Source organism: Streptomyces sp. NPDC043738 (assembly GCF_056436545.1).
Genome location: NZ_JBWKCJ010000011.1, coordinates 173,998 through 217,667, shown reverse-complemented (window position 1 = coordinate 217,667; position 43,670 = coordinate 173,998). Strand labels below are relative to the sequence as shown.

Annotated in this window: 37 protein-coding genes; 23 read left to right on the top strand and 14 right to left on the bottom strand. The window is 74.3% G+C overall.

The features are described 5' to 3' along the window. The first annotated feature begins 272 nt into the window (after positions 1 to 272). Positions 273 to 983, top strand: coding sequence for a GDSL-type esterase/lipase family protein (locus AC0680_RS17455; RefSeq protein ID WP_478629272.1), 711 nt, complete (start codon positions 273 to 275; stop codon positions 981 to 983). Between the two features lie 76 nt (positions 984 to 1,059). Next, a complete protein-coding gene (locus AC0680_RS17450) occupies positions 1,060 to 2,058 on the top strand; it encodes an aldo/keto reductase (protein WP_478629270.1) in 999 nt (332 codons plus the stop codon). A 234-nt stretch (positions 2,059 to 2,292) separates the two neighbouring features. Here the strand turns inward: AC0680_RS17450 and thpR are convergent, their stop codons facing one another. The 4 genes from thpR to AC0680_RS17430 all read right to left on the bottom strand — a co-directional run bounded on the left by thpR (position 2,293) and on the right by AC0680_RS17430 (position 5,392). Further along, positions 2,293 to 2,862, bottom strand: coding sequence for an RNA 2',3'-cyclic phosphodiesterase (gene thpR / locus AC0680_RS17445; RefSeq protein ID WP_478629268.1), 570 nt, complete (start codon positions 2,860 to 2,862; stop codon positions 2,293 to 2,295). 112 nt (positions 2,863 to 2,974) lie between these two features. Beyond that, positions 2,975 to 3,364, bottom strand: a complete 390-nt coding sequence (locus AC0680_RS17440) for a DUF2267 domain-containing protein (RefSeq protein ID WP_478629316.1) — start codon at positions 3,362 to 3,364, stop codon at positions 2,975 to 2,977. Positions 3,365 to 3,503: 139 nt separating this feature from the next. Continuing rightward, entirely contained in the window at positions 3,504 to 4,892 is a 1,389-nt protein-coding gene (locus tag AC0680_RS17435; protein WP_478629267.1) for an MFS transporter, read from the bottom strand. Between the two features lie 29 nt (positions 4,893 to 4,921). Further along, a complete protein-coding gene (locus AC0680_RS17430) occupies positions 4,922 to 5,392 on the bottom strand; it encodes a MarR family winged helix-turn-helix transcriptional regulator (RefSeq protein ID WP_478629264.1) in 471 nt (156 codons plus the stop codon). Between the two features lie 130 nt (positions 5,393 to 5,522). Between AC0680_RS17430 and AC0680_RS17425 the strand changes: the two genes are divergently transcribed. Further along, positions 5,523 to 5,720: a hypothetical protein gene (locus AC0680_RS17425; RefSeq protein WP_399148586.1), complete on the top strand. Its 198-nt coding sequence runs from the start codon at positions 5,523 to 5,525 to the stop codon at positions 5,718 to 5,720. On the opposite strand, the gene AC0680_RS17420 is transcribed toward AC0680_RS17425, so the two are convergent. Further along, positions 5,713 to 7,185, bottom strand: a complete 1,473-nt coding sequence (locus AC0680_RS17420) for an NCS2 family permease (RefSeq protein WP_478629262.1) — start codon at positions 7,183 to 7,185, stop codon at positions 5,713 to 5,715. The two genes, AC0680_RS17425 and AC0680_RS17420, sit on opposite strands and share 8 nt — an antisense overlap. A gap of 284 nt (positions 7,186 to 7,469) precedes the next feature. Here AC0680_RS17420 and AC0680_RS17415 point away from each other — a divergent pair, with 284 nt between their 5' ends. The 3 genes from AC0680_RS17415 to AC0680_RS17405 all read left to right on the top strand — a co-directional run bounded on the left by AC0680_RS17415 (position 7,470) and on the right by AC0680_RS17405 (position 10,619). Next, on the top strand, positions 7,470 to 7,730 hold the full coding sequence (locus AC0680_RS17415) for a DUF2530 domain-containing protein (protein WP_478629260.1): 261 nt from the start codon (positions 7,470 to 7,472) through the stop codon (positions 7,728 to 7,730). Positions 7,731 to 7,807: 77 nt separating this feature from the next. Further along, positions 7,808 to 10,273, top strand: a complete 2,466-nt coding sequence (locus tag AC0680_RS17410) for an HAD-IC family P-type ATPase (RefSeq protein ID WP_478629259.1) — start codon at positions 7,808 to 7,810, stop codon at positions 10,271 to 10,273. 169 nt (positions 10,274 to 10,442) lie between these two features. Next, the gene (locus AC0680_RS17405; RefSeq protein WP_478629257.1) at positions 10,443 to 10,619 is read left to right on the top strand and encodes a hypothetical protein; all 177 of its coding nucleotides are present in this window, start codon (positions 10,443 to 10,445) and stop codon (positions 10,617 to 10,619) included. 135 nt (positions 10,620 to 10,754) lie between these two features. Here the strand turns inward: AC0680_RS17405 and AC0680_RS17400 are convergent, their stop codons facing one another. Both AC0680_RS17400 and AC0680_RS17395 read right to left on the bottom strand, forming a co-directional pair. Next, positions 10,755 to 13,979: a sacsin N-terminal ATP-binding-like domain-containing protein gene (locus AC0680_RS17400; protein ID WP_478629314.1), complete on the bottom strand. Its 3,225-nt coding sequence runs from the start codon at positions 13,977 to 13,979 to the stop codon at positions 10,755 to 10,757. Positions 13,980 to 14,328: 349 nt separating this feature from the next. Further along, a complete protein-coding gene (locus AC0680_RS17395; RefSeq protein ID WP_478629254.1) occupies positions 14,329 to 15,234 on the bottom strand; it encodes a DUF3027 domain-containing protein in 906 nt (301 codons plus the stop codon). Between the two features lie 439 nt (positions 15,235 to 15,673). Here AC0680_RS17395 and AC0680_RS17390 point away from each other — a divergent pair, with 439 nt between their 5' ends. The 4 genes from AC0680_RS17390 to AC0680_RS17375 all read left to right on the top strand — a co-directional run bounded on the left by AC0680_RS17390 (position 15,674) and on the right by AC0680_RS17375 (position 19,335). After that, complete coding sequence (locus AC0680_RS17390) at positions 15,674 to 17,068, top strand: MFS transporter (protein ID WP_478629312.1); 1,395 nt, start codon at positions 15,674 to 15,676, stop codon at positions 17,066 to 17,068. A gap of 103 nt (positions 17,069 to 17,171) precedes the next feature. Continuing rightward, positions 17,172 to 17,675, top strand: coding sequence for a hypothetical protein (locus tag AC0680_RS17385; RefSeq protein ID WP_478629252.1), 504 nt, complete (start codon positions 17,172 to 17,174; stop codon positions 17,673 to 17,675). Positions 17,676 to 17,718: 43 nt separating this feature from the next. Next, positions 17,719 to 18,471, top strand: coding sequence for a futalosine hydrolase (locus tag AC0680_RS17380; protein ID WP_478629310.1), 753 nt, complete (start codon positions 17,719 to 17,721; stop codon positions 18,469 to 18,471). Between the two features lie 12 nt (positions 18,472 to 18,483). Then, positions 18,484 to 19,335 carry a 1,4-dihydroxy-6-naphthoate synthase gene (locus tag AC0680_RS17375; protein WP_478629250.1) on the top strand — a complete coding sequence of 284 codons (852 nt, stop codon included), beginning with the start codon at positions 18,484 to 18,486 and terminating at the stop codon, positions 19,333 to 19,335. Positions 19,336 to 19,361: 26 nt separating this feature from the next. On the opposite strand, the gene AC0680_RS17370 is transcribed toward AC0680_RS17375, so the two are convergent. Beyond that, entirely contained in the window at positions 19,362 to 19,745 is a 384-nt protein-coding gene (locus AC0680_RS17370) for a cold-shock protein (protein ID WP_069572471.1), read from the bottom strand. Between the two features lie 193 nt (positions 19,746 to 19,938). Here AC0680_RS17370 and AC0680_RS17365 point away from each other — a divergent pair, with 193 nt between their 5' ends. Then, on the top strand, positions 19,939 to 20,208 hold the full coding sequence (locus tag AC0680_RS17365; protein WP_384425059.1) for a hypothetical protein: 270 nt from the start codon (positions 19,939 to 19,941) through the stop codon (positions 20,206 to 20,208). Here the strand turns inward: AC0680_RS17365 and AC0680_RS17360 are convergent. Continuing rightward, the gene (locus AC0680_RS17360; RefSeq protein ID WP_478629248.1) at positions 20,154 to 20,810 is read right to left on the bottom strand and encodes an HAD family hydrolase; all 657 of its coding nucleotides are present in this window, start codon (positions 20,808 to 20,810) and stop codon (positions 20,154 to 20,156) included. The genes AC0680_RS17365 and AC0680_RS17360 overlap by 55 nt on opposite strands. Before the next feature lie 103 nt (positions 20,811 to 20,913). On the opposite strand from AC0680_RS17360, the gene AC0680_RS17355 reads away from it, so the two are divergent. From AC0680_RS17355 to AC0680_RS17335, 5 genes are all read left to right on the top strand, one after another. Further along, complete coding sequence (locus AC0680_RS17355; RefSeq protein ID WP_478629246.1) at positions 20,914 to 21,927, top strand: FecCD family ABC transporter permease; 1,014 nt, start codon at positions 20,914 to 20,916, stop codon at positions 21,925 to 21,927. Between the two features lie 41 nt (positions 21,928 to 21,968). Continuing rightward, entirely contained in the window at positions 21,969 to 23,153 is a 1,185-nt protein-coding gene (locus AC0680_RS17350) for a FecCD family ABC transporter permease (protein WP_478629243.1), read from the top strand. A 71-nt stretch (positions 23,154 to 23,224) separates the two neighbouring features. Further along, positions 23,225 to 24,040, top strand: a complete 816-nt coding sequence (locus AC0680_RS17345; protein WP_478629308.1) for an ABC transporter ATP-binding protein — start codon at positions 23,225 to 23,227, stop codon at positions 24,038 to 24,040. 102 nt (positions 24,041 to 24,142) lie between these two features. Further along, a complete protein-coding gene (locus AC0680_RS17340) occupies positions 24,143 to 25,201 on the top strand; it encodes an ABC transporter substrate-binding protein (protein WP_478629241.1) in 1,059 nt (352 codons plus the stop codon). A 133-nt stretch (positions 25,202 to 25,334) separates the two neighbouring features. Further along, positions 25,335 to 27,203, top strand: coding sequence for a trypsin-like serine peptidase (locus AC0680_RS17335; RefSeq protein ID WP_478629239.1), 1,869 nt, complete (start codon positions 25,335 to 25,337; stop codon positions 27,201 to 27,203). A gap of 131 nt (positions 27,204 to 27,334) precedes the next feature. Here the strand turns inward: AC0680_RS17335 and AC0680_RS17330 are convergent, their stop codons facing one another. Next, entirely contained in the window at positions 27,335 to 28,615 is a 1,281-nt protein-coding gene (locus AC0680_RS17330) for a hypothetical protein (RefSeq protein WP_478629238.1), read from the bottom strand. A 211-nt stretch (positions 28,616 to 28,826) separates the two neighbouring features. Here AC0680_RS17330 and AC0680_RS17325 point away from each other — a divergent pair, with 211 nt between their 5' ends. From AC0680_RS17325 to AC0680_RS17315, 3 genes are all read left to right on the top strand, one after another. After that, complete coding sequence (locus tag AC0680_RS17325; protein ID WP_478629237.1) at positions 28,827 to 31,352, top strand: helicase-associated domain-containing protein; 2,526 nt, start codon at positions 28,827 to 28,829, stop codon at positions 31,350 to 31,352. Between the two features lie 317 nt (positions 31,353 to 31,669). Then, the gene (locus AC0680_RS17320; RefSeq protein ID WP_478629234.1) at positions 31,670 to 31,966 is read left to right on the top strand and encodes a helix-turn-helix domain-containing protein; all 297 of its coding nucleotides are present in this window, start codon (positions 31,670 to 31,672) and stop codon (positions 31,964 to 31,966) included. Positions 31,967 to 32,435: 469 nt separating this feature from the next. Next, the gene (locus AC0680_RS17315; RefSeq protein WP_384491524.1) at positions 32,436 to 34,085 is read left to right on the top strand and encodes a DNA repair helicase XPB; all 1,650 of its coding nucleotides are present in this window, start codon (positions 32,436 to 32,438) and stop codon (positions 34,083 to 34,085) included. A 371-nt stretch (positions 34,086 to 34,456) separates the two neighbouring features. Here AC0680_RS17315 and AC0680_RS17310 read toward each other — a convergent pair whose 3' ends face one another. Continuing rightward, positions 34,457 to 35,764 carry a glycosyltransferase 87 family protein gene (locus tag AC0680_RS17310; RefSeq protein WP_478629231.1) on the bottom strand — a complete coding sequence of 436 codons (1,308 nt, stop codon included), beginning with the start codon at positions 35,762 to 35,764 and terminating at the stop codon, positions 34,457 to 34,459. Between the two features lie 299 nt (positions 35,765 to 36,063). Then, the gene (locus tag AC0680_RS17305; protein ID WP_478629229.1) at positions 36,064 to 36,276 is read right to left on the bottom strand and encodes a hypothetical protein; all 213 of its coding nucleotides are present in this window, start codon (positions 36,274 to 36,276) and stop codon (positions 36,064 to 36,066) included. A 293-nt stretch (positions 36,277 to 36,569) separates the two neighbouring features. Between AC0680_RS17305 and AC0680_RS17300 the strand changes: the two genes are divergently transcribed. Beyond that, the gene (locus AC0680_RS17300) at positions 36,570 to 38,666 is read left to right on the top strand and encodes a HelD family protein (protein WP_478629227.1); all 2,097 of its coding nucleotides are present in this window, start codon (positions 36,570 to 36,572) and stop codon (positions 38,664 to 38,666) included. A 28-nt stretch (positions 38,667 to 38,694) separates the two neighbouring features. On the opposite strand, the gene AC0680_RS17295 is transcribed toward AC0680_RS17300, so the two are convergent. Beyond that, on the bottom strand, positions 38,695 to 39,066 hold the full coding sequence (locus AC0680_RS17295) for an ArsR/SmtB family transcription factor (protein ID WP_478629225.1): 372 nt from the start codon (positions 39,064 to 39,066) through the stop codon (positions 38,695 to 38,697). A 210-nt stretch (positions 39,067 to 39,276) separates the two neighbouring features. Between AC0680_RS17295 and AC0680_RS17290 the strand changes: the two genes are divergently transcribed. Beyond that, positions 39,277 to 40,533 (top strand): MFS transporter, encoded by a 1,257-nt coding sequence (locus tag AC0680_RS17290; RefSeq protein WP_478629223.1) that lies wholly within the window; start codon positions 39,277 to 39,279, stop codon positions 40,531 to 40,533. 34 nt (positions 40,534 to 40,567) lie between these two features. Here AC0680_RS17290 and AC0680_RS17285 read toward each other — a convergent pair whose 3' ends face one another. After that, positions 40,568 to 41,296 carry a copper homeostasis protein CutC gene (locus tag AC0680_RS17285; protein ID WP_478629222.1) on the bottom strand — a complete coding sequence of 243 codons (729 nt, stop codon included), beginning with the start codon at positions 41,294 to 41,296 and terminating at the stop codon, positions 40,568 to 40,570. A 126-nt stretch (positions 41,297 to 41,422) separates the two neighbouring features. On the opposite strand from AC0680_RS17285, the gene AC0680_RS17280 reads away from it, so the two are divergent. After that, positions 41,423 to 42,124 carry an HD domain-containing protein gene (locus AC0680_RS17280; RefSeq protein ID WP_478629220.1) on the top strand — a complete coding sequence of 234 codons (702 nt, stop codon included), beginning with the start codon at positions 41,423 to 41,425 and terminating at the stop codon, positions 42,122 to 42,124. A gap of 66 nt (positions 42,125 to 42,190) precedes the next feature. Next, positions 42,191 to 43,444, top strand: a complete 1,254-nt coding sequence (locus AC0680_RS17275) for a Cmx/CmrA family chloramphenicol efflux MFS transporter (protein WP_478629219.1) — start codon at positions 42,191 to 42,193, stop codon at positions 43,442 to 43,444. The last annotated feature ends 226 nt before the right edge of the window (positions 43,445 to 43,670 follow it).

Sequence of the window (43,670 nt, the reverse complement as noted above, 5' to 3'; positions counted from 1 at the left end):
GAGACTCGGGGGGGCGCAGGGTGGGGGACAAGCCTGGGGGGTGGGGGGGTGGGGGGGTCGCGGGGGGGAAGGTGGGGGGGCGGGTGGGGGGCGACCGGCCCGCCCCCCGCCACCCACAAAACCCCCGCGGCACCGGCCGCGCACAGAAGCGAACGCATGGGCACAGACTGCCATCTCGGGCGGTGGCGCGCGGAGCGGGCGGTGGGCCGCGGCCGGCGGGCGTGGTCAGCGTCACGTACCAGGTCGCGGGGGTTCTCGGCCATCATGGCCCGATGAGGATCATGTTCGTCGGTGACTCGATGACGATAGGGAGCACCGGCGATTTCACGTGGCGCCACCGGATGTGGCAGCACCTGAACGCGACCCACGACGGCCCGTACCGCATCGTCGGACCGCGCGACACCCTCCATGACCCCGCCGCCGACGCCGCCACCTCGCACGCGTACGGCGACCCCGGCTTCCCCCGGGAGGCCCGGCGCCATCTCGCCGGGTGGGGCGAGGGCTGGCTGCACATGGCGCCCCTGATCGGCGAGGCGATCGGCCGCCATGAGGCCGACACCCTGCTGGTCTCGCTCGGCCTGATAGACCTCGGTTTCTACACCAACGCCGAGCAGACCGCCGAGAACGTACGGGAGTTCGTGGCAGGCGCACGGGCGGCGGCGCCGCACGTCCGGGCCGTGCTGATGCCCGTCATCCCCAATGTGCGGGCGGCCGCGGACGCCGCGTTCGGGGCCCAGTGCGAGCGCTTCAACGAGCTGCTGGCCAAGGCCGTCGGCGACCTGTCCACGCCCGCCTCGCCGTTGCTGCTGGCCTCCGAGCCGGCCGGCTGGGACATCGCCCGCGCCACCTACGACGGCACCCACCCCTCCGCGTGGGGCGAGCACCTGCTGGCGGGGGCGTTCGCGGACGCGATGCACCAGGCGTGGGGGGTCGGCGGCCCGTACCGGCCGGACGCACCGCACGGGGCCGCCGCGACGCGGTGAACCGGGGCCGCCACGCCGCGGCCACCCCGCAGACGTCCTTGCTTCGAGCGCACTTCAAGGCGTTGGCTGGCCCACCATGGAGTACACGCAGCTCGGACGCACCGGACTCAAGGTCAGCCGACTCGTCCTCGGGACGATGAACTTCGGACCCCAGACGGACGAGGCCGACAGCCACACCATCATGGACGCGGCGCTCGGCGCCGGCGTCAACTTCCTCGACACCGCCAACGTCTACGGCTGGGGCGCCAACAAGGGCCGCACGGAAGAGATCGTCGGCTCGTGGTTCGCCAAGGGCGGCGGCCGCCGCGACAAGACCGTGCTGGCCACCAAGGTCTACGCGAACATGGCGCCCGACGGCGACACGGTCTGGCCCAACCACGACAAGCTCTCCGCCCTCAACATCCGGCGGGCGGTGGACGCCAGCCTCAAGCGGCTGGGCACCGACTACATCGACCTCTACCAGTTCCACCACGTCGACCGGGACACCCCCTGGGACGAGATCTGGCAGGCCATCGACGTCCTCGTCCAGCAGGGCAAGATCCTCTACGCGGGCTCGTCCAACCACGCCGGCTGGCACATCGCCCGCGCCAACGAGACCGCCGCCCGGCGCGGCTCGTACGGCCTGGTCAGCGAGCAGTGCCTGTACAACCTGGCGGAGCGGCGGGCCGAGATGGAGGTCATCCCGGCCGCCGAGAGCTACGGCCTGGGCGTCATCCCCTGGTCCCCGCTGCACGGCGGGCTGCTGGGCGGCGCGATCCGCAAGGAGCGCGAGGGCGGCGCGGCCCGCTCGGTCTCCGGCCGCTCGGCCGACTCCCTGGCCAACTCCACCATCCGCGCCCAGATCCAGTCCTACGAGGACCTGCTCGCCAAGCACGGCCTGGAGCCCGGCGAAGTGGCGCTGGCCTGGCTCCTGACCCGCCCGGGGGTCACCGGCCCCATCGTCGGCCCGCGCACCGCGGACCAGCTCGCCTCCGCGCTGCGCGCCGTCGAGCTGAAGCTGCCGGCCGAGCTGCTGGCGTCGCTGGACGAGATCTTCCCCGGGCCGGGGCCGTCACCGGAGGCGTTCGCCTGGTGACGAAGGCGGTGTGCTGACGGCCGGGCCCGGGCCGGGCGGCCGTCAGCGCAACGCCGCCGCCACGATCACGACGACGAGCAGCACGGCGAGCAGGCCGGACATGATCCGGTTACGGGTTTTCGGGTCCACCCCCTGAGCGTAACCGGGGTGGATCCGAACATTTCAACGACCCGGGTGCGCGGGCGGTCCGCGCGCTCCCCCGCGCCCCTCGGCCGCCGGGGCTCCCCCGGCCGCTCAGCGGCCCAGCGGCCAGGAGGCGATCTCCTCGTAGCGGGGCTGCGCGCCGGCCGGCCCGGGGACGGGCGGGTGGCTGCGGATCAGGGACAGCGCCCCGACGGTCCAGGCGGAGCCGTGGAAGTCCTTCAGGGCGGCCGCGTACGGGGCGAGGTTCAGGTTGGCGGTGCGGTTCCTGGCGAGGGTGAGGTGCGGGGTGTAGGGGCGGTGCTCGTCGGCCATGGCCACGCCGGCCCGGCGGGCCGCTGCCGCCGCCGAGTCGGCGAGCCGGCCCATGGCGGGGCGGTCGCCGTCGGCCCCGGCCCACACCACGCGGTCCGAGAAGCGGCCGCCGCCGGCGATCCGCAGTTCGTACGGGTCGCGGCGGTGGGCCGCGCGGGCCAGGCGCTCGTTCAGCTCGGGCAGGAGCTCGTCGGGCACCTCGCCGTAGAAGGCGAGGGTGAAGTGCCAGCCGTCCCGGCCGGTCCAGCGCAGCCGGTCGGCGGCCGGGAGTTTCTTCAACTGCGCCACCTCGACGGCCAGTTCCTCCAGGGCGTGGGCGGGCGGCAGGACCGCGGCGAAGAGTCTCATGCGGTCAGTCTGGCCCACGCCGTGCGGCGGACCGGGCGTACGCGGGCCCCGGCCGGACCGGTGCGGCGCACCCCGCCGCACCGCCCATGGCCCCGGGGCGGTGCGGCGGAGATCAGATCCGCCGGGGGCGACCGAAGAGGAGGTCGTAGTCCGGGGGCAGCTGGAGCAGGACGCTGCGCATCAGGTCGTCCCCGGCGGCGTCGGCGACGACGCTGAGCACGGCGCCGACGTCCCATTTGGCGGTCTCCTCGGTGGCCCCCTCGATCCAGGCCGCGGTGGCGCGGACGAACCGTTCGGGATCCAGCGGCTCGACGGCCGGCAGCGGGTTGAGCAGGATCAGCTCGAAGGTCTCCGGCAGGCAGCCGGCCAGCTCGGCCCGCTCCGCACCCACCAGATGCGCGCCCAGCAGCGCGAGCACGACCCGTGCCGCCCGCTCCGCCTCCTGCGCCGAGGCGTACTCACCACGCTCCTGGACCTGTGCCAGGAACTCCTCCCATCGCATGGGCACCACGACTGTCCCCTTTCCGCGGTCCCCGCGGTACCGAGGTATCCGCGGAAGACCGCTCTGTGCCGTTGGGCCCATGGTGGACTCGCGCGGCGCTGCGCGCGCGGCGACCTCGCGCGCAGCGGGTGCGGCGGTGCTACGCGGCCGGTGACAGCTCCTTCTCGCCCGGCGGGGCGGGGTGTGCGGCCCGCGGCACGAAGGCGAGGTGCTGGTGGCCCCGGCGCAGGTCGATCTTGAGGCGGAGGCCGCCGGTCCGGGCGAGGACCAGGCCGATCAGGGTCGCGGCGGCCAGCGAGACCACGCCGCCGGCCAGGAACCCGACGCGGGCGCCGAAGGCGTCGGTGACCCAGCCGACGATGGGGGCGCCGAGCGGGGTGCCGCCCATGAAGACCATCATGAACAGGCTCATCACCCGGCCCCGCATCAGCGGGTCGGTGGCCAGCTGGACGCTCGAATTGGCGGTGACGTTGACGGTCAGGCCGACCATGCCGATGGGCGCGAGCAGGGCCGCGAAGATCCAGAAGGAGGGCGCCAGCGCGGCGGTGATCTCCAGCAGGCCGAAGAGCGCGGCGGCGCCGACCAGCAGGCGCAGCCGGGAGCCGGCGCGGCGCGCGGCGAGCAGCGCGCCGATCAGCGAGCCGGCCGCCATCAGGCCGTTGAACAGGGCGTAGGTGCCGGCGCCCTGGTGGAAGACGTGGTAGACGAACGCGGTCAGCCAGATCGGGAAGTTGAAGCCGAACGTGCCGATGAAGCCGACCAGGACGATCGGCCAGACCAGGTCGGGGCGGCCGGAGACATAGCGCAGGCCCTCGCGCAGCTGCCCCTTGCTGCGGGGGACCCGCTCGACCTTGTGGAGTTCGGCCGTCCGCATCATCAGCAGGCCGACGACCGGCGCCACGAAGGACAGGCCGTTGAGCAGGAAGGCCCAGCCGCTGCCGAACGCCGTGATCAGTACGCCGGCCACCGCGGGGCCGATCAGGCGCGCGGACTGGAAGTTGGCGGAGTTGAGGCTGACGGCGTTGCGGAGCTCGTCCTGACCGACCATCTCGGAGACGAAGGCCTGCCGGGCGGGGTTGTCGACGACGGTGGCCAGGCCCAGGACGAAGGCGACCAGGTAGACGTGCCAGACCTGCACCTGGCCGCTGAGCGTGAGCGCGGCGAGGGCGAGGCCCGTCAGGCCCATGGCGGACTGGGTGAGCAGCAGCAGCTTGCGCTTGGCGAAGCGGTCGGCGATGACGCCGCCGTAGAGGCCGAACAGCAGCATCGGCAGGAACTGCAGCGCGGTGGTGATGCCGACCGCGGCGGACGAGCCGGTGAGGCTGAGCACCAGCCAGTCCTGGGCGATGCGCTGCATCCAGGTGCCGGTGTTGGACACCATCTGGCCGGTGGCGAAGAGGCGGTAGTTGCGTATGCGCAGGGAGCTGAACGTGCCCTTGCGCGGGGCGGTCACGGTCGGGGCGCGGGGGACCGTGCCGTCTTGGGGGTTCGGTGCGGGGGCGGAGTCTGCTCCGGATCCCGTACTCAAATCGGGTTCGCCTCCTTGGCGTCGGGGTTCTACAGCTGTGCCAGCTTCTCCAGCACGGGCGCGGCGGCCCGCACCTTCGCCCACTCGTCCTCGTCCAGCCCGGAGGCCAGCTCGGCGAGCCAGGCGTTGCGCTTGCGGCGGCTCTCCTCGAGCATCGCCTCGGCCTCTTCGGTCTGGGTGACGACCTTCTGGCGGCGGTCGTCGGGGTGCGGTTCGAGCCGGACCAGTCCCTTGGCCTCGAGCATGGCCACGATGCGGGTCATCGACGGCGGCTGCACATGCTCCTTGCGGGCCAGCTCGCCGGGCGTGGCCCGGCCGCAGCGGGCCAGGGTGCCGAGCACCGACATCTCGGTGGGGCTGAGCGACTCGTCCACCCGCTGGTGCTTGAGCCGGCGGGACAGGCGCATCACGGCGGACCGCAGCGCGTTGACCGCATCCGCGTCCGCGTCATCTGGGTGCACCGTCCGGCCGTCAGGCTGGGGGTGGGACAGTTCCGGCATGGTCTTTAGCATAACTCATTACCCTCTCTAAGTAAAGCTGCGGGCGGGTCTCCCCCATGGATCACCCATATGAGTGAGGACGCGGCGGAAAGTGACACGCCTGACCGGGAGAGGACGGGACCGTGTCCGTATGGGATCGCGAGTGCTCAGCCTGCGCGTGGACGGGGAGCTGCTGGAGCGCATTCGGCAGCACGCCGCAAAACGCGGAATGAGCGTCCAGGACTATGTCGTCCGGACGCTCATCCGCGAGGACTTCGACGAACGGTTCAAATCGTCCGTCGACGAGACCGAGAAGCTCGGCGTGCGGTGGTCGGCTCCGTCTACTTGACCCCGAGGATCTGCTCGATCGGGTGGAGCAGGAAGTAGACCAGGAAGCACAGGCCGACGGCGTTCAGCAGCCAGGGGACCTGCCGGAAGCGGCCGGTGGCCGCGCGCAGCAGGATGAACGCCAGGACCCCGATGCCGATGCCGTTGGTGATGCTGTAGGTGAACGGCATCGAGACGATCGTCAGGAACGCGGGGATGCCGACGGTGAAGTCGCCCCAGTCGATGTCCTTGACGTTCGAAGCCATGATCAGGAAGCCGACGACCACCAGCGCCGGCGTCGCCGCCTGGGACGGGACCACGGTCGCCAGCGGTGTGAAGACCAGCGCGAGCAGGAACAGCCCGCCGGTCATCAGGTTCGCCAGGCCCGTGCGGGCGCCCTCGCCGACGCCGGCCGTGGACTCCACGAAGCAGGTGTTGGCGGAGGCGGAGCCGAAGCCGCCGCCCGCGACCGCGATGCCGTCCACCATCAGGATCCGGCCCATGTTCGGCAGGTTGCCGGTCTCGTTGTCCAGCAGCCCGGCCTCCTCGCCGACGCCGATGATGGTGCCCATCGCGTCGAAGAAGCCGGAGAGCAGCACGGTGAAGACGAACAGGCAGCCGGTCAGCAGACCGACTTCCTTGAAGCCTCCGAAGAGGCTGATGTTGCCGATCAGACCGAAGTCGGGCGCGCCGACGATCTTCTCCGGGACGTTGGGGACCGCCAGGCCCCAGGCCGCGTCCGGGATGTCGGCGACGGCGTTGACGACGATCGCGACGACGGCCATGGTGACCATGCCGATCAGGATCGCGCCCTTGGTCTTCCGCACGATCAGCACGAACATCAGCATCAGGCCGAGGACGAACACCAGCACCGGCCAGCCCTTGAGCTGACCGCCCTGGCCCAGGCCCATCGGGACGGTGGTGTGCGCGGCGTCCGGGTTACGGGACACGAAGCCGGCGTCGACCAGGCCGATCAGCGTGATGAACATGCCGATACCGATGGCGATGGCGCGCCGCAGGCCGCCCGGGATCGCGTCCATCACCCGCTGGCGCAGGCCCGAGGCGACCAGGATCATCAGCACCAGACCGGCGAGCACGACCATGCCCATCGCGTCCGGCCAGCTCATCTTGGGGGCGAGCTGGAGCGAGACCACGGCGTTGATGCCCAGGCCCGCGGCGATGGCGATCGGGACGTTGCCCATGACGCCCATCAGGACGGTGCACAGCCCGGCCATCAGCGCGGTCGCGGTGACCAGCTGGCCGTTGTCGAGATGGTGGCCGAACTTGTCGACTCCGGAGCCGAGGATGATCGGGTTCAGCACGATGATGTAGGCCATCGCGAAGAACGTCGCCAGACCGCCGCGCAGTTCGCGGCTGACCGTCGACCCCCGCTCGGAGATCTTGAAGAAGCGGTCGAAACCGTTCCTGGGAGGCATCGGCGCCGGGTTCTCAAGGGGGTCGACCGGCGTGGTGGCCGAGGGGGACATGCAGGGACCTCAGTCGGACGGGCCTGGGGAAGGCGCGGGGGCCCGTGGGCCCGGAACACGTACAGAGCATCAATAACCGGATCACGTTGGATGAATCGACGATCCGATCCGTTCAGATCCAGAAAGGTTCAGTATGAATAAACAATGCACTGATCGCTATCTCCGCGCGTAGACCCCTGTTGCGCTGGGCCGGAGGCACCCCCTCCGGCCGCGGGACCACTCGGCCGCCACCCCTCGCCCGGCCCCCATCCGGCGCCGTGTTCGGCCCCCGTAAGCTGAACACCATGTGGAAGAAGTCCGAACTGCGCCCGGCCCCGGCGCCTCTGGAGGGCCCCGTCGTCGGCACGATCACCGGCGGCACGATCATCTGGTTCGTGCTCTTCCTCGGCCAGCTGCCCTTCTACGGCTGGTACGCCGACAACGGCCACGCCTGGTGGGTGTGGACCTGCCTGGCCGGCGGCGCCCTGGGCCTGCTGGGCATCTGGTACGTCCGCAGGCGCGACGCCGCGATCAAGCGCGCCGCGGCCGCCGCCGGCGGCTCCTGACCGCGGCGCCCCTCCCCCGCCGCACCTCCCGCCCGGCCGGCGGGTGAAGTGCGCGCCGCGCCCGTAACGTCGAGAGCATGACGGATCGGGCGAGGACCGAAGCCGGGCACCCCGAAGCGGGCGGCGAGCCGGCCGGAGCGACCGTCCACGCCCCGGCCCACCCCGGTCTGACCGCCGCCGAGGTCGCACAGCGGGTGGCCAGGGGCGAGGTCAACGACGTCCCCGTACGGTCCTCCCGCTCCGCCGTCGAGATCATCCGCGCCAACGTCTTCACCCGTTTCAACGCGATCATCGGCGTACTGTTCGTGATCATCCTGATCGTGGGGCCCATCCAGGACGGTCTCTTCGGGTTCGTCATCGTCGCCAACACCGGCATCGGCATCGTCCAGGAGCTGCGGGCCAAGAAGACCCTGGACAACCTGGCGGTCATCGGCGAGGCCCGGCCGACCGTGCGGCGCGACGGCGTCCCCGCCCCGATCCCCACCGCCGGCGTCGTCCTCGACGACGTCATCGAACTCGGTCCGGGCGACAAGGTCATCGTCGACGGCGAGGTCCTGGAGACCGACGGCCTGGAGATCGACGAATCGCTGCTGACCGGCGAGGCCGATCCGGTCGTCAAGAAGCCCGGTGAGCCGGTGATGTCCGGCAGCTTCGTCGTCGCGGGCGGCGGCGCCTTCACCGCGACCAAGGTCGGCCGCCAGGCGTACGCGGCCCAGCTCGCCGAGGAGGCCAGCCGCTTCACGCTGGTCCACTCCGAGCTGCGCTCCGGCATCAGCCAGATCCTCAAGTACGTGACCTGGATGATGGTCCCCACCGCGCTCGGCCTGATCCTCAGCCATCTGCTCACCCTCGGCCTGCCGGGCGACGAGGCGATCCGCCGGATGGTCGCCGGCATCGTCCCGATGATCCCCGAGGGCCTGGTCCTGCTCACCTCCGTGGCCTTCGCCATCGGCGTCGTCCGGCTCGGCCGCAAGCAGTGCCTCGTCCAGGAACTGCCCGCCATCGAGGGCCTGGCCCGGGTCGACGTCGTCTGCCTGGACAAGACCGGCACGCTCACCGAGGGCGGTATGGACGTCAGCGCGCTGCGGGTCATCGGCTCCGCCTCCGAAGGCCTCGAGGAGAGCGGAGAGGCAGCGGAGCGCGGTGGGCGCGAGCACGCCTACCTGGAGCAGGTCCTGGGCGCGCTCGGCGCCTCCGACCCCCGCCCCAACGCCTCCCTCCAGGCCGTCATCGACGCCTACCCCGCCGACGACGGCTGGCGCTGCACCCAGTCGCTGCCGTTCTCCTCCGCCCGCAAATACAGCGGGGCGTCCTTCAACGACGCCCACGGCGAGAGCACGACCTGGCTCCTGGGCGCCCCCGACGTCCTGCTGCCGGCCGGCGACCACCGCCTGACGGACATCGACGACCTCAACGCCCGGGGCCTGCGGGTGCTCCTGCTGGCCCGCGCCGAACGGGAGCTGGACGACCCCGACGTCGCCCGGGGCGTGCGCCCCGCCGCCCTGGTCGTCCTGGAGCAGCGGCTGCGCACCGAGGCCCCCGACACCCTGCGCTACTTCGCGGAGCAGGGCGTCCACGCCAAGGTCCTCTCCGGCGACAACGCGGTGTCCGTCGGCGCGGTGGCCGGCAAGCTGGGCCTGCCGGGCGCGGACGCCCCCGTGGACGCGCGGAGCCTGCCCGCCCGTGCGGAGGCGATGGCCACCGCCCTCGACCGGGGCGCGGTGTTCGGCCGCGTCTCCCCGCAGCAGAAGCGGGACATGGTCGCGGCCCTGCAGTCCCGCGGCCACACCGTCGCCATGACCGGCGACGGCGTCAACGACGTCCTCGCCCTGAAGGACGCCGACATCGGCGTGGCGATGGGCTCCGGCTCCGAGGCCACCCGCGCGGTGGCCCAGATCGTCCTGCTGAACAACAGCTTCGCCACCCTGCCGTCCGTGGTCGCCGAGGGCCGCCGCGTCATCGGCAACATCACCCGCGTCGCGACCCTCTTCCTCACCAAGACGGTCTACTCCGTCCTGCTGGCGATCCTCGTGGCCTGCTGCCAGATCCCCTACCCCTACCTCCCGCGCCATCTGACGCTGCTGTCCACACTGACCATCGGCGTCCCGGCGTTCTTCCTGGCGCTCGCCCCCAACAAGGAGCGCGCCCGCCCGCACTTCGTCCGCCGGGTCATGCGCTACGCGATCCCCTCCGGCGTCATCACGGGTCTGGCCGCCTTCGCCACCTACCTCCTCGCCCGCGCCCACTACACCGGCCCGGGCGCCCTCTCCGCCGAGACCAGCGCCGCGACCCTGACCCTCTTCCTCACCGCGATGTGGGTCCTGGTGATCATCGCCCGCCCCTACACCTGGTGGCGGATCGCGCTGGTGCTGGCCATGGGCCTGGGATTCCTGATCGTCCTGGTCACCCCCTGGCTGCAGGACTTCTTCGATCTGCGCCTGGTCGGTACGACGATGCCGTGGGCAGCGGTGGGCGTCGCCGCGGCGGCGGCGGTGCTCCTGGAGCTCGCCTGGCGCTGGGTGGACCGCCGCTTCCCGGCCTGAGCCGCCGCCCGCGCGGGCGGCCGCCGCGTCGCCCGGCGGCCGGGCGGCCGGGCGGCCCGGCGGCCCGGCGGCCCGGCGGCCCGGCGGCCCGGCGGCCCGGCGCAACGTCGCGGTCAAGCCTTCCGCCACGGCCTGGCCACGGTCCGCCCCCTGCCCTACCCTCCGCCCCATGACACTGATTCCGGGGGATCTCACGTACCGGGTGCTGGCCGGGTCGCACCGCCACCACTCCCACCACTCCCACTACGGGGGCGACGGCGTCATGGACTGGTGGGAGTGGCTGATCCTGGCCGTCGGCGCGATCGTCGTGGTCTGGGCCCTGGTCAAGAAGTTCACCTCGGACTGACCGGGGCCGACCGACCGGGCCCTACCGACCCGGGCCGGACCGCGCCCCGACCGGCCGGCCCGGCCGCACCGAGGCGCCGTCGTCCGGGCCGGGACGACACGCGCCCCGGCCCGCGGTGCGCCGCGGCGCCGACGGTCAGTCGAACCAGCGCGCCCGCGCCAGCTCCTCGCCCCGGTCCGGGTCCTCCAGCAGCGCCGCGACCTCGAAGCGGCGCGGCCACTGGCCGGCCGCCCAGGCCAGGCCGGCCGCGACGCCCTCCAGGGTCGCGGCGTGCAGGGTCCCGTCGGGACTCCGGCGCCAGTCCAGTTCGACGGTGGCGTCCGGGCCGTCGCCGACGAGCAGCTCCTCGTGCTCCAGGTACGACTCGGGGGTGGCGGGGCCGAGCAGGACCCGTACGGCCTCCGGGACCTCGTGCCGGACGCCCTCGGAACGCACCTCGGCACCGACCACCTCGCTCAGCCTGCGCACCTGCAGCAGCTCGGCCAGGTCCGCGGCGCGCGCCGGGCGCACCGGCAGCAGGGGCAGCCCCGCCGCCAGCGGCATCAGATCCGGGGCGTCGGCGACCACGGCGTCCGCCGCGTCCACCACCCGCACCTCCCGGTCCAGCACGGCCCGCAGCTCGTCGGGGAGCGTCACCTGATCGGGGTCCAGGTCGGCCAGCAGCCCGTAGAGGCCGTGGAGTTGGGCCGCGCCCACGGTCAGGTCCGGGTCGGCGAGGCGGGCCAGCAGTTCGGCCGCGCCGCCCGGCTCGTCCAGGAGGGCGGCGACGGAGGTGCGCACGCCGAGTGCGCGCAGCACCTGGGCGTCGACCTCGCCGGCGTCCGCGGACTCGTAGAGGCCCGCCAGCAGCCGGTCGCCGCCCGCCGCACGCAGACCGGCGGGCCGCCGCCCGTCCAGCACCGGGTGGCCGCGCAGCCACCAGGCGGTGTAGGGGCGTACGGACTCGGTGGTGCCGTCGGGCAGCAGCACCCGGGCGGGTGCGGTGAGCGCGTCGCGCAGCGGCGGCCGGGAGAGCATCTCCAGTACCTGCGGCCAGGCGTCGTCGTCGACCAGATCGAGGTCGCGGACGGCCACCAGCTCGGTGAGCACCGGCGGGACCGGCGTGTCGGGCAGGGCGTCGAGGAGGTCCTCGCACCACACGTCGACGGCGTCCAGCAGCCCGGCGTCGTCCGGCTCGGCGAAGTCCCCGTCGCGGGGCTCCAGCTCGTCCGGGTCGAGGACGACGTCGGCGGCCCGCACCAGCGCGAAGGCGGCCATGACGCCCACGGCGGTCAGCGGCTGCTCGCCCCACCGTTCGGCCAACTCCGCGTCGCACGCGGCGAGTTCACCCTCCCGGATGACCCGCTCGAAGGCGCTTCCCGGGTACACCAGCTCACCCGCCGGCGCCAGCTCGCCGTCCTCGTCGGGCAGCGCGAGGGCACCGAGCCAGGGCTCGTCGCCGGGCGAGAGGTTGGCCTCGCGGACCAGCCCCAGCACCATCTCCGCCAGCTCCTCCGCGCCCAGCGGAGCCCCCGGCCCGCCCCCGGCGAAGTCGTCCGCGAAGACGTCGTAGGCGTCCTCGTCCGCCTCCAGCGAGTTCTCCACCGCCGCCCGCACCTGAGGCGTGGTCAGTACGGCGCGGGGCGCGGCCGGGGTGGCGCCGAGCTTCTCCAGCAGCGGGTGCACCGCGTCGGGGTGGGCGACCTTCAGCCCGAGCCGGGCGAGCGTACGGTGCCGGTCGGTGTCCTCGCCGCTCCCCGCGGGGCCGCCGCCGGGCAGCGGCAGCAGCACCTGGCGCGGCCCGATGGTGGTGCGTACGGTGCCGCTCGCCCCGCCGGGGCCCTGGCCGCCGGTGCCCGCGAGCGGCACCGGCAGTCCGCTGAGCCGGTCCGGGTCGGTGCCGGCCAGCGCGTCGTAGAGCCGCCACCACCAGTCGGGGGCCCGCTCGACGCCCGCCAGGCGGTCGACCATCTCCCCGAGCGGCACCCGGGCCACGCCCAGCGCCCGCAGCTCCGTGCGCCGTTCGAGGCCGGCCGGCAGCAGGCTGGGGAACAGCTCGGCCAGCACCGCGACCGTCGCGCTGCCGGCACCCTCGACCACCTCGGCCTCCACGGGCCGCAGGACATGGCGCACAGCCTCCTCGCCGGAGTCCCATTCGCCCTCCGCCGGGGCCTCGGGCTCGGCCCGCTCCCCCGCGCCCGGCGCGCCCGCGCTCGGCAGGAACCGCACCCGCGGCAACAGCGCGAGCACCTGCCGGCGCAGCTCGCCGTCCAGTCCGCCCTTGCCCAGCGGGCCGGGCACCAGGTCCAGGGTGGCGACGGACACCGGCTGCCAGTCGCCGAGCAGCGCCGCGTAGGCGGCGGCCACCCGCTCCACCAGGAAGTCCGTCAGCGGGCCCGGGGCGACATGACGCCGGGTCGGCTCCAGCGGGAACGAGGCGATCAGCAGCCCGGGCAGCCCCAGCGGCTCGTCCGTCGGCGTCGGCGCGTGCACCACCGGCGCGGTTCCCGGGCGCGTCGGCGCGCCCTCGGAGTCCACCGGCACCGCCCAGGTCACCGACCACGACGGCCGCAGGCGCTCCTCGACGGGCCGGTCCGCGAGCAGCGCCGGGTCCAGCGGCCCGCCGTCGGTCGCCACCCGCCACCGGGTGGTGCCCCGCTCACTGTCCTCGATCAGGACGTACGGGCCGTCCTGACGCCGCCTCAACTCGCGTACGCCCTGCGGGGTCTCGACGACGACCTCGGCCAGTCCCGGCAGCGTCAGCAGCAGCGCCGCGTCGATGCCGTCCAGCAGCCGCTCGGCGAGGTCCTGCGCCGCGACGTCCCGCAACGGCAGCACGACGGCGGTGTCGTACCCGTCGGGCGCGGTGCCCTCCGCGGGCATCGGCAGCCGCAGCAGCGGTACGTGCCCCTCGCGGCGGCGCAGTTCGCCGCCGAGTCCGGGGCTGTGCGCGGCCACCTCCTGCGTCAGCGTGCGGGCCTCGGCCAGCGACCACCGCACCCCGCCGGTGCGCCCCACCAGGGCCGGCTCGTCGCTCACGGACAGCACCGCGGCGAAGCCGACGCCGAACCGGCCGACCGCGCCGGCCGCCACGCTGGGCTCCCGTTTGGCCGAGGCGCGCAGCGTCGACAGCGACTCCACGCCGGTGGCGTCGAGGGGGGCGCCGGTGTTGGAGGCGACGAGTACGGCGGGGGCGTCGCCGTCGGCCGGGTGCAGGGTCAGCCGCAGCCGCCCGGGGACCCCGGCGCGGGCCGCCGCGTCCGCCGCGTTCTGCGCCAGCTCCACGGCGAGCCGGTCGCGGTAGCCGCCGAGCGCGAGGTCCTCCTCCGCGTTGGCGTCCTCCCGGAACCGGGCCGGTGAAGCGGCCCAGGCGTCCAGCACGCCGCGCCGCAGTCGAGCCGTCCCGAACGGGTCTCCGGCTGCGCCTCGCACCCACGACGTTGCGGTCACGTCTCTCGTCTCCCTCGCTGAGTCTGTGTCCAGACGGTATCGCCCCGCGTAGCCGACCGGCCCGTCCCGGGGGCTTCTGCCTCCCGCCTTCGGCGGGAGTGAGGTGCATGGGACCGTGGCCCCTGGTGTGCGGTGATGCCGGGGGAGAAGTCAAGGACCAGCAGAAGCTCGGCCGTGCCGTGGCGCAGCCGAGCTTCTGCTGGTCCTTTCCTTCACCCCCACAGGGCGAGGGCGCCTCCCGGCAGCCACCACCCACCGGGCGCCCCCGCCCGGACAGACCTCAGCTGTGGCCCAGCTCCTCCGCGGGCCCGGCCTCCTCGACCGAGCCCCCGTCCCGCTCCGGCCGCAGGGACAGCGGCTCCACCACCGTCTCGTCGACCACCGGCGGGGCCGGCCGCGGCGTCTTGGGCATCACGGCGGCCTCGGAGTGCGCCCCGCAGCCGTACGACAGGGAGACCACCCGGCCGTCCGCCGGGGCGAACTCGTTGGCGCACACGCCGAATGCCTGGCGCAGGGAGCCGGTGAGCGGGGTGAGGAAGCCGCAGGTCAGGCAGGTGGCGGGGGCCGCCTGGGCCATCGGGGTCTTCGCGCCGTACGCCTCTTCCCAGCGGTCGGCGGCGGCGTGCAGGCCGTAGCGGGACAGCACCCGGGCGCGGCGCATGCCGAGCTCCTCGGCGAGGTCCGCGATGCCGCCGCGCGCGGGCGCGGGCTGGATCGCCGGCGAGCCCGGGACGACGTCCGCCTCCTCGGTGTCGGCGACCTCGGCGGCCATGCCCTCGGCGACGGCGGAGTTCGGCGGCGGGCCGTCCTCGCCGGAGAAGCCCGGCTCCAGCCGCAGGTCCTCGGCCTCCGTGGGCAGCAGATCCCCGGGGCCCATGTCGCCGGGGCGCAGCCGCTCGCTCCAGGGCACCCACTCCGGCGCGAGCAGCGCGTCGGGGCCGGGCAGCAGCACCGCCTCGTCGAGCGTGACGACCTTGGCCCGGGACGCCCGGGCGACCGTCACCGCCCAGCGCCAGCCGCGGTAGCCGGGCTCGTTGGAGGCGAAGAGGTGGGTGACGACACGGTCCGCGTCGGCGACGGCCTCGATGTACTCGCCGACCATTCCGGGCAGGGCCACTTCCTCCGCCGCCGCCCGGGCAAGGTCGACCGCCTCGGCGCACAGGCGGTCAGGGGTACGGCTTCGCATCGCAGCACTCACAAGAATCGATTCTCTCTTCCACGCCGTCTCACGAGTGCGCCAGCCGGAGCTGTCCTTGTCCTGTCCGGACGACCGGCGGGCCGGGGGCGGGCGGAGCGGACCTGGGGACCGCGTCGACGTCCGCGCCCGATCGGTTCGGTCGAGCGCACCTCATAGACCCATTCTGCGGGATCGCGGAACGCAATGAGACACGCGGCCAAAACCGACCGCCGGTGGCGCGCTACACACGCTACCCCTTCAGCGGTGTACGACTCCTCGGCGGGAGCGCAAATGTCCGCGGCGGCGACCGCGCGCCGGGGCGCCTCGCGCGGCAGTGTGGAGAAAGTGCCCTCTCCTGGGCGAGTTGGGGCACTATGGCCGAGTGGCTGCTGCCGCAAGGGCGTCGAGGGTGTCGAAGGTGGCGAAGGCATCGCGGAAGTCGTCGAGAGTGTCGTCGCGCGAGCCGTCCCCGGGCGGCTTCGGGGACGGCCCTGCCCGGCGGGCGGGCCGGGCGGTCGGCCGTGCGCTGCGCCGGCCGTTCACCGGCGCGGCGCGCCGGGTGCGGCGGGCGACGCACGCGCACGGCGCGGGCGAGTCGGGGCTGGGCAAGCTGATCGAGCTGCACGCGGTGAACTCGGCCGGCGACATGCTGATCACGGTCGCGCTGGCCTCGACGGTGTTCTTCTCGGTGCCGACGCAGGAGGCGCGGGGCCGGGTGGCGCTGTATCTGGCGGTCACGATGGCGCCGTTCGCGCTGCTCGCCCCGGTGATCGGACCGCTGCTGGACCGGGTGCCGCACGGCCGCCGGGCGGCGATGGCGGGCGCGATGCTGGCCCGGGCGCTGCTGGCGGTGTCGATGTCGGGCGCGGTGGCGACCGGCGGGCTGGAGCTGTATCCGGCGGCGCTGGGAGTGCTGGTGGCGTCGAAGGCGTACGGCGTGGTGCGCAGTGCGGTGGTGCCGCGGCTGCTGCCCCCGCGGATCTCGCTGGTGCGGGCCAACTCCCGGGTGACGCTCGCGGGGCTGCTGGCCACGGGGGTGGCGGCGCCGGCCGGGGCCGGGCTGCATCTGATCGGGCCGGCCTGGCCGCTGTACGGGGCGTTCGCGGTGTTCGCGACCGGTACGGCCTTGTCGTTCTCGCTGCCGCACAAGGTCGACTCGGACAAGGGCGAGGCGCGGGCCCGCCTGGCGTCCGGTGAGGCGGCCGAGGACTCGGCGGGCGGCCGGCCGGCGAAGCCGGGGCTGCGCACCGTCGGGCCGTCGGTGCTGCACGGGCTCCAGGCCAACGTCTGCCTGCGGGCGCTCTCCGGCTTTCTGACGTTCTTCCTGGCCTTCCTGCTGCGCGAGCATCCGCTGGGCGGACTGGGGCCGGCCGCCTCGCTGGGGCTGGTGGCGGTGGCGGCCGGGGCGGGCAACGCGCTGGGGACGGCCGTCGGGGCGTGGCTCAAGGCCCGGGGGCCGGAGCAGATCGTCGCGGCGGTGCTGGGGCTGGCGCTGGGTACGACGGTGCTCGCGGCGGTTTTCTACACCGCGGCCGCGGTGGTCGTGGTCACCGCGGCGGCGGCCTGCGCGGGGCTGTGCCAGGCGCTGGCGAAGCTGTCGCTGGACGCGATGATCCAGCGCGATGTGCCGGAGGCGGTGCGCACCTCGGCGTTCGCCCGCTCCGAGACGGCGCTGCAGATGTCGTGGGTGGTGGGCGGCGCGATCGGGATCTCGCTGCCGCTGGTCGGGGTGGTGGGGATGTCGGTGGCCGCGGCGCTGGTGGCGCTGGGCGTGGCGCTGGCCGTACGGGGGCTGCTGAGCGCGGCGCGGCGGGGCGGCGGGCCGACGGCCCGGGTGGCCTGAAACGACCGGTGGACCGGTCCGTCGGGGGCACGGCTTCGCACCGGCCGCGCGGCACGCCGCACCCGCGCGTGGCGTGAGCTGGGGCGCCCGATAGCCTGCCCGTATGACCGCTGCGTTGATCTCCTGGGGCAAGGGCCGCCGCGCCGCTGCCGCCATCGGTGCCGTGTCCCTGGGTCTTGTCACCCTCTCCGCCTGCGAGAAGCCGACCGCGCTCGCGACCGTGACCGTCGGTTCGTCGACGGTGACGGCCGAGGCCACGCCCGGCTGCGACGGCGACGGCAAGGACCTGTCCCGGAAGGCCGTGGCCGCCTGCCTCACCAAGAAGGGCGGCAAGACGATCACCGTGCACCCCGGTGAGCAGGTGCGCGTCGGCGTCGACCCGGAGGTCGCCAAGTCCGGGTGGGTCGTCTTCGGCGCGGGCCCCGTCATGCGCGAGCCCAGCAAGCAGACGTACCGCAGCTTCGACGCGGACACCCTCTTCATGCAGCAGAACCCGCAGACCGGCCAGACGTCCTACACCAAGGACGTCACCCTCCAGGTCGCCGAGATCGGCACCGGCCAGGGCCCCAAGACGATGTGGCACTTCACGCTGAAGCAGAAGGACTGAGCGCGCTGAGCGCGCGGCGGCCGCACAGGGTGCGGGCTTCGTGATGCGGGTCCTGGTCGTCACGGCGGTGGCGGCCGAGCGCGATGCGGTCCGCGCCGGCAGCGGCGGGGCCGACGGCCCGGGCGAGGCGGAGCCCTGGTCGCTGCCCGGCGGTTACGAGGTGCGGCGCGTGGCCGGGCCGGCGGTGACGCTCGATGTGCTGGCCGCCGGTGTCGGCCCGGCCGCCGCGGCCGCCGGCACGGCCACCGCGCTGACCGCCGCCGCGCTCGCCGGCACGCCGTACGACCTGGTGGTCTCGGCGGGGATCGGCGGGGGGTTCCCCACCGCCGGCGTCCCCCTGGGGTCGGTGGTCGTCGCCGACGCGATCGTCGCCGCCGACCTGGGTGCCCAGACCCCCGACGGCTTCGTACCGGTCACCGAACTCGGCTTCGGCACGGTGGCGCACCGCCCCGACAAGGCGCTGGCCGACGCCGTGGCGAAGGCGTCCGGCGGGGCCGTCGGCACCGTCGTCACCGTCTCCACGGTCACCGGCAGCGCGGCCCGCGCCGCGGAGCTGGCACGGCGTCACCCCGGCGTACTGGCCGAGGCGATGGAGGGCTTCGGCGTCGCCGAGGCGGCCGCCGCGCACGGCGTGGCGGTGCTGGAGCTGCGCACCGTCTCCAACGCCGTCGGCCCCCGCGACCGCGCCGCCTGGCGCATCGGCGCCGCGCTCGCCGCCCTGACCGGCGCCTTTCGTACGTTCCCCGAAGCCCTGGCCGCCGCCCACGGGCCGGCCGGGGAACCACACCGTCCCTAGCAGGAGGACACCGTGACCCGGCCGCTGCACATCGCGTACTCGCCGTGCCCGAACGACACCTTCGTCTTCGACGCCCTGGCGCACGGCCGCGTCCCGCACGCGCCGGACCTCAAGGTCACCTTCGCCGACATCGACCTCACCAACGGCATGGCCGAGCGCGGCGAGTTCGACGTGCTGAAGGTGTCGTACGCGGTGCTGCCGTGGGTGCTCGAGGAGTACGCGCTGCTGCCCTGCGGCGGGGCGCTGGGCCGTGGCTGCGGGCCGCTGGTGCTGGCCAGGCAGCAGGGCACGGCCGCGGACCTGGCGGGCCGGACGATCGCGGTGCCCAGCGAGCGGTCCACCGCGTATCTGCTGTTCCGGCTGTGGGCGGCGGCCGAGGTGCCGGGCGGCGTCGGCGAGATCGTGGTGCTGCCGTTCCACGAGATCATGCCGGCGGTCCGGGACGGCAAGGTCGACGCGGGCCTGGTCATCCACGAGGCCCGCTTCACGTACCAGAACTACGGCCTGGTCTGCCTTGCGGACATGGGCGAGCACTGGGAGCACACCACCGGCCTGCCGATCCCGCTCGGCGCGATCATCGCCAAGCGGTCGCTGGGCGAGCGGACGCTGCGCGACCTCGCGGCCGCCGTCCGCACCTCCGTGCTGATGGCCTGGGACGACCCGGAGGCCTCCCGTCCCTACGTCCTGGAGCACGCCCAGGAGATGGACCCGAAGGTCGCCGACCAGCACATCGGGCTGTACGTCAACGAGTTCACCGCCGACCTCGGCGAGGACGGCTATGCCGCGGTGCGCGGGCTGCTCACCCGCGCCGCGGCCGAGGGGCTCGTGCCGCCCCTCGGCCGCGATGCGCTGCGCTTCGTGTGAGGCAAGTCGTCCTTGGCGGGCCCGCTTCAGACGTCCAGCTGGTCGGCGACCGCGCGCAGCATGCCGGCGATCTTCGAGCCGTGCGCCTTGTCGGGGTAGCGGCCGCGCTCCAGCTGCTGGGTGACGTTCTCCAGCAGCGTGGTGAGGTCCTGCACGATCGAGGCGAGTTCGTCGGGCTTGCGGCGCTGGGCCGCGGCTACCGAGGGGGCGGGGTCGAGGAGTGTCACGGTCAGCGCCTGGTCGCCGCGCTGGCCCGCGACGACGCCGAATTCGACGCGCTGGCCAGGCTTGAGCGCGGCCACGCCGTCGGGCAGCACCGACGAGTGCACGAAGACGTCACCGCCGTCATCGCGGGAGAGAAAGCCGAAGCCCTTCTCGCTGTTGAACCACTTGACCTTGCCGGTAGGCACGTCTGTCCTCGTCCTCGTACTCGTTGGAAAAAACTGGGCCGCATCCACCGCGAAGCAGCGGCGGAATCGGGTCTGGATAGCAATGCAGCGGGCCGCAGGACCCGCCACCACCAAGGCTAATGGTCCCCGGGCCGGTGACAAGACGCCGCCGGGTGGATCCTCAGCGCTTCTGGCCCGGACTTACCCTGGTCAGGTGTCTGACGAAACTCCCCAGGCCGGGGATCTGCTGGTCCGAATCGGCGCGATCATGTTCCTAGTTGGCGCAGCGGCCACTCTCGCCACGGTGACGCCGCTGTTCCTCGGGACCCACCCGCTGCCGTCCGCCTTCTACTGGGTGTGCATGCTGATGGGCCTCGGCTTCCTGATCGCCGCGACCGGAGTGGTCCGCTCCGCCGCCGCCCAGCGCCGTCAGGCCGAGGCGGCCTCCGAGGGATCCGCCCCTTCTGCCCCTTCCGCGACGTAGCGATCCAGCCACGCCGGGAACTGGGTGAGGTCGTCGAGCAGCACATCGGCGCCGGCCGCCAGCAGCTCGCCGCCCTCGCACGGCCCGGTGGCCACGGCGACCGACAGCGCGCCCGCGGCGTGCGCGCCCCGGACGTCACCGGTGTGGTCGCCGACGTAGATCCGCGCACCGTGCTCCCGCAGCGCCTCGGCCTTGGCCTCCGCCCACAGCGAGCCGATGACGGCGTCCGGTTCGATCCCCAGGTGCGCCAGGTGCAGCTTGGCGTTCGGCTCGAACTTGGCGGTCACCACGATCGTCCGGCCGCCCGCCGCCGCGACCGCGGCGAGGGCCTCCCGGGCGCCGGGCATGGCCGGCGACGACGCGATCGCGTACTGCGGATACAGCGAGCGGTACAGGTCGCTGATCTCCGCGACCCGCTCCTGGGGGAACCAGCGGCGGATCTCCTGCTCCAGCGGCGGCCCCAGCCGGGTCACCGCGGCCTCGGCGTCGACGAAGGTGCCGGTCCTGGCGGACAGCTCCTGGTAGACGGCCTTGATTCCGGGGCGGGAGTCGATCAGCGTCATATCGAGGTCGAAGCCGACCGTCAGGGGGTACGCAGCCATGCCAGCCATTGTGCAGGCGACCGCGAGCGGACCGGCGGCCAGGCCGTACTCTTAGCCCTGCCTTACCTAACTTCCGGCCATCTCTCCGCAAAGTGACCTGCCTATGACGCCCCGGACGCCCGGCCGCCGCCTCGGCCTCGTGGCGGCGGCGCTGCTCGCCCTGCTGCTGGCGGTGGTTCTCTCGCTGGCCGTCGGCAGCCGCCCGTTCGCCCCGTCCGAGGTGCTGGGCGCCCTCGTCCACGGCGGGGACGGCGATGCCGCGCAGGTGGTCCGGTACCTGCGGCTGCCGCGCACGCTGATCGGCGTGCTGGTCGGCGCCGCGCTGGCGATGGCCGGCACGGTCATGCAGGGCATCACCCGCAATCCGATCGCCGACCCCGGCATCCTCGGCATCAGCCAGGGCGCCTCGGCCGCCGTGGTGATCGCCATCGCCTTCGCCGGGGTCCACAGCCTGACCGGCTATGTCGCCTTCGCCTTCGCCGGCGCCGGGATCGCCGCCGTCGTCGTCTACGCCGTCGCCACCCGCGGCCGAGACCTCGGGGGAGCCACCCCGGTCAAGCTCGCGCTGTCCGGGGCCGCCATCAACGCCCTGCTGGTGTCGGTGACGATGGCGATCCTGACGACCAGGGCCGCCGCCCTGGACGAGTTCCGGTTCTGGCAGGTCGGCTCGCTCACCGGCCGGGACATCGAGGTGGCCGCACAGATCTGGCCGTTTTTGCTGGCGGGTGCGGTGCTCGTGCTGTGCGTCGCGCGCGGCCTGGACGCGCTGGCGCTCGGCGAGGACGTCGCGCGGGGCCTGGGGCAGAACGTCGCCGCCGTACGGATCGTGGGCGGGCTGGGCGCGACGGTGCTGACCGGCGCGGGCGTCGCCGCGGCCGGCCCGATCGCCTTCGTGGGCCTGGCCGTCCCGCACCTCGCCCGCGCGATGGTGGGCGGCGGCCACCGCTGGGTACTGCCGATGGCCGCGCTGCTCGGCCCGGTCGTCGTCCTGGTCTCCGACACCGTCGGCCGGGTCCTGTTCCCGCCGTCGGAGGTCCCGGCGGGTGTGATGACCGCGCTGATCGGGGTGCCGTTCCTGGTTGCTCTGGTGAGGCGAAGGGCAGTCGTGGCGGCATGACGGACGCCGAGAGGCCGATGGGGACGCCGCTCCGGAGCGGCATGACCGACGCCGAGAGGTCGCCGGGGACACCGCTCCCCGGCGGCACGGCCGAGATCGCGGGCACCGCCGCTCCCGGCCGCCGTGCCGCGCTGCGGCCGGCCGGGTACGCGCTGGTACGGGCCGGGCGCGGCTCGTTCCTGCTGCACCGCCGCGCGGCCGTGACCGCGGCCGTGCTGACCGTCCTGCTGGCGCTGGCGTGCGTGGGCTACCTCTGCGTCGGCGAGCGCTTCGTGGCCCCGTCCGAGGTCGTCGACGTCCTCCTCGGCCGCCCGTCCGCCCAGGAGGTGGTCGTCGGCACCCTGCGGCTGCCGCGGTTGACCGTCGGCCTGATGGTCGGCGCGGCCTTCGGGATCGCCGGCGCGCTGATCCAGACGGTGGCCCGCAACCCGCTCGCCAGCCCCGACATCATCGGCATCAGCCAGGGCGCGAGCGCGCTGACGGTCGGTGCGATGACCTTCGGCGTCACCTCGTACGCCGCCCTGCCGTACCTGTCCGTCGCCGGCGGCGTCCTGGCCGCCGCACTGGTCTACCTCTTCGCCTGGCGCGGCGGCCTGCACGCCACCCGCTTCGTGCTGATCGGCATCGGCTGCGCGGTCGCGCTCCGCTCCGTCACCCATCTGTTCCTGACCAAGGGCGACTACCTCGTCGCCCAGCAGGCCCAGGTGTGGATGACCGGGTCGCTCAACGGGCGCGGCTGGGCCGAGGCGGCGCCGCTGGGCTGGGCGCTGCTGGTGCTGCTGCCGGGCGTGCTGTGGGCGGCCCGCGCCCAGCGGACCGTGTCGCTGGACGACGGCACCGCGACGGCGCTGGGCGTCCGGCTGGGCCGCACCCGGCTCGGCCTGGTCGCGGTCGGCGTGGTCCTGGCCTCGCTGGCGACCGGGGCGGCCGGCCCCGTGGACTTCGTGGCGCTGCTGGCCCCCCAGATCGCCCGCCGGCTGACGCGCGGCGCCCAGATACCGCTGCTGTGCTCGGCTCTCCTGGGTGCCCTCATCGTCGTCGTGGGCGATCTGCTCGCCCGCAAGCTCCTCGCGCCGACGGAGCTGCCGGTGGGTGTGCTGACCGCCGCCGTCGGCGCCCCGTATCTGATCTGGCTCATCGTCAGGGGGCTGGGGGTCCCCCCGCGCGAGCGAAGCCGAGCGTGGGGGAAGGCCCGTGGCCGGGCCGCGGCAGGAGGAACGGCGTGAGCGGGACCGGGCAGACGGGCGGGCGGGGCGAGGGCGTCGCGACCGGCGAGCGGGACGGGGGCGGCGACGGCATGGGACCGGGCGCGGTGAGCCGGCTGACGGCCCGTGCGCTCACCCTCGCCTACGAGGACCGCATCGTCGTCGACGGCCTGGACCTGGACGTGCCGCCCGGCGCGGTCACCGTCGTCGTCGGCCCCAACGCCTGCGGCAAGTCGACGCTGCTGCGCGCCCTCGGACGGCTGCTGCGGCCCCGTCACGGCGCGGTCCTCCTGGACGGCACGGACCTCGCACGCCTCCCCACCAAGAAGATCGCCCAGTCCCTCGGGCTGCTGCCGCAGACCCCCGTCGCCCCCGAGGCGATCACCGTCGCCGATCTGGTCGCCCGCGGCCGCCAGCCGCATCAGCGCTGGTGGCAGCAGTGGTCGGCGGACGACGAGCGTGCGGTCGGCGAGGCCATGGCGCGGACGGACGTGGCGCAACTGGCCGACCGCCCGGTGGACGAACTCTCCGGCGGCCAGCGCCAGCGCGTCTGGATCGCCATGGCCCTGGCCCAGGAGACCGATCTGCTGCTCCTCGACGAGCCGACGACGTACCTGGACATCGCCCACCAGGTCGAGGTGCTGGACCTGGTACGGCAGCTGAACCACGACCGCGGCCGCACCGTCGTCGCCGTGCTCCACGACCTCAACCAGGCCGCCCGTTACGCCGACCACCTGGTGGCGATGAAGGGCGGCCGGATCGTCGCCCAGGGCCGGCCCGGCGAGATCGTCACCGCCGAACTGGTCCGCGAGGTCTTCGGGCTGGAGTCGGTGGTCGTACCGGATCCGGTGACCGCCTCGCCGCTGGTCGTCCCCGGTCGCCCCTGGCAGCCGCCCCGCCAGGAGTAGCGGCCCGCCGGGAGCAGCCGGCGGCGCCCGTCCCCTCCGCGCCGCCGCCCCTCGCCACCCCCCTCCCCGCTCTGTCCTCCCTCCGAGCCGAAAGGACATGTCATGTTCCGTTCCACCGCCGCGCGCCGCGCCGCCGCCGTCGCCCCCACCGGCGTCCTCGCCGCCACCGGCGTGCTCGTGGCCTCCCTCGCCCTGGCCGGCTGCGGTTCCGGCCACGACGCGTCCTCCGGCTCCTCGGGTTCCTTCAAGGCCGCCGACTGCCCCAAGCAGCCGGCCACGGCCTGGGCCGAGCCGGCCACCGGCGGCGGCACCCACCCGGTGCGGACGGCCATGGGCCAGGTGCGGGTGCCGAACTCCCCGAAGCGGGTGGTCGTCCTGGACACCGCCGAGCTGGACTCCGCGATCACCCTGGGCGTCAAGCCGGTCGGCGCCACCCGCTCCGACGTGGCCTCGGGCTTCCTCGACTACCTCGCCAAGGACCAGGTCGCCGGCATCGAGGACGTCGGCAAGATCGGCGCCCCGAACCTGGAGGCGGTCGCCGCCCTCAAGCCCGATCTGATCCTGACCAGCAAGGTCCGCGACGGCCAGCGCTACGCCCAGCTGACGAAGATCGCGCCGACCGTGATGACCGAGACCACCGGCTACCCCTGGAAGCAGAACTTCGCCACGCACGCCGACGCGCTGGGCAGGATCCCCCAGGCGCGGCGCGCGGTCGCCGCGTACGAGGCACACGCCGAGCGCGTCACCAAGGCGCTCGGCGGCCCGGCGGCGGCCCACCGGCTCCGCACCAACATCGTCCGCTTCGTCGAGGGCGCCGACACCCGCATCTACGGCTGCCGGAGCTACATCGGCACCGTCCTCGCCGACATCGGCACCGGCCCGACCGACGTCGTCGACGGCTCCAAGGACGGCCTGATGGTCGAGGTCAGCCCCGAGCAGGTCAACAAGGCCGACGCCGACGCCGTCTTCTACGCCTCCTACGGCACCCCGGAGAAGTCCAAGGAGGCCCAGATCACCACCGGCGGCCTGTGGAAGCACATGCGGGCCGTCACCGGCGGCCGGTCCTTCCGCGTCGACGACCAGCTCTGGATCCAGGGCATCGGCTACACGGCCGCCGGCAAGATCCTGGACGAGGTGCAGCAGCGGCTGGTCAAGGAGTAGACGGGAGCAAGGCGGCACCCGGCCCTACCCGGGTGCGGGCGCCGCCGGGGCACACGGCAAGATCGAGCAGGCCGGCCGAGCCGGAACTGCACTGTCCGGTGGCCCGGCTGACGAGCCGTCAATGGAAGACCTGATGAGACACATACGTTTGACCAGACCCGCGCTGTGGACGTGCGCCCTCACCGTGGCCGTCTGCGCCGCGGTCGCCGGCGGCACCACGGCGACGGCGACCACGGCCCCTTCCCCGGGGCCCTCGCCCTCCCCTTCCGCCGGCTCCTCCGCCCGGCCGGAGGAGCGGTCCAAGGGCGTGAGCGACGCCGACGTCCGGCCGGCCCGGGAGGCGGAGCGCTACTGGACCCCGGAGCGGATCCGTGCGGCCGTCCCGGTGGACGACGCCGCGAGCGCGCCGGCCGCCCCCGGGGAGCGCCAGAAGCGCTCGCTGCGGGTGCCGAGCGCCCCGGTGGGGCAGGGCGTCGCCACCGTCGGCGTCTTCCTCATCCGCGCCGGCGACGGATCGGCGACCGCCGACCAGTTCTGCACCGCCAACTCCGTGACCTCCCCCACGAAGAGCCTGGTCATCACGGCCGCGCACTGCCTCAAGGGCGACAAGCCGTACCGCAGTGTCGCCTTCGTCCCCGGCTACCGCACCGGTGCGACGAAGCCGGGCCGGCCCGGTGAGACGCCGTACGGGATCTTCCCGATGCTTCCGGGGAAGGTCTGGATCGACGGACGCTACCTGCAGTCGAAGCCCGACGACGACGTGGACTTCGCGCTGCTGCGCGTCGGCCCGAACGCGCAGGGACAGCTGCTGGAGGACGCGACCGGCCGCGGCAACGAGCTCACCGCCGTTCCCGCCTCGCAGCTCGCGCGCGACAACGTGACCGTCGTCGGCTACCCCGGTGGCCAGAAGACACCGCTGCAGTGCACCAACAGCACCAAGGCCTTCCAGGGCCGGTTCCTGGAGATCGAGTGCGCCGGGTTCCGGTCGGGCGTCAGCGGGGGCCCGTTCCTGACGGACTTCGACGGCCGGCGCGGCAGGCTCATCGGCGCGATCGGCGGCTACCAGACCGGCGGGCGCTACGACCACATCTCCTACAGCTCGCAGTTCGACGAGGACGTCTTCCGGCTCTACCGCCAGGCGGTCGACGGGGCGCAGCCGGACGCCCCCAGCCCCCTGGGGGACGCCACGACCTGGCAGCACACCAAGGTGATGGCCGGCGGCCGCTTCCACAGCTCCTCGGTGCGCAACGGCAACAGCGACCTGATCGTGGGCCGGTCCGACGGCGAGGTGACGCTGTACCCCGGCGACGGCGCGTACGGGTTCGGCAAGGGCATCCGGCTGGCGGCCGCCGGCTCCACCTTCCGGCACGCCGCGTCCATGACGGCGGGCGACTTCACCGGCTCCGGCACCTTCGACCTCGTCGTCCGGTGGTCGGACGGGGAAGTGACGCTCTACAAGGACGTCGACGAGACCACCAAGTTCGGCAACGAGATCCGGCTGCGCCCGCGCGGCAGCTTCTGGACCCGGGCGCACGGCATCGCCGCGGGCCGCTTCGGCGGCGGCAACCAGCGCGCCGACGACCTCCTCGTGCGCTGGTCCGACGGCCATGTGAGCGTCTACACCAATGTCGACGACAAGGGCCTGCACGCCGAGAAGCGGCTCGCCGGCCCCAACAAGACCTGGACCTACGCCCGGGACATCGCCGCCGGCGACTTCGCCACCGCGCCGGCCGGTCAGGACCTCTTCGTCCGCTGGGCCGACGGGGAGGTGTCGGTCTTCGAGGACGCCGCCGCAACGCAGCTGAAGAAGGAGCGGCGGCTGCGGGCGCCGAAGTCCCCGTGGCGCGACGTCGTCATGGCGGCCGTCGGGGCCTTCGGCGGCGACGGCCGGGCCGACGACGTCGTGGCCCGCTGGCCGGACGGAAAGCTCACCCTCAACCCCGACTCCAGCACCCGGTCCCTGGGCCGGGAGCGCACGCTGATCCCCAAGCCGGGCAGCTGAACGGGGCGGCGGGCGGGCGCCCACCCGGTGCCCGCCCGCCGTACGCCGGTCCCGGGCCGCCCCGCCCGTACGCCGTTCCCGGACCGCCTCGCCCTACGCTCCGCCGCGCCGCGCCGCCGGCACGGCGGTCCTCAGCGCGCCGCCCGTCGCATCCGCCACACCAGGAACAGTGCCGAGGCGACGGCCGCCGTCCGCGCCATGGCCGGCAGCCCGGCGAGGAGTTCCGGTCCCAGGTGGCCCCGGGCGATCGGGTCGCCCCAGCGGCCGTCGAAGCGGCCCCACAGCCACACCACCAGTCCGGCGGCGACCAGACCCGGCAGGCCGAGCGCCGCGAACCTGGCCTCGGCGGGCGTCAGCCGCCGGGACAGGTAGGCCAGCGCCCAGCCGCCCGCCAGCGCGAGCCACGATCCCAGGACCGCGCCGGCCACCAGCAGGAGTACGGCCAGCGTCGGCACGGGGCTGAGCCAGGCCCGCAAGGGGACCGGCCCGCCGGCCGCCGCCTGATCTCCTCCGGTCTCGTCGGCCGCGGTCTGCGCACCGGACGCCGCGCCGCGCCTCCGGGCGAGCGCGCGGCGCAGCAGCCCGGGCAGCGGGCGCCTCCCGTCCGGCGCGGCCTCCTCGTCGGCGCTCCGCGGCCGGTCGCCGCCGGACCCGGCTGTGCCGCCCTTCTTCAGCGACAGCGGGCCGCCGTCCCCCTCACCGTCGTCGCCGTCGTCGTCGCCGTCGGCGCCGCGCTTCGGCCGGTCCCATATCTCGGGGATCTCGATCCCGCCGACGAAGCCGGGCACGGTCTCGCCCGGGCCGAACGGCGCCGGCTCCACGCGCCACCAGTCGGGCGCGTCCTCCGCGTCGCCCAGCTCGTCCGCACCGGCGAGGTGCGGGGGCAGACCGGCGGTCGGCGCGGCGGACATGGCGGACGGGGAGGACGTGCCGGTCGCGGACGGGTCCGCCGCGCCGTCGCGCGGGGAGGGCAGCGGGCCACCGGCCGTGGGCGCCTTGCCCGTCAGCCCGCCGCGCGCGGCCAGATCACTGAGCCTGCCGCGCGCGCCGGACCACAGCCGGGACGCACCGGCGGGCCGCGGCGGCTCAGCGGGCCGCGGGCCGATCGGCACGGCGGGCCCGTCCGGTGCGGGGCCGCCTCCCGGTGCCTGCCGCGGGCCCGTGCCGCCCCCGAACGCCCCCGGCGGCCGGTCGTCCGCACCCTGCGCCGCCGCGACCACCGCCTCCGGCGTCCCCAGGCGCGCCAGCAGGCGCCGGACGCCGGAGGTCGAACCACTCTGCTGGCTGTCTATCTCGGCCCTGAGCCCGCTCACCAGGCGCATCCGTGTGGCGCTGGACAGGCCCCGCTGCTGGGCCAGGTCGCCCACCCGGCTCAGGTAGTCAAAGACGAGCTGATCGCTCTCGATCCCCACGAAATCCCCTGCGGCGTCCGCTGGTTGCTGCCTCGACGGTACCCCGTCGGCCGGCTGCGGGACCGGAGGGCGGGTGCGCCGCGCACGCGCGCCGCGGGGAAGACCGAGTGCGCCGCGCACGGGTGCCGCACCGCAGGCCGGGTGCGCCGCGCACCGGCGCCGTACCGCCGCCGACTGCCCCCGCATCCCCGGCCCCGCTAACGTAGGACGAATGACCGACACGCCGCGCACCCTGGCCGAGGAGCTCCGGACCCGCACCGACAGCGGGCTCATCGGGCTGCTGCGGGCGCGGCCCGACCTGCTCAATCCGGTGCCGGGCGATGTCACCCAGCTGGCGACCCGGGCCGGGACGCGGGCGTCGGTGGTCCGCGCGGTGGAGCGGCTCGACCGGTTCGCGCTGCAGACCGCCGAGGCGCTGGCGGTGGCGCCCGACCCCTGTCCGTACGGCACGCTGGGCGCGCTGATGGGCGGGGACGCCGGGGACGAGGCGGTCGCGGCCGAGCTGCCCCGGGCGGTGGCCGAGCTGCGCGCGCAGGCGCTGGTGTGGGGGCCGGACGACCGGCTGCGGCTGGTGCGTACGGCACGTGAACTGCTCACGCCGAGCCCCGCGCACCCCTCACCGACCGGCCTGGGCCCGACCGTCGCCGAGGCCACGGCCGGGATGTCGCCGGGCCGGCTCCAGGAGATCATCGCCGCGGCCGGCCTGCCCACCACCCACGATCCGGTCTCCGCGGTGGCCGCGCTCACCTCGCTCTTCTGCGACCGCGCCGGTATGGCGGCGCTGCTGGACACCGCGCCCACCGAGTCCGTCGCCGTCCTCGACAAACTGCTGTGGGGCCCTCCCTACGGCGGTGTCACCGACCGGCCGGCCCCCCATCTGCAGTGGCTGCTCGACCGGGGCCTGCTGATCCCGGCGGGCGGCCGCAACGTCGTCCTGCCCAGGGAGGCGGCCCTGCATCTGCGCGGCGGACGCGCGCACCGCGCCCCGGAGCCGGTGCCGCCCGCGCTGACTCCGACGACGGAGCGCGATCCACAGCTTGTGGACAGCGCCGCCGCGAGCCAGGCGTTCACGGCGCTGGCGACCGTCGAGGAGCTGCTCAAGGAGTGGGACCTGGGCGGACCGCCCGTCCTGCGCGCCGGGGGCCTGAGCGTGCGCGACCTCAAGCGGACCGCCGTCGCCCTGGACACCACCGAGCAGCTCGCCGCCTTCTGGCTCGAACTCGCCTACGCGGCCGGACTGATCGCCTCCGACGGCGAGGCCGACGAGCGGTACGCGGCGACCCCGGCGGCCGAGGAGTGGCTGGAGCTGCCCGATCACGAGCGCTGGGCGGTGCTGGCGGCCGGCTGGCTGCCGGCGACCCGCACCCCGGGCGTGGTCGGCACCGCCGACGCCAAGGGCCGGGCGCTCGCCGCCCTCGGCCCGAACCTGGACCGCTCCGCGGCGCCCGAGGTCCGCCGCCGCGCGCTCGGGCTCCTGGCCGGCCTGCCGGCGGGCACCTCCGCACCGGCGACGGCGGTGCTGTCCCGGCTGCGGTGGGAGCGTCCGCTGCGCGGCGCGGGAGCCGCGCCGGCCCAGGACGCGGCGGCCGCGTCCGCCGAAGACTCCCCCGCCGCGCCCTCCCCCGGAGACGACCTCCGCACCCGCCTGGCCCAATGGGCGCTGTCCGAGGCCGAGTTGCTCGGCGTGACGGGACGGGGCGCACTCGCCACCCACGGGCGGGCCCTGATCGGCGCCGCGGGCGGCGACCCCCAGGACGCGGCCGTCCCGCCCTCCCCCGCCGAGACCGGCGCCGCCGCGTCCCGCGCCGCGGCCCTCCTCGCCCCCCTCCTGCCCGAACCGCTCGACCACGTCCTGCTGCAGGCGGACCTGACCGCCGTCGCCCCGGGGCCGCTGCGCCGCCCGCTCGCCGAGGCGCTCGGCGTACTGGCCGACATCGAGTCCAAGGGCGGCGCGACGGTCTACCGCTTCACGCCCGGCTCGGTGCGCCGCGCCCTGGACGCCGGCCGCTCCGCCGCCGAACTCCAGGAGTTCCTGCACGCCCACTCCCGCACGCCGGTCCCCCAGCCGCTCGCCTACCTCATCGACGATGTGGCCCGCAGGCACGGCCAGTTGCGGATCGGCGCGGCCGCCGCGTACGTGCGCTGCGACGACGACGCGCTGCTGTCCGAGATCCTCGCCGACCGCCGCGCCGCCCCGCTGCGCCTGCGCCGCCTCGCCCCGACCGTGCTCGCCGCCCAGACCGCCCCCGACCAACTCCTGGACGGGCTGCGGGCGATGGGCTACGCGCCGGCCGCCGAGTCCGCGGCCGGCGACGTCCTGATCGCCCGCGCCGACTCCTACCGCACCGCACCGCGCAGCGCCCCCGCCCCGGTCCCCGACGGCCCGCCGTCCCCCGACCACACCCTCCTCGAAGCGGCGGTACGCGCCATCCGCGCCGGCGATCTGGCCGCCACCGCGGAACGCAAGCCGGTACGCGCACCGGCCCCGGCCCCCGGCGCCCTCCCCCGCACCACGTCCGCCGAGACCCTCGCCACCATGCAGGCCGCGGTGCTGACCAACTCGGCCCTGTGGATCGGCTACGTCAACGCCGACGGCGCCGCCAGCCAGCGGGTGATCGCCCCCGTACGGGTGGAGGGCGGCTTCGTGACGGCCTACGACCACACCTCCGACGAGGTCCGCACGTATCCGCTGCACCGGATCACGGGCGTGGCGGAGCTGGCGGACGACGCGGTCTGACAGCCGGCCGGCGGCACCGACCGGAGGCCACCGCACCGCACACACCCGAACGGATGAATATGCCAGAGGCATATTCATCCGCCTCGTTCTCCTTGCCGCACGGGCCTGTTGAACGCCCGAGCCGCCGGATCCGCGCAGGCCGGAGCGGCCCTCGGCCAGGGCCGGCGGCGCGAAGTGGAAGGGGAGCGCAAGGCGCGGCGCCCGACCGTCCGCCCTCCTCGCCCCTGCGGCGGCGACAGGGGACTTCACCACGATCTGCCAGGCTCGGGCGCAGACCCAGGCCCAGGCTCAGACATCGCAAAGACCCGGGGGGACGCATGACGGGACCAACCAGCTCGGACCGGGAGGCGGGACGGGCACTGGCCGAACTGCTCAGGAAATGGTGGGAGTCATCGGCCCGCGACGGCCGCCCCAAGCCCACCCAGCAGTCCCTCGCCGGGCGGCTGGGCATCGACCAGACCACCCTCTCCCGCTACCTCAACCCCCGACACCCCTCCACCGCCCCCCTCAAGACCGTCGAACTGCTCCACGCGGTCCTGCGCGCGCCGGACGCCGACCTCACCCGGTCCCGGGCCTTGGCCGGCGCGGCGGCGGCCACGCCGGCCGGGCGCTGACGGGCGGCGGCACGATCGACCTGGTACGGGCGCCGACCGGATCCCTCGCCCGAACGTCACACCGGACCGTCCGGATGCGGCCCCGGCAGGAGATCACGTACGCCTCCCCGCACACCCGCACTCACCGCCGGCACGCGCAGCCGTCCCCTCCGCTCTCCCACGCACCCGAGGATCTGTGAGGTAGCTCTCAGTCCGACGGGCCGCGCAAGATCGCGTCAGCTGCCGGGGCCCCCGCGCCCGGCGGTCCTCGCCCGCGCGCCGCGCGCGGCAGCGCACGGGCGGCCGCTGCCGCTTCGCGGGCGAGCGCCTTCCCCGGTCCGCCGCGATGGGCGAGGATGGATGGCTGCGCGTATGCCCGGCGCGCCGGCCGGGACGCCCTTCCGGCACCAGGTCCGGGGCGGAGCCCGGGCCGGAATGGACGCCCGGGGTGTTTCACTTGTCACCAGGCGACCTATCCGTGGAGGTATGTGTGTCCTGCCTGATCGTCCAGAGCGACAAGACGCTGCTCCTGGAGGTGGACCATGAGCTGGCCGACGCCTGCCGGCGGGCCATCGCGCCGTTCGCGGAGCTGGAGCGGGCACCGGAGCACATCCATACGTACCGGGTGACGCCGCTGGGGCTGTGGAACGCGCGGGCCGCCGGGCACGACGCCGAGCAGGTCGTGGACGCGCTGGTGCAGTTCTCGCGGTATCCGGTGCCGCATGCCCTGCTCGTCGACATCGCGGAGACGATGTCGCGCTACGGGCGGCTGACGCTGGTCAAACACCCGGCTCACGGGCTGGTGCTGACCACCACCGACCGCCCGGTGCTGGAGGAGATCCTGCGGTCGAAGAAGGTGCAGCCGCTGGTGGGGGCGCGGATCGACCCGGACAGCGTGGTGGTGCACCCCTCCGAGCGCGGGCAGATCAAGCAGACGCTGCTCAAGCTCGGCTGGCCGGCCGAGGACCTGGCCGGCTACGTCGACGGTGAGGCGCATCCGATCGAGCTGCGCGAGGACGGCTGGGCGCTGCGGCCGTATCAGCAGCACGCCGTCGAGGGCTTCTGGCACGGTGGCTCGGGCGTGGTCGTCCTGCCGTGCGGCGCGGGCAAGACGCTGGTGGGCGCCGGTGCGATGGCGCAGGCGAAGGCCACCACGCTGATCCTGGTGACGAACACCGTCTCGGCCCGGCAGTGGAAGCACGAGCTGGTCAAGCGGACCTCGCTGACCGAGGACGAGATCGGCGAGTACAGCGGGACCCGGAAGGAGATCCGGCCGGTCACCATCGCGACGTACCAGGTGCTGACCACGAAGCGGAAGGGCGTCTACCCGCATCTGGAGCTGTTCGACTCCCGCGACTGGGGCCTGATCGTCTACGACGAGGTGCACCTGCTGCCCGCGCCGGTCTTCAAGTTCACCGCCGACCTCCAGGCGCGGCGGCGGCTGGGCCTGACCGCGACGCTCGTACGGGAGGACGGCCGGGAGTCGGATGTCTTCTCGCTCATCGGGCCGAAGCGGTTCGACGCGCCGTGGAAGGAGATCGAGGCGCAGGGCTATATCGCCCCGGCCGACTGCGTCGAGGTGCGGGTCAATCTGACCGAGTCGGAGCGGCTGGCGTATGCGACCGCCGAGACCGAGGAGAAGTACCGCTTCTGTGCGACCACCGCCAGCAAGCAGTTCGTGACCGAGTCCCTGGTCCGCCGGCACCAGGGCGAGCAGACCCTGGTCATCGGGCAGTACATCGACCAGCTGGACGAGCTGGGCGAGCATCTGGACGCGCCCGTGATCAAGGGCGAGACCACCAACGCGCAGCGCGAGAAGCTCTTCGACGCGTTCCGGGAGGGCGAGATCTCGGTGCTCGTCGTCTCGAAGGTCGCGAACTTCTCCATCGACCTTCCCGAGGCGACGGTGGCGATCCAGGTGTCGGGCACCTTCGGCTCACGCCAGGAGGAGGCCCAGCGGCTGGGCCGGGTGCTGCGCCCCAAGGCGGACGGGCACGAGGCGCGGTTCTACTCGGTCGTCGCACGCGACACCATCGACCAGGACTTCGCGGCGCACCGCCAGCGCTTCCTGGCCGAGCAGGGGTACGCGTACCGGATCGTCGACGCGGACGAGCTGCTGGCGGCCGACGAGGACGTGTGACGGGGGTGTAGGGGGGCGCCTCCGCACGGGGGGGGCCGCCTCCGCACGAGGCCGCCGTACGCGGAGTGCGCCGTACGCGGGGTGCGCCGGGAGTGCGCCGAACGCGGAGTGCGCCGAACGCGGAGTGCGCCGTACGGGCGTATACCTGCATGGGCGGTGCGACGGCCCGGGACGCGGACGGTGCGACGGCCCGGGCAACGGCCGGATGCGACGCCCCGCGCTGATCGAAATAAAGCCCCGCCCCGCCACGTTGTGGCTCCGCAGGGGGCTCGCGCATCCCCTACGGGATCTGTTCCCCCGCCCCCTAGATGCCGCCCCCAGTACCCCCGTAGGCACCACCCGTAGGTACCACCCGCCGGATCACAGCCGGATCACCGCCGGGTACGGGCCGGAAGTTCCTGGCCGCTCCCGGCGGTCCTCGGCACGGGGATGCCGCCGCCGCGGGCACCCGGGGTGCCGGCCGCGTCGGCCGGCTGCCGTGTCCACCAGACCACGGTCGCCAGCAGCGCGAGGCCCAGCAGCGGGTACGGGGCCGCCAGCGGCTGGTGCCACCAGGGCAGGCGCAGGTCGAGGTCGCCGGTGTGCGGCACGATCCACATCGTGCGGACGGTGAAGGCGAGCGTGACGGCGGCCAGCAGCGCACGGCGCGGGCGGCTGCGCCGGGTGTGGGCGGCGAGCGCGATGAGCAGGGGCACGCACCAGACCCAGTGGTGGGACCAGCTGATCGGCGACACCAGCAGCGCCGTGACGGACGTGCACAGCACGCCCCAGGCGTCGAGGCCGCGCCGCCGGTGGACGCGGCGGGCCACCGCGAGCCCGGCCACCGCCGTCAGCACCGCCGGCACCGCCCACAGCGGGCCCGGCTCGGGATCGTGCAGAACGCGGCTGATCAGCCCCTGGAGCGACTGGTTGTCGACGATCCACACCTTGCCGACCCGCCCGGTCTCGAACATCCGCCGCGTCCAGAACTCGATGCTGGCGTCGGGCAGCACCAGCCAGCCCAGCAGCGCCGAGAGCAGGAAGCCGGCAAGGGCGGTGCAGGCGGCCTTCACCCGGCCGGTGATCAGGAGGTAGACGGCGAAGATCGCGGGGGTGAGCTTGATGCCCGCCGCGAGGCCGGTGGCGAAGCCCTTGAGGCGCGCGCCGTCCGGGCGGGAGAGGTCCCACAGCACCAGGCAGGCCAGGGCGAGGTTGACCTGGCCGAAGACGAAGGTCTGGAAGACGGGCTCCAGCCAGAGGCCCAGTGCGGTGACGGTCAGGAGGGCGGGCGCGCTCTGCGCGGCCTTGCGCAGGCCGGCGGCCTTGCAGGAGAGGTGGATCAGCAGGGCGAGCAGCACCGCGTTGACGACCACGGCTGCGATCTTGAGGGTGCTGAGGGAGAGCCAGGTCGTGGGGATGAAGAGGAGGGCGGCGAAGGGCGGGTAGGTGGCGGGGAGATCCCACTGGGTGACCGTGAAGCCGTAGAGATCACCGCCGGTCGCGGCGGCCTCCCCCTCGGCGCGGTAGACGGCGATGTCGGACATCGGCATCGGCTGGACCTGGTAGAGCACCCACAGTCCGGCGAGTGACGCCACGAGCAGCGCGGCCGCGGGTATCAGCCGGCGGGGGCTCGTGGTGCTCAGGGCCCAGGTCCGTCTCCAGGTGTGTCTCCACGTCCGTGTCCCGTCGGCGGCAGACACCCTTTGACCCCCTCGTCGTCGCCCTGAGCGCGCGCTCTGTCGCCCTGAGCGCGCCCTGCGGCGACGCTAGTGGATCGAGGCCGACCTTCTGTAACGGTTTCCGGTCATCTGGGTGGCCGGGCGGAGTCGGCCCGGAGTCGGCCCCATGGACGGGTCGATATGAAGTCGGCTTGGTACGCGAGCTGCACGGCGCCGGCCTCGTACACGAGGCAGCTCGCGGTCGGGTCGATACGCCGTCGGCTCCGTGCACGACGGCGCGCCGGGCGTCCCCGGCACACGGGGCGGCGGCCGGGGCGGGGTCAGTCGTCCGCGTACTCGCCCAGGACGGCGACGCTGAAGGCCGCCGCGGCGAAGACCTTGATCGCGCGGAGGGCGTTGCCGACGAGATGGCGATGCCCGTGGACATCCGCCGCGCCGGCGGCGGAACCGGTGCCGAGGGCTGTCGCGCCTCTGGCGGGGTGGAGTGCGGTGGGTGGTGGGACGGCGGCTGGTGGAATCGCTGCGCTGCTCATGCCTCCATGATGGGATTCACCCGATTGCAGCACATCGGTCCATAGGCCCATCCCGCACGGGTTCTCCGTCAGCCTCCAGGCCCATCCCACCCCCTACGGCAGACCGACGTCCGTCGGGGTTGTCCCCCACGGGTACGGCCGCCGCGCTACCGGAGAAAATCCGTTGGCGCCGTCCGCGGAGGCTGAACTACACTCCCGCGTCTGCCTGCCTCCCGCCGAGGAGTGCCGCCGTCCGGTCGGAAACCGGCCGGCTCTTCGCTTCACGCCGCTGACCCGCCCCCGGAGGCAACGCCGTGCCCTCGCACGCCCCCCGATCCTCACCCCAAGACCCCCTGCAGCGCGAAAAGGACCACCTCGCCGCCTCTCGGGACGCGCTGCGCGCCATGCGCGAGGACGCCGAGGCGCTCAACATCGCCGACGTCACCGCGAACTGGGTCAACGCCGAGGTGCTCCAGGGGGAGATCGACGCCCGTATCAAGGCGCTCGCCGACCTCTCCCACACCCCGCTGTTCTTCGGCCGCCTGGACTACCTCCACGCACCGGGCCTCGACCTCGCCGAGGGCGCCGCGGGGGAGAACTTCTACATCGGCCGGCGGCACGTCCACGACGCCGACGGCGACCCGATGGTCATCGACTGGCGCGCCCCCGTCTCCCAGCCGTTCTACCGGGCCTCCAAGAAGGACCCGATGGACCTGGAGCTGCGCCGCCGATTCGGTTACACCGGCGGCGAGTTGACCGCGTACGAGGACGAGCACCTCACCGACCCGCAGGAGGCGGCCCGAACCAGCCGGCTCCTGCAGTCGGAGATCGAGCGTCCGCGCGTCGGTCCGATGCGGGACATCGTCGCCACGATCCAGCCCGAGCAGGACGAGATCGTGCGCGCCGGCATCGGCGGCTCGGTCTGCGTCCAGGGAGCGCCGGGCACCGGTAAGACCGCCGTCGGCCTGCACCGTGTCGCCTACCTGCTGTACGCGCACCGCGAGCGGCTGGCCCGCTCCGGCACCCTCGTCATCGGCCCCAACCGCTCCTTCCTGCACTACATCGAGCAGGTCCTGCCGGCGCTGGGCGAGCTGGAGGTCGCGCAGGCCACGGTCGACGACCTGGTGGGGCATGTGGAGGTGCGCACCGCCGACGAGGCGGCCGCCGCGACGATCAAGGGCGACGCGCGGATGGCCGAGGTCCTGCGGCGGGCCCTGCGTTCGCACATCACGATGCCCGAGGAGCCCTGCGTGGTCGTCCGCGGCTCCCGCCGCTGGCGCGTACCGGCGTACGAACTCGAAGAGATCGTGCGGGAGTTGACGGAGCGTGACATCCGCTACGGCGCGGCCCGCGAGGCGTTGCCCCAGCGGATCGCGCACGCCGTCCTGGTCCGTATGGAGCAGGCCGGCGAGGCCCCGGACGACCGGGTGCAGGACGCGGTGGCCCGCAACGCCGCCGTGAAGGCCACGGTCAAGGCGGTCTGGCCGCCGGTCGATCCGGCGAAGCTGGTGCTGCGGCTGCTGGGTGACGCGGAGTTCCTCGCCGAGCAGGCCGAGGGGATCCTCTCGCCCGAGGAGCAGAAGACCATCCTGTGGACCAAGCCGGCCCGCAGCGTGAAGGGCGCCCGGTGGTCCGCCGCGGACGCGGTGCTGATCGACGAGGCGACGGATCTGATCACGCGCACCCACTCGCTCGGCCATGTCGTCCTGGACGAGGCGCAGGACCTCTCCCCCATGCAGTACCGCGCGGTCGGCCGCCGCTGCACGACGGGCTCGGCGACCGTCCTCGGCGACATCGCCCAGGGGACCACCCCGTGGGCCACCGACACCTGGGAGGAGGCCCTGTTCCATCTGGGCAAGCCCGGCGCGGCCGTCGAGGAGCTCACCCAGGGCTTCCGCGTACCGCGCGAGGTGATCGGGTACGCGTCCCGGCTGCTGCCCGCCATCGCCCCCGACCTGACGGAGGCCACCTCGATCCGCGAGTCTGCGGGCGACTTCGAGATCCGCCGGGTCCAGCCGGCGGACCTGGTCGTAGCGACCCTCGCGGCCTGCGAGGACGCCCTGACCAAGGAGGGCTCGGTCGGCCTGATCGCCGCGGAGGCGCGTATCCCGCCGCTCCGCGCGGCCCTGGAGGCGGCGGGGGTGACGTGTCTGTCCCCCGGCCAGGAGACCTCGGCCGCCGCCCGGCTGACGCTGGTGCCCGCCACGCTCGCCAAGGGCCTGGAGTACGACTACGTGGTGCTGGACGAGCCGGCCGCGATCGTCGACGGCGAACCGGACGAGCGGACCGGCCTGCGCCGCCTGTACGTGTGCCTGACCCGGGCGGTGTCCGGCCTGACGGTGGTCCACGCCGCCCCGCTTCCGGAGCGACTGGCCGACGGCGAAGCGGCGTCGGGCACGCCTCGGGGCTGACCCCTGGGCCTCGGGGCGCGCCCGAGGCCTAGGGAATGGTCACACCCTGGATCTCTTCCCCCTGGAGGGACGTCAGCAGTCCCTCCAGGAAGCCGGGGAACCGCGCGTCGAGGTCGGCCCGGCGCAGCTGCACATAGCGCTTGCGCCCCACCACCCGCGTACTGGTCAGTCCGGCCTCGCGCATGATCCGCATGTGGTGCGAGACGGTCGACTTGTGCAGGTGCGCGAGCCCGAGCCGCTCCGACGAGCAGTCGTACTGCCGCCCGCTCGCGTAGATCCGCAGCAGATGCAGCCGCGTCGGGTCCCCGAGCGCGTGCAGCACCTTCACCAGCTGGATGTCGGCGGCCTCCGGCTGCTCCAGCAGCGTGCCCTCGCCGTCGCCCGCATCGACGTCACTCACCACGGCGCCGCGCCTTCCTTCCGCCACTTCTCCGGTCCCATCCGGCCTCGGCTCCACCCGGTCCCCGTCCGACCGGGCCTCACCCGGCCCACTCTATTTCCCGATCCGTTGCCCAAAGTTGTTTGACATCCATCCAACAGTCTCTATTGTTTGACGCACATCAAACTTACCCGCCCGCCTGCTCCGTCACCCGTACCGGGAAGGACACCCGTGCGTCTGCGTCTGCTCCTGCTCGCCCTCGGCACCTTCGCCGTCGGCACCGACTCCATGGTGACCGCCGGCATCCTCGGCCTCGTCGCTCACGACCTGGACATCTCCGTCCCGGCGGCCGGCCAGATGGTCACCGTCTTCGCGCTGTCCTACGCCGTGCTCGCCCCGGTCCTGGCGACCGCCGCCGCCCGGTGGCCGCGCCGCCGGGTGCTGCTGACCGCGCTCACCGTCTTCACCCTCGCCAACGCGCTCAGCGCCCTCGCGCCCAACTACCCGGTCCTGCTCGCCACCCGGGTGCTCGCCGCGGCCGGCGCCGCGCTCTACACCCCGACCGCGAACGCCGTCGCCACCACCCTGGTGCCGCCGGAGCGCCGCGGCCGCGCGCTGGCCACCGTCCTCGGCGGCATGACCGTGGCCACCGCGCTCGGCGTCCCGCTGGGCACCTACCTGGGCCGTACGGACTGGCGGCTGACCATGTGGCTGGTGGTCGCCCTGGGCGCGGCGGCGTTCCTCGGCCTCGCCCTCCTGCTGCGCGGCCTCCCGGCCCCGACCGCGGCCCCCGACCTGCGCACCCGCCTCGCCCCGCTGCGCAACCGCCGCGTCCTGGGGGCCGCGTCCACCACCCTGGTGTTCTTCCTCGCCCTCAACGTGGTCTACATCTACCTCGGCGTGGCGGTGAACTCCGCCACCGGCGGCGACGCGGGCCGGCTCAGCCTGATCATGCTGGTCGCCGGCGTCGCCTCGGTCGCCGGCAACTGGCTGGGCGGCCGGGCCGTCGACCGGCTGGGCACCCGCGCGGTGCTGCTGAGCGGCGGCGGCGCGGCCGCGGCGGCCTTCCTCGCGCTGCCCTGGCTCTCCGGCACGATGCCCGGCGCGCTGCTGTACTCCGCCGTCTCCCCGCTCGCCGGCTGGGCCGTCGCCGTCGCGCTGCCGCACCGCCTGGCCTCCATCGACCCGCCCAACGCGCCGCTGCTGATCTCCCTCAACAGCAGCGCCCTCTACCTGGGCATAGCCGCCGCGGGCGGCGTCGGCAGCCTCGCCCTCACCGTCCTCGGCGCCCGCTGGTTCCCGCTCGCCTCGACGGCGCTGACCCTGGCCGTAGTGGCCCTGTCGGCCATCACCACGCGACGGTCGGCGGACGGGACGGACGGGGGCGACGACCCACGGGCCGCGACGGTCCAGGGCACCTCCGCCGACGGCGCCACCGCCACCCCGCAAAGCGACACCGCCGCCGTCCAGGTCGCCGGCCACAGCTGACCCGTAAGGCAGGCACTGCCCCCAGGGGCGCGCCCTAGAGGCCGCCGCCCGGCACCACCACCCGGTCCAGCGTCTCCCGCCACCGCCGCACCGCCGCCGCGTCCACCGGCGCGGACCAGCCGGCGGGCCGGGCGGCGCCCCCGATGTGGAACGCGTCCAGGCCGGCCGCCCGCAGCGCCGGCAGATGGCCGAGCCCGAGCCCGCCGCCGACCAGGATCCGCGGCGCGTACCCGGGCTCGCCCGCCGCCGTACGCGCCTGCTCCGCCAGCAGCACCGGCAGCCCCGTCCCGACACCGCCGGCGTCACCGGCCGTCAGATACGTGTCGAGGCCGGCGGCACCCGCCGTGCCCGCCAGCTCCTTGCGCAGCGCGTCCCGGTCGGCGGCCCGGTCGATGGCCCGGTGGAAGGTCCAGCGGCAGCCGTCGACGACCTCGGCCAGCGCCGCCACCGCGTCGAGATCCACCCGCCCGTCCGGTGTGAGGAACCCCAGGACGAACTCCCGCGCGCCCTCGGCCCGCAGCGCCGCCGCCCGCTCGCACAGCGCCCGAAGGTCACCGGCCGCGAACCCGTCGGCGGCCCGCAGCATCACCCGCAGCGGGATGTCGACGGCCGCCCGGACCGCCGCGAAGGTGGCCAGGGAGGGCGTGAGCCCGTCGGCCGCCATGTCGGCGACGAGTTCCAGCCGGTCGGCACCGCCGGCCTGGGCGGCGACCGCGTCCTCCGGCCCGAGGGCGATCACCTCCAGGAGCGCGCGCTTGCTCATATGACCCCATTCCTTCGATGACGGCGCGGCGGGCGGGCCCGGCGCCGGGGAAGCCCACACAGGACAACAGGTCTAGTCCAATATCCCAGCGTACGGCCTGACCGGCGCTCCGGCACAATGATTCCCATGACCCCCGTGCCCCGTACGGCCGACACCACCGCCCTGCTGGAGGAACTGCGCCGGCGCTGGGCCACCACCGTCACCGCGGCCCGCGACGGCCGGAAGTCCGCGGCGCCCGCCGACGCACCCGCCCCGGACCCCGGCCCGTACGCGGACAACCTCCTTGCCCGGTGGAGCGAACCGCAGCGCCATTACCACACCGTCGAGCACCTGGCCGCGGTCCTCAAGCGCATCGACGAACTGGCCTCACACGCCGACGACCTGCCCGTCGTCCAGCTGGCGGCGTGGTTCCACGACGCGGTCTACCGGCCGGACCGCTCCGAGAACGAGGAGCGCAGCGCCGCCCTCGCCGAACGCGCACTGCCCGAACTGGGCATCGGCGCGGCCCGCACCGCGGAGGTCGCCCGCCTGGTGCGGCTCACCACCACCCACGACCCGGCACCCGACGACCCCGACGGCGAGGTGCTGTGCGACGCCGATCTCGCGGTGCTCGGCGGCCCACCCGACACCTACGCGGCCTACGCCGCGGCGGTCCGCGCCGAATACGCCTTCGTGCCCGACCCCGACTTCGCCGCCGGGCGCTCCGCCGTACTGCGCCAACTCCTCGCCCTGCCCGTCCTGTTCCGCACCCCGCAGGGCTACGACCGCTTCGAGCACCTGGCGCGCCGCAACCTGGCCACCGAACTGGACCTCCTGGGCGGCGGGTGAGCGACCTCTCACTTCCCGCCAGCGTGGCCGGGAATGCCCGCCGTCCTATCCGTGTTAGTAGCTGACATGCCAGCACCACCATCCGACCGCGTCCGCCTGCCCATCGCCGTGTACGTCCTCGGCCTGTCCGTCTTCGCGCTCGGCACCTCCGAGTTCATGCTCTCCGGCATCCTCCAGCCGCTCGCCCGCGACCTGGACGTCTCCATCCCGCAGGCCGGACTGCTGGTCTCCGCCTTCGCGATCGGCATGGTGGTCGGCGCCCCGGTGCTCGCCGCGGCCACGCTCCGCCTGCCCCGCCGCACGACACTGATCGCGCTGCTGGCGGTCTTCGGCCTCGGCCAGGTGGCCGGCGCGCTGGCACCGTCCTACGGAATCCTCTTCGCCTCGCGCGTCGTCAGCGCGCTGGCCTGCGCCGGCTTCTGGGCGGTCGGCGCGGCCGTCGCCGTGTCACTGGTGCCGGTGACCGCGCGGGCCCGCGCGATGGCCGTGATGGTCGGCGGTCTGAGCATCGCCAACATCGCCGGCGTCCCGGCCGGCGCGCTCCTGGGCCAGCACGCCGGATGGCGCGCCGCGTTCTGGGCGGTGGCCGTACTCGCCGCGATCGGCCTGGTCGGCGTGGTGGCGCTGGTGCCGCGTACGGCCGTGCCCACCGGCGACGACCGCCCGCAGCTGCGCCGCGAGCTGACCATCTACAAGGACAAGCAGGTGTGGCTGGCGCTGATCGCCACGGCCATGAACGGCGCCGCGGTCTTCGCGCTCTTCTCCTACCTCTCGCCGCTGCTGACCGACACCGCCGGCCTCGCCGAGAGCTGGGTGCCCACGGTGCTCGCCCTCTTCGGCGTCGGCGCGCTGATCGGTACGTTCATCGGCGGCCGGATCGCCGACGCGCATCTGTTCGGCACGCTCTTCGGCGGCATCTCCGCCTCCACCGTCGTACTCGCCGTCCTGGCGCTGACCGCGCACAGCCCCTTCGCCGCCGTCGCGCTCTCCCTGATGCTCGGGGTGACCGCGTTCACCACGGCCCCGGCCCTCAACGCCCGGATGTTCAACGTGGCGAACGCCGCACCGACGCTGGCCGGCGCGACCACCACCGCCGCGTTCAACATCGGCAACACCCTCGGCCCCTGGCTCGGCGGCCTGGCCATCAGCGCGCACTGGGGCTACCCGTCCGTGGCCTGGACCGGCGCGGCACTGGCGGCGGTCGCCGTCATCACCACCGCCCTCGCCTTCCGCCTGCACCGCTCGACCAGCAGCTCCCGGCTCGTCGCCGGATCGCCGAAGGCGGCGGAGCCCCTGCCGGAGGCCGCCGAACAGCGCTGATACGGGCCGGGTCGAACGGCGCCGATACGGGCCAGGTCGAACGGCGCTGACACGAGCCGGGGCGAGCATCGCCGCTGGTCCGGGGCCGCTGGTCGGGGCGGGGCGGCCGGCGCCGATCCGGGCCGGGGGGGGGGGGGCCCCCCGCCCCCCCCCCGCCCCCCCCCCCCCTTTTCCCCCCCCCCCCCTCTGGACCTCCACCCCCGCTGGTCTGAACCCCCCCTCCCCC

What these genes read in the sequence shown, in the direction of transcription:
- AC0680_RS17455 (WP_478629272.1), top strand. Translation starts at nt 273, where the DNA reads ATGAGGATCATGTTCGTCGGTGACTCGATGACGATAGGGAGCACCGGC.
- AC0680_RS17450 (WP_478629270.1), top strand. Translation starts at nt 1,060, where the DNA reads ATGGAGTACACGCAGCTCGGACGCACCGGACTCAAGGTCAGCCGACTC.
- thpR (WP_478629268.1), bottom strand. Translation starts at nt 2,862, where the DNA reads ATGAGACTCTTCGCCGCGGTCCTGCCGCCCGCCCACGCCCTGGAGGAA.
- AC0680_RS17440 (WP_478629316.1), bottom strand. Translation starts at nt 3,364, where the DNA reads ATGCGATGGGAGGAGTTCCTGGCACAGGTCCAGGAGCGTGGTGAGTAC.
- AC0680_RS17430 (WP_478629264.1), bottom strand. Translation starts at nt 5,392, where the DNA reads ATGCCGGAACTGTCCCACCCCCAGCCTGACGGCCGGACGGTGCACCCA.
- AC0680_RS17425 (WP_399148586.1), top strand. Translation starts at nt 5,523, where the DNA reads ATGGGATCGCGAGTGCTCAGCCTGCGCGTGGACGGGGAGCTGCTGGAG.
- AC0680_RS17420 (WP_478629262.1), bottom strand. Translation starts at nt 7,185, where the DNA reads ATGTCCCCCTCGGCCACCACGCCGGTCGACCCCCTTGAGAACCCGGCG.
- AC0680_RS17415 (WP_478629260.1), top strand. Translation starts at nt 7,470, where the DNA reads ATGTGGAAGAAGTCCGAACTGCGCCCGGCCCCGGCGCCTCTGGAGGGC.
- AC0680_RS17410 (WP_478629259.1), top strand. Translation starts at nt 7,808, where the DNA reads ATGACGGATCGGGCGAGGACCGAAGCCGGGCACCCCGAAGCGGGCGGC.
- AC0680_RS17405 (WP_478629257.1), top strand. Translation starts at nt 10,443, where the DNA reads ATGACACTGATTCCGGGGGATCTCACGTACCGGGTGCTGGCCGGGTCG.
- AC0680_RS17395 (WP_478629254.1), bottom strand. Translation starts at nt 15,234, where the DNA reads ATGCGAAGCCGTACCCCTGACCGCCTGTGCGCCGAGGCGGTCGACCTT.
- AC0680_RS17385 (WP_478629252.1), top strand. Translation starts at nt 17,172, where the DNA reads ATGACCGCTGCGTTGATCTCCTGGGGCAAGGGCCGCCGCGCCGCTGCC.
- AC0680_RS17380 (WP_478629310.1), top strand. Translation starts at nt 17,719, where the DNA reads ATGCGGGTCCTGGTCGTCACGGCGGTGGCGGCCGAGCGCGATGCGGTC.
- AC0680_RS17360 (WP_478629248.1), bottom strand. Translation starts at nt 20,810, where the DNA reads ATGGCTGCGTACCCCCTGACGGTCGGCTTCGACCTCGATATGACGCTG.
- AC0680_RS17355 (WP_478629246.1), top strand. Translation starts at nt 20,914, where the DNA reads ATGACGCCCCGGACGCCCGGCCGCCGCCTCGGCCTCGTGGCGGCGGCG.
- AC0680_RS17350 (WP_478629243.1), top strand. Translation starts at nt 21,969, where the DNA reads ATGACCGACGCCGAGAGGTCGCCGGGGACACCGCTCCCCGGCGGCACG.
- AC0680_RS17345 (WP_478629308.1), top strand. Translation starts at nt 23,225, where the DNA reads ATGGGACCGGGCGCGGTGAGCCGGCTGACGGCCCGTGCGCTCACCCTC.
- AC0680_RS17340 (WP_478629241.1), top strand. Translation starts at nt 24,143, where the DNA reads ATGTTCCGTTCCACCGCCGCGCGCCGCGCCGCCGCCGTCGCCCCCACC.
- AC0680_RS17335 (WP_478629239.1), top strand. Translation starts at nt 25,335, where the DNA reads ATGAGACACATACGTTTGACCAGACCCGCGCTGTGGACGTGCGCCCTC.
- AC0680_RS17325 (WP_478629237.1), top strand. Translation starts at nt 28,827, where the DNA reads ATGACCGACACGCCGCGCACCCTGGCCGAGGAGCTCCGGACCCGCACC.
- AC0680_RS17320 (WP_478629234.1), top strand. Translation starts at nt 31,670, where the DNA reads ATGACGGGACCAACCAGCTCGGACCGGGAGGCGGGACGGGCACTGGCC.
- AC0680_RS17305 (WP_478629229.1), bottom strand. Translation starts at nt 36,276, where the DNA reads ATGAGCAGCGCAGCGATTCCACCAGCCGCCGTCCCACCACCCACCGCA.
- AC0680_RS17285 (WP_478629222.1), bottom strand. Translation starts at nt 41,296, where the DNA reads ATGAGCAAGCGCGCGCTCCTGGAGGTGATCGCCCTCGGGCCGGAGGAC.
- AC0680_RS17280 (WP_478629220.1), top strand. Translation starts at nt 41,423, where the DNA reads ATGACCCCCGTGCCCCGTACGGCCGACACCACCGCCCTGCTGGAGGAA.
- AC0680_RS17275 (WP_478629219.1), top strand. Translation starts at nt 42,191, where the DNA reads ATGCCAGCACCACCATCCGACCGCGTCCGCCTGCCCATCGCCGTGTAC.